This is a genomic window from Anaerobium acetethylicum (genome assembly GCF_900096945.1).
GTDB classification, from domain to species: domain Bacteria; phylum Bacillota; class Clostridia; order Lachnospirales; family Lachnospiraceae; genus Anaerobium; species Anaerobium acetethylicum.
Genome location: NZ_FMKA01000003.1, coordinates 57,672 through 115,342, shown reverse-complemented (window position 1 = coordinate 115,342; position 57,671 = coordinate 57,672). Strand labels below are relative to the sequence as shown.

The following is a 57,671-nucleotide window of genomic DNA, read 5'->3' as shown; positions in this document are numbered from 1 at the left end:
GCAGATGTCAATATCCCTGTAGGGGAAGTGTTCACATCGCCACAACTGGAAGGAACAGAGGGAAGGCTCCATGTAAGCCAGGTATATCTGAATGAACTCAAATATACGGATCTGTTCGTCGATTTCAAGGATGGTATGGTTTCGGATTACGGATGCAGCAATTTCGATACGGAAGAGGAAAACAGGAAGTATATCAGGGAAAATGTCCTCTATCACCATGAAACCCTTCCCCTTGGCGAGTTCGCCATCGGCACAAACACCACAGCCTATGTGATGGCTGAAAAATACCAGATTGCAGACAAGATGCCGATCCTCATTGCTGAAAAGATGGGCCCTCACTTTGCGGTAGGAGATACCTGCTACAGCTGGGCAGAAGAAAACAAAGTCTGCAACCCTGACGGCAAGGAAATCGTGGCGAAGGACAATGAAGTTTCGATCTTGAGGAAAGAGGATGTAAGCAGGGCTTATGTGAACTGCCATACAGACATTACCATTCCATACAACGAATTAGGGGAGATTTCCGTGGTAAAATCGGACGGAACACGGATTACGATCATCCTTGACGGGCGTTTTGTGCTTGAAGGTACGGAAGAATTAAACAAACCTTTAAAAAATATGGTTGACTAGAGCTTCAAGACCTAGTAAAATTACTTATAAATGAAGAATGATTTAGTAATTCTACTAATAAGGAGATAGAAATGAGAAAGATAGGTATCATTGGCGGAGGCCAGCTGGGAAAAATGATGATTTTGGATGCCAAACGTCTTGATTATTATTTTGTAATTCTTGACCCGGCAGAGAAGTGCCCGGCACACAGCATAGCAGACGAACACATTGTTGCAGGGTTTGACGACAGGGAAGCCATTTTAGCAATGGCTGAAAAAGTCGACATTGTGACATATGAATTTGAACATATAAGCCTCAGGGCCCTTCAGGATCTGGAGCAGGCAGGGCACAAGGTCTATCCGTCGAGCGAGACCCTTTCCAGAATACAGAATAAGGCGGTGCAGAAGGAGTGGCTCAGCCAGTCCGGCATCCCGGTTCCGGCATTTGTCAGGACGGATTCCTACGAGGAGCTTGAAGCAGCCTGCGAGAGATTCGGATATCCTCTTATTTTGAAGACATGTACAGGCGGATATGATGGAAAAGGCAATGCAGTCATTATGGATCCGGATGGAATCAGCATAGCTTATGAAGCTTTAGGAGGCGGAAAACTCCCGCTTATGGCAGAGGAATGGGTTCCATTCGAAAAAGAGGTATCCATTCTGGCATGCAGAAGTACGAATGATGAAGTAGTTGTTTTTCCGGTTGCAGAAAACGTCCACAGGAACAGCATCCTGGACGAGACTACGGTACCGGCAGTCATAAGCGAAAGCAGCAGGCAGCAGGCCTTCGAGATTGCGAAAGACTGCATAAAGGCTACCGATGCATATGGAATGATATGCATCGAGCTTTTCGTGACAAAAGACGGAAGGGTGCTTGTAAATGAGCTGGCGCCGAGACCGCATAACTCAGGCCATTACACCATAGAAGGGTGCTATACCTCACAGTATGAACAGCACATCAGGGCAATCCTTGGACTTCCGCTTGGAAATCCGGACCTGGTCAGACCTGCGGCAATGAAGAATCTGATCGGGGACAGGAACGGAACCGTAGATCTTCAGGGGATTGCAGAGGCTTACAAATTTCCGAACGTAAAGATACATATCTACGGCAAGGAGACGGTTTCGAAGGGAAGAAAGATGGGCCATATAACGGCGACAGCAGAGAGCCCGGAGGAAGCACTGAGACAGGTGCGCAGAGCGTATGAGTGCATCCGTTTTTAGGGAACCCTTGAAAATCAGAACGTTAATATAACAGGAGGTAGGAGTATGAAACCAGTGATTGGCATTATTATGGGAAGCGACTCGGATCTGCCGGTGATGTCTAAGGCGGCAGAAATCCTTGATGAGCTTGAAGTCGGATATGAACTTACAATCGTATCGGCACACAGGACGCCGGACAAGCTGTACAATTATGCAAAAAGCGCAAGCGGGAGAGGCATAAAGGTAATAATAGCCGGTGCAGGGGGAGCGGCGCACCTGCCTGGAATGGTAGCCTCGATGACGGTTCTGCCCGTAGTCGGAGTGCCGGTACAGACAAAAGCACTAGGCGGTGTGGATTCGCTTTACTCAATCGTCCAGATGCCTCCTGGAATCCCGGTTGCAACGGTCGCAATAAACGGTGCGCTGAACGCCGGACTTCTGGCTGCAAAGATCGTGGCAGTGGGTGACGAATGCCTCAGCCAGAGAATTTATGATTACAGTAAATCCTTAGAAGCGATGGTTGAAAACAAAGCGTCTAAGTTGGAACATATAAAATACAAAGAATATCTGAAACAGATGTAGCTCCTGCAGCTATCCCGCCGGAGGGCGCATGGCTGCAGTTATCAAAACAAGTCAAGTGAAATTTCATCATTCTAGGAGGAAAATAGTATGGATTACAAAAAAGCAGGCGTAGATATTGAAGCAGGATATAAATCAGTCGAATTAATGAAGGAACACATCAAAAAGACAATGAGGCCGGAAGTGCTTACGAATATTGGCGGATTTTCAGGCGCATTTTCAATGGGAGCTTTCAAGAACATGGAAAAGCCTACCCTTGTTTCAGGAACTGACGGAGTTGGAACAAAGCTGAAACTGGCGTTCATTTTAGACAAGCATGACACGATCGGAATCGACTGCGTGGCAATGTGCGTGAACGATATCGCATGCGCCGGCGGAGAGCCTTTATTCTTCCTTGACTATATTGCATGCGGAAAGAACGAACCTGAAAAAATCGCGACAATCGTAAGCGGAGTTGCGGAAGGATGCTTCCAGTCAGGAGCTGCCCTGATCGGCGGAGAAACAGCAGAAATGCCTGGATTCTATCCGATAGAAGAATATGACCTTGCTGGCTTTGCAGTAGGTGTTGTAGATGAAAAAGACCTGATCACAGGAAAAGAATTAAAGGACGGAGACGTTTTAATCGGAATCGCTTCTTCAGGCGTGCACAGCAACGGATTCTCCCTTGTAAGGAAAGTATTCAGCATGAACAGGGAAGCCCTTGACACATACTATGATGCTCTCGGAAAGACCCTTGGAGAAGCCCTGATTGCACCTACAAAGATTTATGTGAAGGCATTAAGGTCTGTAAAGGAAGCCGGCGTTAAAATCAAAGCCTGCAGCCATATCACAGGCGGCGGATTCTATGAAAATATTCCGAGAATGCTTCCAGAAGGTATCAGGGCAGTCGTGAAAAAAGACAGCTATGAAGTTCCTGCAATCTTCAAGATGTTATCACAGGACGGGGATATTGCCGAAGAAATGATGTACAACACCTTCAATATGGGTGTCGGCATGGTAATCGCAGTTGATCCTGCCAATGTTGACGCGGCTTTAGCAGCCCTCAAATCAGTCGGAGAAGATGCATTCGTGATCGGACATGCTGAAAACGGCGAAACAGGAGTAACATTATGCTAAGAATTGCAGTCCTTGTCTCTGGCGGCGGAACAAACCTCCAGGCCATCATTGACAGCATTGAAAACAATAAAATCACCAATGCTTCCATTGAAGTCGTGGTGAGCAACAATAAGAATGCCCACGCCCTTGAACGGGCAAAAAAGCATGGGATAAAGGCCGAATGCATATCACCGAAGGATTTTCAGACCAGGGAGGAATTCAATGAAGCCCTCATAAAATCCATGGATGATAACAGGATAGACCTGATTGTCCTTGCGGGATTCCTGGTCGTGATTCCTGCAAAGATGATCGAAAAATACAGGAACAGGATCATAAACGTGCATCCTTCGCTGATTCCTTCCTTCTGCGGAACAGGCAACTACGGTCTGAAGGTCCATGAGGGCGTCCTCTCCAGAGGCGTCAAGGTGACGGGAGCGACTGTCCATTTTGTTGATGAAGGAACCGATACAGGCCCAATCATCCTGCAGAAGGCTGTCAGCGTTCTTGACGGCGACACCCCTGAAATCCTTCAGAGAAGAGTGATGGAAGAGGCTGAATGGGTCATCATGCCGGAAGCGATTGATCTGATTGCCAACGGCAGGGTTGCAATCGAAGGAAACAGGACGGTTATTAAACAGGCATAATGAAGTGAAACGTGATAATGTACGAGGAGGATTAAAATGAAGATATTAATCGTAGGCGGCGGCGGCAGGGAACATGCCATCGCATATAAAGTAGCCCAGAGCCCTAAGGCAGATAAGATTTACTGCGCACCGGGAAACGCAGGAATTGCGGAATACGCGGAATGCGTTGACATTGCGGCAACGGATATCCCGAACCTGGTTGAATTTGCAAAAAAAGAAGCGATCGACCTTACAATCATCGGAATGGATGATCCGTTGGTGGCTGGTATCGTGGATGCTTTCGAAGCGGAAGGACTCAGGGTATTCGGACCCAGAAAAAATGCGGCACTCCTTGAAGGATCAAAGGCATTTTCAAAGGACCTGATGAAGAAATACAACATTCCTACAGCAGCTTACGAAAATTTCGATACTCCTGAAGCAGCCCTTGCATACCTTGAAACTTCCAAATTTCCGATCGTCCTCAAAGCAGACGGACTTGCTCTCGGAAAAGGCGTGCTGATCTGCAATACCCTTGAAGAGGCAAAAGACGGGGTCAGATCCATCATGCTCGACAAGCAGTTCGGATCCGCAGGGAACCGCCTTGTTGTGGAAGAGTTCATGACTGGAAGGGAAGTTTCAGTGCTTTCGTTCTGTGATGGGGAAACGGTTAAAATCATGACCTCTGCCCAGGACCACAAGCGTGCGAAAGACGGAGACCAGGGCCTCAATACAGGCGGAATGGGAACATTTTCACCAAGCCCGTTCTATACTGACGAAGTGGATGAATTCTGTAAAAAGTACGTTTATCAGGCAACCATGGATGCCATGAAAGCGGAAGGAAGACCGTTTAAAGGAATTATTTTCTTCGGCCTCATGCTTACAACAGAGGGTCCTAAGGTTCTTGAATACAATGCAAGGTTCGGCGATCCGGAGACGCAGGTAGTCCTTCCAAGGATGAAAAACGATATCGTCGAAGTTTTTGAAGCATGCGTCGACGGCAAGCTGGGCGACATAGAGCTTGAATTTGAAGACAATGCTGCGGTATGCGTGGTTCTGGCATCTGCGGGATATCCGGAACATTATGAAAAGGGATTTGTAATCTCAGGCCTTGATGCGTTTAAGGACAAAGAAGGATACTACGTGTTCCATGCGGGTACGAAAAAGACAGAGGAAGGCATCATTACCAACGGAGGCCGTGTTCTCGGAGTTACAGCCAAGGGAGCGAACCTTGTGGAAGCAAGGGCAAATGCTTACGAAGCAGTAAAATGGATTGATTTTGATAACAAATATATGAGAACGGATATCGGCAAGGCAATAGACGAAGCCTAAACCGATTATGAATTTTCATCACCCTGAAGCAGCGGATTGCGCCAGGGGGATTGTGTGGATTATAAACGGCGGACTTTTTTTGTCTGGGAAAAATCGAGAACAAGGATTCTGAAGGCTTGCTGTCAGCAGCCCGCAGAATCCTTGTTTTTTATCCTATATGTCACTTAAGTATTTTGGGGATTTCAGTAATGGAAAAAATGATATAAAATAGAGACAGGAAGACAGGCAAAACAAGGTTACTGGTAACGGAGTGAACAGTAACAAAACAAGACGTGGGGAGGAGATATCTTGAGGCTTTTTATTGCAATTAACTTTGAGGATGAGATGAAGGGCAGCCTTTCCAGGACCATAGCGGAGCTGAAGCAACAGTCAGTGGAGGGGAGATTCCCAAAGGAAGAGCATATGCATCTGACTCTCGTCTTTTTAGGCGATGTACCTCCGGAACGGCTGGACGAGGTGAAGACGGTAATGGACGGAATATACAGGATTCCCATCAGCCTGGAAATTGCAGGGCTTGGCAAATTCATCAGAAGGGGCGAGGTACTGTACTGGTGCGGGGTGAAGGAAAACCAGGAGCTGCACAGGATGCAGGGAATTCTGGCATCAGGCCTCAGGGAAAAAGGGCTTCCGGCTGACGATAAGCCTTTCAGCCCCCATATTACCATGGGAAGAAAATGTGTCATGAAGAAAGGCTTTTCAGAAGAGGAATTCCAGAAAAAAATGCCGGCGATGCATATGCCTGTCAGGGCGATCAGCCTGATGAAATCGGAACAGGCAGGGGGAAAGCTGAAGCATACGGAGATATACAGGGTTGAACTTGAGAATCGGGACGAATGAAGAAAAACGCCTTGCGGACAGGAGGAAGATGCTATGTATGATTACATGAAAAAATATAAGGATTGGATTGCAGAAGAGGGACTGGATTCTGATCTGAGGAAAGAGCTGGAAACCCTCCGTGATGACGAAGGGGAAATCAAGGACAGGTTCTATCAGGACCTGGGCTTTGGAACTGCGGGGCTCAGAGGAAAGCTTGGAGCAGGCACAAACAGGATGAACCGGTACGTGGTAGGAAGGGCGACCAGGGCTTTGGGAAGGGTCATTCAGAAACACCGGAGCGAACTTGAGGGCGAAGGTGTTGCAATCGCCTATGACTGCCGGATCATGTCGCCGGAGTTTGCAGAGGAGTGCGCACTGATCCTGGCTGGGATGGGCATAAAGGCCTTTCTTTTCGAGTCATTGCGGCCAACCCCCGAACTGTCTTTTGCAGTGAGATATCTGAAATGTGCGGCAGGAATCAATATAACCGCAAGCCATAATCCTAAGATATACAACGGTTACAAGGTTTATTGGGAGAGCGGGGCACAGATAAAATCTGACATCGCAGACCAGATTCTGGAGGAGATTTCCCATATCGGCCTTTTTGAACAATTCAGCAATCCGACTATGGAGGATGCTGTCGCAAGCGGGCTGGTGGAAATAATCGGCGATGAAATAGACGAAGCATTTTACGAGAAGACCATGTCGGTATCCCTGAGGGATGAAGAGGTGGATAAAGACATAAAAATCATATATACGCCTTTTAACGGGGCTGGCAATATACCAGTCAGGACGGTGCTTAAGAGGATGGGATACGCGAATGTTTTTGTTGTCAGGGAGCAGGAGGAGCCGGACGGAACATTTCCGACAATCGATTATCCAAATCCGGAAGACCATGCGGCATTCGCACTGGCAGAGGAACTTGCACTCAGGGTTGGCGGCGACATCCTGATTGCGACCGATCCGGACTGCGACAGAGTGGCGGCAGAGATCGTGCATAAGGGCGAAATTGTGGCGCTGAACGGCAACCAGGTAGGTGTGCTGCTGATGCACTACATGCTGAGTTCCATGAAGGAAAAGAATCTCATTCCGGAAAAGGCGGCAGTCGTCAAATCCATAGTGACAAGCGAAATGGGAACTGCAATTGCAGAATCCTATGGAGTCAGAATGTTCAATGTCCTTACAGGATTCAAGAATATCTGCGCCCTTCCTAACGAATGGGACAAGACGAAGGAATGGAATTATATTTTCGGATATGAAGAAAGCATAGGATACAATATTGGCAGCTACCTGAGGGACAAGGACGGGGTGGCGTCGGTGCTCATGCTTTCCGAAGCTGCCGGCTATTATAAAAAGCAGGGGAAAACCCTCATCGATGCCATGGAGGATCTGTATGTCAGGTACGGCTATTATCTTGACAATACTGTTTCCCTGGTGCTTGAAGGCATAGAGGGGCAGGCCAGGATAAAGAGGATGATGGAGTCATACAGGAAGGGGTATCCGCTGCATATCGGAGATTCCAGCCTTGTTGAAGTCACGGACTACCGGAATTCTTCTGTGCTGGATGTGAAGACGGGCGAGACTACAGCATGTACCATTGAAAAGACTGATGCCGTCAGATTTTCATTTGACGACGGATGCTGGTATGCGCTCAGGCCTTCAGGGACGGAGCCGAAGATAAAGCTCTATGTCTATTCAAAGGCGGCTGCCAGGGAGAATGCGGAAAAGAAGGTTAAGGAAATAGAGAGAGAAGTGCTGGAGCTTCTCGACAGGATAGAATAGGAGACGGAAAGAAGTATGGAAATCAGAAATGTTTCAATTATAGGCCTTGGCGCCCTTGGCGTCATGTATGCCGATTTTTTTACAAACAGGCTTGGAAAAGAGAAAGTAAGGGTCCTTGCGGACAGGGACAGGATCAAGCGGTACAGCGAAAGCAGGATAACCTGCAACGGAAGGGAATGCGATTTCCAGTATGCGGATATTGCAGACCCCATGGAGCCGGCCGACCTGCTTATATTCGCAGTCAAATACGGAGGGCTTCAGCAGGCCATTCGGGGTGCGGCACCTGCCGTAGGCGAAAACACCCTGATTCTGTCGGTGCTGAACGGAGTAAGCAGCGAGGAGGACCTGATCGAGGCTTTCGGTGAGGACAAGGTGGTTTTCTGCGTCGCGCAGAAGATGGATGCCCTGAAAGATGGAAGCAGCGTCACATACGCGCATCTGGGAGAACTTGCCGTGGGAGAGCTGGACGGGAGAAGGAGCGAAAGGCTCAGGCGCCTTACGGATTTCTTTGATCAGGCAGAGTTTCCATATGAGCTGCCAGATGACATGAAAAAGCATGAGTGGGGCAAGCTCTTATGCAATACGGGCCTGAACCAGACACTTATGGTGTACGAGGGAACCTTCGAATTGGTTCAGAAGGAAGGCGAAGCAAGGGAGCTGATGAAAGGGGCAATGCGGGAGGTTGTAGCAGTTGCAAACTCCCTGGGGATTGAGCTTGGTGAAGCAGACATCGACCACTGGCTGGAGATCATAAACGGACTGAACCCCAAAGGGGAGCCCTCCATGAGGCAGGACGCCAGGGCACGCCGCAAATCGGAAGTCGAGCTGTTCGGAGGAACCATATGCAGGCTTGGAAGAGAGAATAACGTACCGACGCCGGTGAATGACTTCCTTTATGGGAGAATTCTTGAGATTGAGGCATCCTATTGACGCGGAAGCTGTTTTGGCTATCATGAAAAATCATCCTCGTTTTTCTTGCAATGATGGTGTATAATCTTATTGTTTGGGCGTTGATATGACGCCTTCGGACTAAAAAATATACAGGAGGCAGTAAAAATGTACATCATATTTCTGGCGATAAGTTTTTTTGCATCGGTAATCGGAGCGATCTGCGGCATTGGCGGAGGCGTCATCATCAAGCCGGTCCTTGACGCAACCGGGGTGATGGGAGTCAGCTCCATCAGCTTCCTGTCGGGATGCACGGTTCTTTCCATGTCTTTGATTTCCGTGTTCAGGAACAGGAAAAACGTAGGAGAAAGTGCAGTTGACTTTAAGACTGCGACCCCAATGGCAATCGGAGCAGCCATAGGAGGAGTTGCAGGCAAGGAGATTTTCCAGTATGCATACGTTCTGCTTCCGGATGAAAATAAAGTCGGCGCGATACAGGCGGCAGTGCTGGTCCTGATTACGGCAGGAACACTTATTTATGTATTGAGGTCGGCAACAATCAGGACCCGTCATGTCAGGAACGCTGCGGCATGTGCGATAATCGGCCTTCTGCTGGGACTGATTTCGGCATTCCTTGGAATTGGCGGAGGCCCGATCAACCTTGTCGTTCTGGCTTATTTCTTTTCCATGGAAACTAAAATGGCTGCAGCCTGCTCTCTCTACATCATCATGTTCTCCCAGCTTACGAGCTTTGCGAGCACCCTGATAGGCGGAAAGGTTCCGGAGTTTGAAGTCCTAATCCTCGTACTGATGGTATTTGGCGGAGTTGCAGGAGGAATGGCAGGCGGAAAGATCAATAAGAAGATTTCTTCAGAGCATGTGAACAAGCTGTTCATCGGCCTTATGATTGTGATCATCCTGATCAACATATACAATGTGATAAAGTTTTTGGGATAATCCGGAACTACGTCTTTCACGGTGTAAATCTCACAGGACATAGCGTACCAAACAAGAGTGTTTTAATTTCATAGGAGAAAATTTCCCATGAGATAAAGAAGGAGCTGCCTCAGGCAGCTCCTTCAATTTATGCGATGGCATCGTCCATTCGCGTCTTTATAGATTCAGGTCATTCGATTGCGATATATTTCTTCTCTTCGGCAATAGCGGCAGTTTCCTTTTTCGGTATTGTAAGATTCAGGATGCCATCCTTATAGGAAGCTTTGATATCTTCTTCCTTGACGTCGGGGCCGACATAGTATGAACGGCGGCAGCTGCCGGTAAAACGTTCGCGGCGTATGTAGTTCCCTTTTTCATCCTTTTCATCCTTTTTCTCGTCCTTCGTTGCTGAAACATTGAGATATCCGTTTCTTAATTCAGCTTTGATATCTTCTTTTGCATAGCCCGGAAGATTGATGTCAATGATATAATTATCATTCTCTTCCTTGATATCGGTAAGCATGGACAGGTTGCGGTCTACGTCTGTAAAAAACGGATCCTTGAAGACGTCGTCAAATAAGTCGAGACCGAAACGGCTTCTTTTAGGTAACAATAACATAATGATTCCTCCTTTGAGATTACGGGTATGGCAGTACAAAACAAAGAATTCTGTTCAGGCTGCCATGCTCAAAACATGGAAATTACGGGTTCCTGCGAACCTGGCCCCGGGCAGGAGCCTGTATCTGTTACATGTATATTTTATTCCTTACGGCCTGTTATGTCAACGGGTACATCGCTCAGCATGTTACTGATCACTCCATGAATAGTAACGCCTCAGGAGCGCTGTAGAAGCGGAGTCGGGATAGCGGATTGCCCGTTTGGGGAAATCCTGTTATAATGTATATCATATTGGGCAAAATTTCTGATTGAAAATCGAGCAGGAGGTTTCTGTATTGTTTAAAGAAGTACCAAATGGAAAAAACGATGAACAGCGCCGATTCATCTGGCGGATCGCTTTTATTGTTATATTTGTGGCAGGGATGACGCTGGCCGTATCTCTCATGTTCATCAGAGACTGTGGCCAGGTGAAAAACGGAATCCTGGATCTGACGGATTCTGGATTTGAAGCTGATGATATCATCAGGCTCGACGGATTCTGGGAATTCTACTGGGACAGCCTTTATATGCCATCGGACTTTGCTGATGAAAATATGCGGCTGCCCGATTCCTACATGAAGGTGCCGGCATCCTGGAGCGATGGCTGGGCTGCGGATCAAACATATCCGGAAAAAGGTGTGGCGACGTACCGCATGGTGCTCAAATATCCCAGGGAATTGAAAGATCCTGCTGTCAGCATGAAAATCGTATCTGCCTCCTACAGGCTCTTTGCAGACGGTCAGCTGGTAGCAGAGGTCGGGACGGTCTCCGATGATCTGGCAAAATACCAGGGTGACTGCCGGCATGTCCTGGCAGTATTGCCGGAAAATGATGGAGAGACTGAGCTTGTCCTGCAGGTTGCGAATCTGAGCTATGTCAGGGGAGGAATCAGGGAAAGTGCTGAATTTGGATCCAGGGAAGCTTTGGAGAACAGCAGGAATGGAAAAATGACGGCGCAGTTAATCTTCATCGGATTCATTTTCGGCTTTGGCATCTTCAATCTGATCGTATTTTCATTGGACAGGAAAGCATTCAGGTCCCTGGTCTTCGGGCTTTTGTGCTTCACGGTGGCAATACGCGGAACAGTATGGGGCGTCATTCCCATCCAGCTGGTATTTCTGGATTTTCCTGTTAAGGCAGGACTCTTTATCAATTATCTGACCTTATACAATCAGACTTTTCTGATGCTTGTTTTTGTCATGTTCATGTTCAACCGGGACTTCAATATGAAAATCAGGCCTTTCCTGCTTCTGCCGATGCTGTTCTTCGAATTGCTTCTGTTTGCCCCTTCAGGGATCAGGCCATCATTCAACAGCCTTTATTATATATATCTGCTGTTCATGATGAGCGTGATGTTCGGAATACTCACGAAGGCCATTATAAGAAAAAGAGAATATGCCATATTGTTCATGGTGGTTGTGGGGATCTTCAACCTGACGATCATTCTGGATTTTATGGTATATCTGGGATTATCCGCAGGTACTGCAACAGATCTCTTCCTTTATGGAAACGTCATCGTTGCTTTTGCAGTGTCATACATCCAGGCCAAACAGAAGTCTGAATTTCAGAAGTATCTGAAGCTCTACTATGACAAGTCCGTTGAAATGGACAGGCTTAAGGAAAAGATCCAGGCTACAGAAATGGCTTTCCTGCAGGCCCAGATTAAGCCTCACTTCTTATACAATGCTCTGGACGCGATCGCAAATGCCTGTGAAAAGGATGGAAAAAAAGGCAGCGAACTGATTCTGGATCTGGCAGTATATCTGAGAGGAAGCTTTGAATTCAACAATATGGATAAGACCCAGACACTGGAAAAGGAAATTGAATTTATCGATACCTACTTCAATATAGAAAAGGAAAGGTTCGGGGAAAAGATCAGACTTGTGAAGGAGATAGAGGTTCCGCTTGGCGTTCATGTGCCGATACTGGTGCTCCAGCCGATTGTTGAGAATGCAGTACGACACGGGATTTCTAAAAAAATCAGTGGCGGAACCGTTTGGATAACAATCAGAGAGGCGGACAGCAGGATCTTGATTGAAATCTGCGATGATGGCATGGGAATTGACGAAGAAAAACGGGAATCCCTTCTTGATGACGGTGGAGCCGATCAGAGAGTGGGTCTTATCAACATACACCACAGACTTTTAAAGCTTTACGGAAGGGGTCTGGAAATCACAGGGAGGCCGGGAGGCGGAACCTGTGTCAGAATAGCATTACCAAAGGGAGGTTCAAAAAATGATACTGATAGCGGCAGTCGACGATGAAAGGCACGTTCTTGAACGTTTTGAAAGAATGGTTTCGGAAATCGAGGGAGTAAAGCTTTGCGGCCTTTTTGAAACCGGGGAGGAGCTTATCGAGTATATGAAGTGCAATCCCCTTGATGCCGTTTTTCTTGATATAGAAATGCCGGGAGGCAATGGCATGGAGCTGGCAGTCAGGATCCAGGACCTGAACAGGAATATCGAGATTATCTTTATTACGGCATATGGCCAGTATGCCGTTGAAGCATTTGACATCAACGCTCTTGACTATATTCTGAAACCTTTAAAAAAGGAAAGGCTTGAAAAATCCATCGAGAGGATTATGGATTCGGCAAAAGAACATGAGAAAGAGGAGAATCCGGGAAAACCTTACATCAAGTGTTTTGGCGATTTTGAAGTCATCGTGGATGGAGAGGTGCTGACCTGGAAAAATTCAAAGGCAAGGGAGATACTTGCATTCCTTGTGTATAAAAAGGGGGTCCCTGTCAGCTGGGAAAAGATAGCTGATGCAGTATGGCCGGAATATGACAGCGAAAAGGCACAGTCCAATTTTCATGCAAATACTTATCTCCTGCGCAAGAGGCTCTCGGAAGCGGGAATAGCCGGAATCCTGGAAAATGCAAGAGGAAATTACAGGATAGTAGCAGACAAGATCTATTGTGATGCATACCAGCTTGAAGAACGGCTCAGGACCGGACATATGAAAAGGAAAGAGGATATGGAGCTCCTGGATCTGTTCCGGAACAGGGGATATATGGAAGCTGAGGGGTATGAGTGGGCCTATCAGAAATCTGCCGAGCTACATGAACTGGTCTCCAGACTTGACCTTTAGCAGCAATTATGTTCTGTTGAAAGGGTGCGAATGTCAAAACAGATGGTTTGGCCCTGAACAGGCGAAATACTATTTGGCAATAAGAGCAAAACAGATTATAATAGGATAATGTCTGAAAAATGAAAAGCAAACGGAGGTAATATAGATGTATGACAGCATTGTGATAGGTGCCGGTATTGGAGGCTCCGTAATTGCCAGAGAACTGGCAGAAAGAGGAAAAGAGAAGGTACTGGTCATTGAAAAGAAGGACCATATAGGCGGAAACTGCTATGATGAAAACGACGAATACGGAATCCTGATCCATAAATACGGACCGCATATTTTTCATACAAATAACGAAAGGGTATTCGAATACCTGTCGAGATATACAGAATGGTATGAATTCGGACATAAAGTGGTTGCCGATGTAAAGGGCCAGCTGATTCCCGTACCGTTCAATCTGAACACCCTGCATATGGTATATGACCAGGAGACTGCTGACCGTCTTGAAAAGAAGCTGGTTGAGGCCTACGGAATGGAATCAAGGGTTCCGATTCTTGAGCTTATGAACCATGAAGATAAGGACATACAGTCGATTGCGGACTATGTATACAAAAATATCTTTTTGGAGTACACAATGAAGCAGTGGGGACAGAAGCCAGAGGAAATAGATCCTTCAGTTACTGGCAGGGTTCCGGTGCTGATCTCCTATGATGACCGCTATTTCCAGGACAGGTATCAGGGCGTTCCGAAAGAGGGCTTTACTCCTATGTTCGACAAGATGCTGGATCATCCTGGAATCGACCTGGTCCTTAAAAAGGATGCAGGTGAACTGATTGAAATCAGGGACGGCCATATCTTCTATCTTGGAGAAGAGTTTAAGGGCAAAGTAATATATACCGGCCCGATCGATGAACTGTTCGGATGCAGGTTCGGACGTCAGCCTTACCGATCCCTCGATTTCGTTTTTGAAAACCACAAAACAGACGACTATCAGGGACACAGCGTTATCAACTATACAGTGAGCGAGGATTATACAAGGATAACGGAGTTCAAACATCTGACAGGGCAGACGCTGCCGGGTTCCACAACAATCGTCAAAGAATACCCGATGTCTTACAGCGGAGCCGAGGGGCAGATTCCCTATTATGCAATCATAAATGAGGAGAACCTTGCCCTTTACGAAAAATATAAGAATCTCACGGAGAATCTGGAAAAGTTCTATCTTTTAGGCAGGCTTGCCGAATACAAATACTATAATATCGATGCGATGGCAGACAGGGCTTTAACCCTTGCAGACAGCATGATAGGCTAGGAGGATCTGGAATGAAACTATTATCAATAGGAATACCATGTTACAATTCGGAAAATTATATGCGGAAATGTATCGAATCGCTGCTTCCGGGCGGCGAGGATGTGGAGATCATAGTGGTCAATGACGGGTCGTCAGATGGCACAGCAGCCATTGCGGACGAATATGCCCAAAAATACCCGACAATCGTAAAGGCTGTGCACCAGGAGAACGGCGGACACGGCGAAGCTGTAAATGCGGGCCTCAGGAATGCCACAGGCCTCTATTATAAGGTAGTGGACAGTGATGACTGGGTAAATGAAGAGGCATACATGGAAGTGCTTAAGACGCTGAAGGAGCTTCTGGGAGGAAGCCAGTCTCTGGACATGCTGATCTGCAATTTCGTATACGAAAAACAGGGAGCAAGACATAAAAAGGTCATGAGCTATAAAACCGCACTGCCCCAGGGGGAAATCTTTACCTGGAAGGATATCCGGTTCTTCCTGAAAGGCCAGTATATACTGATGCATTCCGTCATATACCGGACGAAGCTCCTGAAGGATTGCGGCCTGGAACTGCCGAAGCACACCTTCTACGTTGACAATATATTTGTCTACTATCCGCTGCCTTATGTCAAGACCATGTATTATCTGAACGTAAACTTTTACAGATATTTCATTGGAAGGGAAGACCAGTCTGTAAATGAAGAAGTGATGAAGAGGCGGGTTGACCAGCAGATACGTGTTACGAAGCTGATGATCGATTCCTTTGATATGAAAAAGATAGCCGACAATAAGCTGCGCAATTACATGATCAGCTATCTCGACATCATGATGACCGTATCTTCAATTATACTGATACGTTCAGGCACAGACGAAGATTTTGAAAAGAAGCAGGAGCTTTGGAGATACCTGAAGAAGAAAGATTTTGCTCTTTTTTATAAGATCAGGTGCGGACTTCTGGGAAGGACAATGAATATCCCGGGAAAAGGCGGAAGAAAGGTTTCTGTTGCTGCCTATAAGCTGACAAGAAAATTCTACGGATTCAATTAGAAACAAAAAAAGCTGTGCCCTCCTTACGGGAGGGGCACAGCTTTTTTAAAATTTATAGGATTAGCATCTCAAAAGCCCTCTGTAACGTTCGGCTTCGTCAATTTGCACATCCGCCACCTGTCACGCAGTGATACAAAACATGATTCAATGAGCAGCTTTATGAAGACGTTGGCACTTGGGCCGCGTATTCTGCGGCCCTACGTACCACTACGTCTTCATCTAAGCGAGAGCGCGCTGCGAATGAACATGTTTTGCATCACGTCCGCATTCACGAAACCTGTGCAAATTGACGAATACAATTTTGTAAATGGGCTTTTGACACTATATCGTATTGTGTTCGGGCTGTTCGCCAGACTCGGGTTTGAAACTTTTTGCTTTGATTTTTGAAATGACATACTCTGTCCGGTAAATCAGAGGATACAATACGGCAATCAGACCCAGGGCTGTAAAGACATCAAATATGGAGTGCTGTTTCAGGAATACAGTTGAACATACTATGGAGACCGTAAGGATCAAAGCGCCTGCCTGAACCCATTTTTTCATCTTCAGTTTTTCACTGTTTGCGATTGCGATGCAGGAAGCGACGGAGTTGAAAACATGTATACTTGGGAAAAGGTTTGTCGACGTGTCGGTAGCATAGAGTTTTTTGACTGCCATAGTGAAGATGTTTTCCTCTGCAAAGTAAGCAGGCCTCAAATTATGGCCGTTCGGATATACAGTTGAGATGATCAGGAAGATGGTCATTCCTGTAAACAAGAACAGGCACAGCTTTTTAAATTCTTTTACATCCGTGAAAAAGAAGTAGAGCACTGTTAAACCTATATATAGGAACCAGAGCATATAGGGAACAATGAAGATCTCATTAAATGGTATATAGTCATCCAGCTTCATGTGTATGACATGATACTCTGACACGACTGTCTTCTCAAGATACATGAACCATGGTATATAGATGAAAGCATATAGGAACAGAATCCCATGCTTGTATTTGCATATTAAAGATTTAAACATTCATACCACCCTCCAGACATAGACATGCCATACATAATTACTTAGCCGATTATATCATAGTAAATAATTGATAACAATATTCTATAATCTTTTTCACAAAAAAAACTTTTTTTTTATAAAAAAATCATGGAATTTATATAAAAGCCTAAGCTCGAAATCCTTCGAATATCAATGAATCAAACCTGCCGATGCAGCGCGCACAGGCCTCTTCGGAATTGACAGTCCAGGCCATTGTGGCTGCCCGGAAAAGGTATTTGTTCAGAAGGAAGCTGAGGTTCCCGGCATCCTGGTACCTGTAGGAAATGAAGTCGGGACGGGTTATGAAATTTGTCAGAAGATGCTTGACAAGAAAATACTGAAAGAACTTTCCTTTCGAAGGGGAGCTCGTAAGGTTTGCAGACAGCTGGCCCCTTATAATGTCAGGCCTGTTTCTTTTGTACCACCTGACTGCAAGGATGTTGAAGGATTCTATGCAGTATGGTCCTTTATAGTTCATAAGCGCTTCGTTCAGCAGGATGCAGGTACGTGTGCTTGCAACCTTCAGCTTGATTTCGATCAGCAGCGGCACTTTTCCATCCACGAGTTCCAGCACTTCTGTGAGCAGGGGGATCCGGTTTCCGGTCTCCAGAAGCTCCAGTTCGGACAGCTCCTGATAGGTTTTACTGCGAACCCTGGCATCTGTTTTGCACATGCGGCTGAGTGTGCTATCGTGGAACACCACGATTTTTCCATCCTTTGTAATCTGGACGTCAAGCTCAATTCCGTAGCCGGACTGGACGGCAGCGGCAAAGGCAGGCAGAGAATTTTCTGGAATACCATTCTCATGATCGAACAGCCCTCTGTGAGCATAGCAGCGGTTGCAGAAAGAGGCCGTTTCTTTCCGCCTTGGAATCCGTGGAGCAATCAGAAAAAGATACGCAGCGATGAAGGTGACGGCGAATATGATACAGAAATCAAAAACAGTACTGCCGGTGAATATCCTGTTTGTGAGAATACTGAAAAATTTAAACATTTTATAATGCCTTTCTGTGTCGTTGGAATGCCCCCATTGGGGGGAAGGAATATTGCTGCTGAACAGGTAACTATTCAGGAATGTGTCCTTCATAGTCACAGGGGTTCTGAACAGCTACCTGAAAAGATACTTATATTCTAACAGTTTGTGGTGCAGTTAACAAGGCTGCTTTCGCTTTAAAACTGGTCTGCCAGACAGAAATGAGGTAAAAAATGGCAAAAATGGGAATAAACAAAAAAGCATACTTGACTTAAAAACCATATATGATAAAATAAAACAAGATATTTGTTTTACTTAAAATGCAATGGGAAAGGCCGGGTGCGGTTAGGATGTATAAAAAAATGGATCTCAGTGATAAGAAAGAACTGGTTCTGACAGCAAAGGCGCTGGCATCAGAGACCAGAATAGACATTCTGAAGCTGCTTTGTGAAGAGCAGCTGAATGTAAATGAAATTGCAGAAAGGCTTAAGATTCCGGCATCCTCTGCAGCCGTCAATATCAAAGTGCTGGAAGAGGGAGGGCTGATCAGGACGGAGCTTCAGCCTGGCATCAGGGGCTCGATGAAGGTATGCTATAAAAACATGGATGAATGCAATATTTCCGTCAGCCTGCCCAAGAATGATCTGGATAAAACAGAGATTATCAATATGCCGATAGGAAACTATGTGGATTACCTTGTGACGCCAACTTGCGGAATGGTAAGCGAGAACGGGCCAATTGATGAAGAGGACCAGCCCAGGTGCTTTTACAATCCGGACAGGACGAAAGCCAAGCTGATCTGGTTCCGGACAGGCTATGTGGAATACAGATTCCCGAATGCGGGCATGCAGGGGAAAATCGTCAAATCCATCGAAATATCAGCTGAATTGTGCTCGGAAGCGGCAGATTATGACCTCAACTGCAAATCAGACATTACCATGTGGATCAACGGAAGAGATGCGGGAACATGGACATCGCCTTCGGATTTCGGCGGCAGAAGGGGCAAGCTGAATCCAGACTGGTGGCCCGATAAGAACAGCCAGTACGGCATGCTCAAGAAATGGCGGCTGGATCAGACCGGTACGTATATTGATGGAGAAAAATTCCGCAGCATGACGATTGAAGATTACCATCTTGCGAAAAACCCCTTCATATCTGTCAGGATCGGAGTCAGGGAAGATGCCGTCTACAGGGGAGGGATCAACATTTTCGGAAAAAATTTCGGGGATTATCCGCAGGATATCAGGCTTGAAATTCAATACATGTAGATGAAAGGACGAAATGGTTTGATTCAGCTATTTCTGCTCATCGCAAAGCGTGTTGTTGACCGCAGAGTGAACAGTAATGAATTGCATGGCCAGATGTATAAAAACATGCTTTACAAATGACAGCAAAGTGATATAATGTAGAAATGAATATGAAATATGTTTTAAAACATAAAAAATAGTTTAAAACTTTACAGAGAATGAAGGAGAAGGGCTGTCTTATGAAAAAACAATTATTGGAAAAATTTACTGAAATCTTCGGAGAAGGCGGAGACATCAGAGCGTATTTTGCACCGGGAAGAGTGAATCTGATCGGAGAACATACGGATTACAATGGAGGCCATGTGTTTCCATGCGCACTCACAATTGGAACCTATGCAATCGCAAGGAAAAGGGATGACAGGGAATTAAGGTTCTATTCGCTGAATTTTGAAAAGCTGGGTGTCATCGAAACAAGCCTTGACGGACTTGCTTATAACAGGAATGCCGACTGGACGAACTATCCGAAAGGAGTCATGTGGGCTTTCGGGGAAAAAGGATATCAGATTCCGGTTGGAATGGACATCCTGCTTTTTGGAAATATTCCAAATGGCTCAGGCCTCTCATCCTCAGCTTCAGTTGAAGTTGTAACCGGCGTAGTCCTTAAGGATCTGTTCGGCTTTGATGTGAACATGATAGAGATCGCACTGATCGGGCAGTTCTCTGAAAATAAGTTCAATGGCGTAAATTGTGGAATCATGGACCAGTTCGCAATAGCAATGGGCAAGAAGGACCATGCCATTTTCCTTGATACTGCCGACCTGTCCTATGAGTATGCTCCAATCGTGCTGAAAGACGCAAAGATTGTAATTGCCTCCAGCAACAAGAAGAGGGGATTAGGGGATTCCAAATATAACGAGCGCAGAACCGAATGCGAAACAGCGCTTGCAGAAATCCAGAAGGTAAAAGATATAAAGGCTCTGGGAGAGCTCACAGAGGAAGAGTTTGAAGAGGTGAAGGGCGCAATTCAGAGTCCGGTACGCCAGAAGCGCGCAAAACATGCTGTTTATGAAAACCAGCGCACAATCAAGGCTGTAGAGGCTTTGAAAGCAAATAATATCCAGCTGTTCGGGGAACTCATGAACGCTTCCCATGTTTCCCTCAGGGACGATTATGAAGTTACCGGTATCGAACTGGATACGCTTGTAGAAGCGGCATGGAAACAGGAAGGCGTAATCGGATCAAGAATGACAGGAGCTGGATTTGGCGGATGTACGGTCAGCATAGTGAAGAACGGAAATGTAGAGGACTTCATAAAAGAAGTTGGTAAAGAATATGCAGAGAAAATTGGATACTATGCTGATTTTTATGTCGTTGAAGTGGGCGAAGGCGCCGGAAGAATTTAGAGGAGAAGGAAATCAGAATGATAAACAGCAGCATAAAGAAGTTAGTACAGTACGGCCTTCAGACAGGGCTGATCGGAAAAGAAGAAGAGTTCTATACAACAAACCTTTTACTTGATATCTTCAGACAGGATGATTATGAAGATGACAAGAAGGAATATACGGACATAGATCTGGAAGCAGTTCTCGGAGAACTTCTTGACTACGCCTTTGAAAACGGACTGATGGAAGAGAACGGCCCGGTCTACAGGGATCTTTTCGATACAAGAGTCATGAACTGTCTTGTACCAAGACCGGCAGAGGTGATCAGAAAATTCAACGAGCAGTATGCAGTCTCACCAGAGGCTGCCACGGAATTCTTCTATAAATTCAGTCAGGACACAGACTACATCAGAAGATACCGCATCAAGAAAGACCTTAAATGGGCAGTAGACAGCGAATATGGGAAGATCGATATCACAATCAATCTTTCAAAACCGGAAAAGGATCCAAAAGCGATTGCAGCGGCAAAACATGCAAAGCAGAGCGGATATCCAAAATGCCTGCTCTGCATGGAAAACGAGGGATATGCAGGAAGAATCAACCATCCGGCACGAGAGAACCACAGGATCATCCCCGTCACCATCAACGAGTCCCAGTGGGGCTTCCAGTACTCGCCATACGTTTACTATAACGAGCACTGCATCGTGTTCAACGGGCAGCATGTCCCGATGAAGATCGACAGGTCTGCAATGGTAAAGCTTTTTGATTTCATCAAGCTGTTCCCGCATTATTTTGTCGGTTCCAATGCGGATCTTCCAATCGTAGGAGGCTCGATTTTAAGCCACGACCATTTCCAGGGCGGAAACTACCAGTTTGCAATGGCTGATGCCAAAATGGAAAAAACATACATAATCAGCGGCTTCGAGGATGTAGAGGCCGGCATTGTGAAATGGCCTCTTTCTGTGATCAGGATAAGGTGCAGGGATGAAAAGCGCCTTATTGATCTTGGTGACTATATTCTTGGAAAATGGAGGGCATATACGGACGAAGAGGCATTCGTGCACGCATTCACGGGAGATGAGCCTCATAATACGATAACCCCTATAGCAAGGAAAAACGGGGAGTTCTACGAGCTCGACCTTACCTTAAGGAATAATATCACGACAGAGGAGCATCCTATGGGCGTCTACCATCCGCACGAGGAACTCCATCACATTAAAAAAGAAAACATCGGACTGATAGAAGTCATGGGTCTTGCAGTGCTTCCGGCAAGGCTTAAGGATGAAATGGAGGTCCTTTCGGAATATATCCTTTCCGGAAAGGATATCCGCTCAAACGAAATGATAGAAAAGCATGCGGAATGGGTGGACTCCTTCCTTCCGAAGTATGAAGAAGTGACGCCTGAAAAGGTGGAAGGAATACTGCAGCAGGAAATCGGAATCGTATTCACAAAGGTTCTTGAAGATGCCGGAGTCTACAAATGCAATGAAGAGGGAAGGGCTGCCTTCGAGCGCTTCGTGCTGTCGCTTTAGGCAGGATATCAGACGGCGAAGCTGCCTGAAAAATGGTTACAAGATGATAGAAAATGTGTTTTTATAATCAGAGATGAGTGATATAATATACCTATGCAGACCCGCGGTGGCATGCATAGGTATTTTTTGTTTCATACGAAAGTTCATCGTATGAGATAAAGCGCTCCGCGTGGGGGGAGTTTAAGTGGCGAAGCCGCTTTGTCTTCTTGGAGAAAGGGGAATCGATATGAAGAGGACTATCATAACAATTGCAAGGCAGTATGGATGCGGCGGAAGTGAAATTGGAAAAAGGCTGGCAGAAGAATTCGGCATTGATTTTTATGACCGGGAGATTTTGAAGATAGTCGCTGACGAAAGCGGCGTTAAGGAAAGTTATTTCCATCTGGCGGACGAGAAAGTTGCAAGCAGCCTGCTTTATAAGATTGTTAGCGGATTGACTCCGAAATCGGCAGCCCCTCTGTCAGAAGGGGGCCCTCTGGGTGATGAAAATCTCTTTAAAATACAGTCCGAAGTAATCAGGAATCTGGCTGAGAAGAGCTCTTTTGTAATTGTAGGGCGTCTGGCGGAATATGTCCTTAAGGACAGGAGCAATGTGGTGAGCGTATACCTCCATGCCGATGAAGAATTCCGGATCAGGAGAATGTCGGAGATAAACGCCATGGACGAAACAGAGACAGTCAAACTGCTTAAAAAGCGAGACAGGGAAAGGGCAGAGTACTGCAGGCATTATACAGGCAGAAACTGGGGCGATGCGAATTATTATACGCTGGCAATCGATACAGGCAGGGTAGGGATCAATCAAACGGTGGAGATTATCAGGAAACTGGCTGAAAGCATGGAAGCGGACGGATAAAGCGTCTGATCCCAAAGGGATTTTTTATCTCATAGGAGAATTCGTCCTATGAGATAAAAAACGCTCCGCATGGAAGCGCACTCGCACGATAAGAATTGTGTCGCAAAAGCGACCGCGCCTGGCGCGAGAGTCTGCCAAGGCAGACTCTTTGTTATGCCAAATAGAATGAAAGTGATGGAGAAGCAGGAAAATGAAGATATATGATTTGTCAAAAGGTCTGCTTTCGACGAAAGCATATCCGGGAGATCCGGAGCCTGAAGTGGAAAAGGTCTGCAAAATTGAGAATGGGGACGGGTGCAACCTGTCGCGTCTGTCTATGGGATCCCATAACGGTACCCATATGGATGCCCCGTCTCACTTCTATGAAAAAGGAAGGACAGTGGACAGGATCGATCTGGAGAAATGCATCGGAATATGCAGGGTCGTATCCGTCAACGGGCAGTTTGACGAGAAAGAAGCCGTGACGGCCATTCGGCCGGGAGACAGAAGGCTGCTCATAAAAGGAGATGTGATGATCATGCCGGGAGGGGCGAAGGAGCTCTGCAGGCAGGGGATCGTTCTTTTGGGAGTCGAAGGAATGACGGTCGGGAATGGGGAAACCCAGGCGGAAATCCATTTTGAACTGTTAGGCAGTGAAGTTGTGATCCTCGAAAATCTCGATCTGCAGGAGGTTCCGGATGGAGAATATTTTCTGGCAGCCCTCCCGTTAAAAATTGAGGGATGCGATGGTTCTCCGTGCCGGCCCGTGCTCATAAGCGGGAATCCGTTTTCGGAAGAAGGCCAGTGAAGGACGTAGTCCTGAATAGTTACTGGTCCTGAATAGTTACGCCTGTAATTCAAGGCATTCTCAGATGAAAAGAATTAGCCTGTGCTGCAGTCTGCCCGGTTTTGCGTGGTTTCCGGAGGGATTGCGGCAGAGGCTGTTTTCAGGCTATTTGTGCATCAGATCAATATTTTTCGAGAAAAAAGCTCTTTTTTAAAAAAAGTTGTTTACAAATTAACTCAAATTGTATATAGTAAAAACATCTTAAATATCTAATTCTTGGAAAACTCTTTCCAACATTTCACAAATTTTTAATTGAACAGGCAGCGGGAAAATTGACCTTTTTTTGCGTGCCAAAAACTCTGAAGGCAAGGAGGTGATTGATTGCAGGAAAAGAAAATCATCGGCATTTTCGGGGTCCGTAAGCATGATTTCTGCATTTATCTGGCTGGAATACTGAATAATCTCGGCAGCCGGGTACTTGTCATAGATAACTCTCCAGAAGAGGAGATCAGATGCTGCGTCCCAGGTTCTGAAGGGCACATTTCCACTGTTACCTATAAAAATGTCGATTACGAATTCGGGTCGTTTCCGAAAGGAGAGGCCTATGAAAAATACCAGTATATCCTGACGGATATGGGAAGCGGGCTTAAGTCTGAAGACATGGGAATCTATGATGAGATCATACTGGTTACCGATGCTTACAGGAGAAATATCGAAAGATACAGGGAGGCCCTGAAGCTTGCGGTATGCCCGGTAACGGTCATCATACGCAATGTATGCCAGTATAAGGCGACAGGACGGCAGCTCTTCGGGCTTCTGATAGAGGAGCCTTACAGGATTGTTGACAGGTATTATATTCAGCAGGACCCGGAAGATGAGGAGTACGCAGTACTCGCACAGTATGAACCGTATAGGGAGTTTGGCCGGATCTCTGCGGGATTCAAAAAGGCTCTGGCAGGTACGGCAGCAGGCATAACAGGCCTGGGGATGAACGAAATTATGAGGGCGCTGAAAAGTGCCGGGAAAGGGAGATGTATTTGAAGATAGCATTCTGGAGCAACACTCCGGGACAGGCGGGGACAACAAGCAATCTGGTGGGCGTTGCACTGATGGCGTCAATGTCATACCACTATAAGACCATGATCCTGCAGAGCCAGTATGGACTGTACAATCTGGATTCTGCCCTGATGGACAGAGGCAGGGATGATCTGATCAGGGAGGAGTTCTCTTACTATTATGAAAACGGAATCGACTACCTGTTAAGAAAGAGCATCATCAGCGGGATTACCACGGATGACGTAAAGCAGGGCTGTGTTGAAATTGTACGGGACAGGGCATATTATATCCCGGCAACCATAAAAAACAGCAGGGAAATATATCAGGAAAACATAAAGAAGCACCTGCAGTCCATATTGGAGGCAGCTGACGAATTTGCTGACCTGACGTTCATCGACGCAGGGTGCGGGGTAAACGAAATTTCTGCCAGGATATTCGAAGCGGCTGATATGATTGTGGTAAATTTCAATCAGAACTGCCGGGCGATGAACCAGTTCTTCCAGTCTTATCAGAAATTTTCTGAAAAGCTTGTCTTCCTGATCGGGAGTTATGATTACAATTCCACATACAATGCAAAGAATGTACAGAGAATGTACAGGATCGACAGGAAAAACCTGGGCGTCATTCCCTATAACGTAGGGTTTCAGGATGCCTTCGGTGAAGGTAAGGTTGTCAGATTCCTGAAGAGCAACTTCAATTGCCGTGAACATGATAAGAACTACTATTTCATAAAAGAACTGAAGGCTTCATCGAATATGATATTGAAAAGGGCGGGATTGGTTGATTAACAGGACTGGATACGGAAAGCGGGCGGGAATGCCCGGGATAAGCACGAAGAAATTTTTTGAAAGAAAGCAGAGGACTCCGGAGCCTCTGAGTCTGGACAGCATCACGAAGGAGACCGGAGAGCATTTTCACGGCATACTCAGAGCCAACCTGTATGAACTCAATATAAAAAAGAACAGATATGAGGAACTTGCGGAACAGAAGCGGCGGCTCAGAAAAGCTCTCAGGAACTGTGGAATTGGAGATATTCATGCAAAAGAATATGTAAAATATTCAATAACCGAAATGCTGGCAGAGAAGTATCAGATAGACAGCAGAAATATTGAAGAGCTTATTCCGTTTTCCGACAGGAAGAGGCTGAGCAGTCAGGATAAGTTTGAAATCCTATTATTTATCTATAAAAAAGAGTATCAGGGGAATGCGCTGGAGAAACTGATCGTCCTGAACGGAATCATGGAAAAAGAATCAGAAATCCGTGAAGATTCTGTCCAGGAAGAAGTCTATGAAATAACAGACGAGGACATCGATGAGGCTTACTGCAGGACGAATACCGGTCTGACATTTCTTGAAAAGCTGGAGATCGTGACCCAGAGAATTTACCAGGAATACAAAGGGCTTGGGGTGATCGACGAGATCAGGGATATGAAAATAGACGGTGTATCAGGAGGCGTATCCGGGCTGTCGGAAGATGAGAAAAGCGTATGGGTGTTTTACAAGGGGAAGTCCATATATCTTCCGTTCCTGGCGTTTGGATCCCGCAGGGAACTTGAGCGGGTATGCAGGAATATCTGCAGATACCAGCACCCCGGCCAGCTCTCAGAGACAAGGGGCTATATCGTAAACGAAATGGCCGATCATTCAAGGGTGGTCGTGGCGAGGCCGCCTTTCAGCGAAAACTGGGTTTTCTTTGTAAGGAAGTTCGACAGCATTGAGTTCAGGAGCATGGAGGACCTGCTTGTGGATAAAAACAGCCACATACCGGTTACCCTTATAAAATGGCTGATTAAGGGCTGCCGCGTTGTTGCGGTGACGGGGGCGCAGGGCAGCGGAAAGACCACGCTGCTTATGTCGATGATTGAATTTATATCACCCGTACATACCCTGAGGGTGCAGGAGCAGGCCTTCGAGCTGAATCTGAGGAGAACGTACCCGAAGCGGAACATTGTAAGTTTCCGGGAAACCGAGAGTATCAGCGGCCATGCAGGGCTTGATCTTCAGAAAAAGACGGATGGGGCTGTCAATATACTGGGCGAGGTCGTATCCCATGAAGTGGCAGGCTGGATGATCAGGATGGGACAGACAGGCTCTTTGTTTACGCTGTTCACCCATCATGCAACAACCTCCAGAAACCTCGTGCTCGCCCTAAGGAACAGCCTCCTCTATGCCGGGAACTTCAACAGGGAGGATGTTGCCGAGCAGCAGGTGGTGGATGTGGTTTCATTTGACGTGCACATGAACAGGGATAAAGACGGGCACCGTTATGTTGAGAGGATTACCGAAATAATTCCGCTGGAGACGCCGGACGAGAATGGGCACTATTTCAGGGAGGAGGATCTGCTTGTATTCCTTGAAGGCTCCTATTTCTTTAAGAATCCCATGTCAGAAAGAAGTGAATGGGAAATAAAGCGTTTTCTGACAAAAGAGGAAAGGAAGTGTTTTGATGAAGAGCTCTCTTTATCATTTTCTGGAATCTAATCCTCTGACTTCTGGGTATACGGTCAGAATCAGAAAAAGGATGGAGATATACCGTCCTAACGGAGGCAGGGAGAATCTCGACAGGACAGTCGATATCCTGCTGGCAGCCTGGGCAGGGAGCGGCGCCGCATTTGCTTTCCTTGTATATTTCGGAGGACTGTCTTTTGCCTATCTTTGCGGCGTGATATGCATACTATTTGCAGTTAACATGAATGAAGTTTACAGAAGGCTTGAGAAGGAGGAAATAAAGCTGCTGAAGCAGTTTGAAAAGTTTATTGCCGATGTCAGGTTCCATTTCGGCTTTCACGGCATTGCTGAGGAGTCGGTGCTGGAGGCGCTGGAAGATGCCGAAAGGGAGATTGGCCTGCATGCGGAAGTCATCTACAGGAGACTAACAGAGAGCAGAGAAGAGAAGGATAAGGAAAATGCTATGCAGAATGCACCGAACCACTATTTCGGAACTTTTTATCTGCTTTGTGAGACAGTGATGAAATATGGAGACAGGAAAGTGGATGGAAAATCCCTTTTCCTGACAAATCTGAGCTGCCTGAAGCAGGAGATCAACATGGAAGTTCTGAGGCGGCGGAAACTGGAACATCTGTTTTCAGGTCTGATCGGCATTTCGCTTATGCCTGTCTTTGCCATAAAGCCTCTGGAAAAATGGGCGGTAGGCAATATGGGAGAAATGAGCGCTTATTACGAAGGAAAAATGGGCATCATAACAACTCTGGCTATATGTGGTGCTTCGCTTGGGGTATGTTTCACAATACATAAGCTGAGGTATGAGACTAGACCCCTTTACAGGGAAAGCCGGACGCTGAACCGGATACTTGGGATCAGGAGCATCAATTCCTGGATCACGGGAAGGATAAACCGGAATTATGCAAGATACAAAAAATGGAGCGAAGACCTGAAGGAAGCAGGGCAGGTGGAAAATATCAAGGAATTCATGCTGAGGCAGGCACTGCTCGGCGCTGCGGCCTTTGTGCTTACAGTGCTGCTGATTGCTGACATACAGCAGACTGGCAGACATCAGAAAGCTCCGGAGATGGAGGTTCCTTATGAGGCTGCCGCTGCAGTTGAGGAAACTGCAATAGAGAGTTTTGCAGAAGACCGGGAGATAACATTCCGGTGGTACGACCTGCTGGCTGCTGCTGCGGCAGGAGCGGCTGCCTACTGGTGGCCCTGGTTCTGGGTACAGATAAGGAAGCGCATGCTGATGATGGAAAGGGAGCAGGAGGTAATCCGGTTCCAGGCAGTGATCATCGTCCTCATGCATATGGACGGGATGTCGGTGGAGGTCATGCTATCCCATCTGGAGGAGTTTGCCATGGCATTCAGAAACACAATAGCAAAGACGCTTGATGCCATGGATTACGAAGGGATGGCTGCCCTGGAAAAGATGAGGGAGAGGGAGAGCTTCATGCCTTTTATAAGGCTGGCCGATGCTTTTATAGCCTGCGACAGGCTTCCGGTGCATGAGGCTTTTGATGAGATTGCTTCGGACAGAAACTATTATCTGGAGAAATACCGCCAAGAGAGCGAGTCGCTTGCCATGGACAAAGCGGCTGTCGGAAGGGTGATCGGATTTATTCCGATGTACATCACGATCGGGTGCAAGCTGGTCATCCCTTTCGTATTGGAAGGGCTCAACAAGCTCTCGGTATATGCAGGCGGAATCCGATAAAATTTACTGATGAAAACAGGTATTGATCAGAAGGGAGAATAATATATGGAGAACAGTTTAAAGGGATTGGTTTTGGCAGCAGGAATTATCATAACATGTCTGATAGTGGGTCTTGGATTTTATATAGCAAGGGAGGCAAAGGATACGGCCGCCGGAGGTGTCGGTCAGATCAACAAGCTGAATTCGGAATTTGCAGACACTTCAAAAAGCATGTATGAAGGGACGGAGGTTTCAGGCAGCGAGGTCGTCAATGCAATAAGAAGATTCCAGAATGAAACGGTCGGACTGCAGGTAGTGACCAACAAAACAAGCAGCTTTTATACCTATAACTTTAACCCTGCTACAGGCGAGCTTGGAACCAGTTCTGCCCTGACCTTCAAGTCGGCCCAGAACGAACTGAATAATAACTATATCAATCCGAACGGAAGGTTTGAAGGTGACGTCGTAAGGGATAAAAACGGAACCATTACAGGACTGATGTTCACCCAGAAATAGTCGGTGAAAGACGGAGACGGGAGGAAAAAATGGAATCAGCGGCAGAAGCACTGGAAGCCGGAATGGGAGCGGCTTTTTTCATCATTGCAGTAATGCTTTTTATGTACCTTGCAGATTCATATGAAAGGACAGTTGAAACCGTATTCGTGAATCAGGTGCAGGAGCATTCGGTACAGGAAATGAAGTAGACGAAGGGAGAAGTGGAGAGTTGGAAGATGCATATAGCAGGGTGATGGCCATCCTGCTCGCTTCCGTTCTGATGTTTCTCCTGCCGATGCTGTATATCAGCGAGAGGCAGGAGACAATGGCACAGTCCTGGGTACTGACTGAAACAGCCTGCCTGGTGGATGCGGTCAGAAATACGGGAGTGCTGACGGAAGGGATGTTCCGGGAATATGAGAAGAGGCTTGCAGGACTTGAACAGCTTTATGAAATACAGGTGACTCATGTGGCATACGGCTTATATGAAAGCGAAGGAGAAATAGAGACAAGACAGGAGAGGCATTACACAGAAGAAATAAAGGAAGCTCTTCTGGAGCAGGGAGAGTATTGCTTTGCCATGGATGATTTTCTGAAGATAGAGGTGTCGGACAGGAATGGAAGTTTTGGGGAAAGGCTTCTCAACAGCTTTCTGGCTGAAGACCTGGAAACGGAGAAAATCATCGCTTATTACGGAGGGACCATTAAGTATGAAGCTTACTAATTTTGCGATACTCTTTGTTGGATTTGCTGCCACGGTGTGCACCGGTATGGATATAAGGACGAAGATGGTCAGTTCGACCATAATGGCAGACATAAACCTGAACCAGGTCATTGACAGGGCGGTACAGGATTCGATGGACGCAGCAGAGATTTATATTGATCAGGAGATGAATATACAGCCGGACCGGGAAAATATCATCAGGAATCTGCATGAGAAGCTTTTTATCAGCCTGAATGCCTATGGAGACTCCATAAGCCGGGAGAGAATAAAGGAGTGCATTCCGGCAGCTGTTCTGACGGAACAGGATGGATACTACTTATACGGCTATTCCGAAACAGAAGATAACAGCGGGTCAACCATCAGGAGGGCTGGATTTTCGGAAAAGAGATATTATGTGACCGAAGAAAAGGGATGGCGGGTGAGATTCAGCTTTTCGGATCTTCTGGAGCTTGAACATATAAAAACAGGAGCGGTTTATGAATGCACCTGGTACCAGGCGGCCGGCCGCACCGGGCTTGACATGTTCAAAAAACGTGAGAAATTTGAGGAGCGGCGCAGGAGAGCCATCATAGAGAATGTCAGGAATGATATGGAGGGAATGGTCAATAGGGATCCATCCATACGGGAAGACGGAGCCGGGTATCTGATATCGTTTCCTTATATTGAATATGAAGAATGGTACCAGACTGTGAAGGGAATCAGCCTTCTTGTATTCTTCAGGGGCCATCCTGTCGGTATGGCTGGTCGTGAATATAATTATGTTGTGTTTAGTGGAGCAAGAATTGAAAAACACTCAGGGGAATAGCTTTTGCATTCTTGGGGCATATGTGATATTCTATACCCTGTAAACTGGCGGCAGTAAAGGATGCAGTACTGCATAGCCGCTTCATATTATTTAAGTAGGAGTGAATACCGTATGCAGGATAGAATGGAATTCAGAGAGAAACTGGCACATGCTGAAGAGCTGGCGGAAACCAGAAATAAGCAACTGGATTTTGAAGATATACAGGAAATTTTTGAAGATATGGAACTGGAGGAGGGGCAGCTTAACCTCATCTGTGAATATCTGCAGTCGAGAAAAATAAAAGTAAAGGGATATCAGCCTTTAGAAAAAATAAATGATGAAGCAGGTCCGGAGATCCCGGCGGCGCAGGCCGGAGGGGAAGAGCTGTCTGAAACCGGCAATGCCGAAAGCGAATATGCAGCTGAAGATGACGGGATAGATTTTCTCGGCATCTATATGGAAGATATCAAGGGAGCTGACACGCTTTCACAGGAAGAAACGGCAGAGCTCTACAGCGCTGCAATGGCAGGCGACCATGCCGCAAAAAGCCGTTTGATAGAAGCAAATCTTATGACGGTTGTGGAGATTGCCAAAAAATATACAGGAAGCGGGCTTGCGGTCAGCGATCTGATACAGGAGGGCAACGTCGGGCTCATGCTGGGAATCGACGGGCTCCGGGACAGAGCTGCGGAAATAGCTTGCGGCGAGTTCACGCCGGAAGCATTTGTAAAGGCATCAATCAGCGAAGCGATCGAGACGGCCATAGCTGATAACGAATGCTTCAAGACTGACAGCGGCAGAGTGGTTGAGAAGATCAACTATATCAGCGAGGCAATCAGGAATGTTTCAGAAGAGACAGGGACGAAAGTATCAATTGAGGAATTGGCGGAATACCTTGAAATGAAGGAAGAGGAGATACGTGATATTCTTAAGCTTGCACCGGATGATTTTGATATAGACAATGGAGAAGCGCAGACAGGAATAACGGATATACTTCACGTAGCGCCTGACGAACTGAAACCTCATGACGATGGTGAGGAATCCGCAAGCAGCTGCGGCTGTGGCGGACACGGCCATCATGCGGAGCATGAATGCGGATGCGGAGATTCCCACCACGGCAAAGACCATGAATGTGACTGTGGCCACAAACATTAGGATTGAATAATAGCAAAGAATGAAATAACAGAGAGCGCACCGGCATCCGGATTCAGGATGGTATGGTGTGCTTTTCGTTATCTCATAGGAAAGTTCGTCCTATGACAGAAAAACTCAAAATACTATTGACAAAAGCGAATTCTGGTGATATGTTATTTACAGATGTTAGCACTCCTCACTAACGAGTGCTAACAAAAAAACAAGCCTGACTGAATTCAGGAATTATGCTTCAATAGTAGCAAGTTTGATCTGTAAAAAGCGGCTCCCCTGAGTGCCGTGAGGAAAAAGAGGTGAAGGGTTTGCAGGAACTTGATGAAAGAAAAATGAAAATACTGAAAGCCATTATTCAGAACTATCTTGAGACCGGCGAACCCGTAGGCTCCAGGACAATTTCCAAATATAGCGACCTGAAATTGAGCTCGGCAACCATCAGAAATGAAATGTCCGATCTTGAAGAACTGGGCTATATCATACAGCCCCACACTTCAGCCGGAAGAATTCCATCTGATGCCGGATACCGTCTTTATGTAGACGAACTGATGAAGTCCAAGGACAGGGAAGTAACAGAAATGAAGGAGTTCATGATCCAGAAAGTCGACAAGATGGAAATGCTCCTCAAGCAGGTTGCAAAAATCCTGGCCTCGAACACCAACTATGCCACAATGATAACGTCTCCAAGATTCAATCAGAACAAGCTGAAATTCATACAGCTGTCACAGATGGATGCAGCACATATTCTGGCGGTTATAGTCGTTGACGGAAACATAGTTAAGAATCGAATCATAAATACCGACGGGGAACTCGATAATGAGACAATGCTTAAGCTCAATATGCTGTTGAATACATGCCTTAACGGCCTGACGCTGGAAGATATAAACCTGGGTATCATTTCAAAACTGAAGTTTCAGGCAGGCGAGCACGGGGAAATCGTAGAGCATGTGCTTGATGCCGTGGCTGAAGCGATCCATATAGATGAAGATCTTGAAATATACACAAGTGGGGCCACTAATATTTTCAAATATCCGGAACTCAGCAGCGGCGGTACCGCAAGCGAGCTGATCAGTGCCCTGGAGGAAAAACAGCAGCTGATTGATTTTGTGACTGATACAGTATCTGATGAAGACAGCCACGGAATCCAGGTCTATATAGGAAATGAGACTTCGGTCAGGACAATGAAAGACTGCAGCGTGGTCACAGCGACATATGAGCTTGAAGAGGGCGTGCAGGGGACAATAGGAATCATCGGTCCGAAACGTATGGATTATGAGCATGTGGTAAATACCCTGAAGACGCTCAAGGCACAGCTGGATGCAATATATAAAAAAACATAATGAAAGGCGGTAGATATAAGTGTCAGATATAAATAACGAAATGCCGGAAAATGAAATCATAGATACGGCAGAAAATACGGAGACTGTTACAAACGAAGAAGTTCAGGAACAGACAGAAGAGGTCAGGGAAATAAAGGGAGCTGAAGAGGCATCTGCACAGGACCTGGAGGAAGCCAAAGCAAACGAAGATGAAAAGAAAAAACTTTTCGGAAAGAAAAAAGATAAGAAAGACAAAAAGGATACCCAGATTGAAGAACTGACAGACAGACTGAAACGAAGCATGGCAGAGTTCGATAATTTCCGAAAACGTACAGAAAAAGAAAAATCGCAGATGTATGAGGTTGGAGCAAAAAGCGTTGTTGAAAAAATCCTTCCGGTCGTTGACAACTTCGAAAGAGGACTTGCGATGGTACCAGAAGAAGAAAAAGAAAATCCTTTTGTAGACGGAATGGATAAGATATACAAGCAACTTATGGCAAATCTTGAAGAGATAGGCGTGAAGCCGATCGAAGCAGTCGGAAACCAGTTTGATCCGAATCTGCACAACGCAGTGATGCATATAGAGGATGAGGCGTTCGGTGAAAATACGGTTGCAGAAGAATTCCAAAAGGGATATATTTATAGAGAAACAGTAGTGCGTCACAGCATGGTAAAAGTAGCTAATTAACATTTATATAGAAGATACAAAGTTGTGAAGTATCAAAATCAAATTCAGGAGGAATAGACAATGGGAAAAATTATAGGAATTGACTTAGGAACAACAAACTCATGCGTAGCAGTTATGGAAGGTGGAAAACCTGTAGTTATCGCCAACACAGAAGGCGCAAGAACAACTCCGTCAGTAGTCGCATTTACAAAGACAGGAGAAAGACTTGTAGGTGAACCTGCAAAACGTCAGGCAGTAACCAACTCAGATAAAACAATTTCTTCAATCAAGAGGGAAATGGGAACTGACCACAGGGTAACAATCGACGACAAGAAATATTCCCCACAGGAAATTTCAGCAATGATCCTTCAGAAACTGAAAGCAGATGCGGAAGCATACCTTGGAGAAAAAGTTACAGAAGCGGTAATCACTGTACCTGCATATTTCAACGATGCACAGAGACAGGCAACAAAAGATGCCGGTAAGATTGCAGGCCTTGATGTAAAGAGAATCATCAACGAGCCTACAGCAGCAGCACTGGCTTACGGACTTGACAACGAACATGAACAGAAGATCATGGTATACGATTTAGGCGGCGGTACATTCGACGTTTCCATCATCGATATCGGTGACGGCGTAATCGAAGTACTTGCAACATCAGGCGACAACAGACTTGGTGGAGATGACTTCGATCAGAAAATTACAGATTATATGCTTGCGGAATTCAAGAAAAACGAAGGCGTAGACCTTTCAAATGATAAAATGGCTCTTCAGAGATTAAAAGAAGCAGCAGAAAAAGCAAAAAAAGAATTATCATCAGCTACAACAACAAACATCAACCTTCCATTCATTACAGCAACAAGCGAAGGACCAAAACATTTCGACATGACAATCACAAGAGCGAAATTCGAGGAGCTCACTCATGACCTGATCGAAAGGACTATAGCGCCTGTAACCAACGCTTTAAGAGATGCAGGAATCAGCGCTTCAGAACTTGGAAAAGTATTGTTAGTAGGCGGTTCAACACGTATCCCTGCCGTACAGGATAAAGTAAAACAGCTTACAGGACAGGAACCTTCAAAAACACTTAACCCTGATGAATGTGTTGCACTCGGCGCTTCAATCCAGGGCGGTAAATTAGCGGGCGACGCAGGTGCAGGCGAAATCTTATTATTAGACGTTACTCCGCTTTCATTAAGCATCGAAACCATGGGCGGCGTTGCAACCAGATTAATCGAAAGAAATACAACGATCCCTACTAAGAAGAGCCAGATCTTCTCAACTGCAGCAGACAACCAGAGCGCAGTAGACATCAACGTAGTTCAGGGTGAAAGACAGTTCGCAAGGGACAATAAGAGCCTTGGACAGTTCAGATTAGATGGAATTCCACCAGCAAGAAGAGGTGTTCCACAGATCGAAGTTACATTTGATATTGATGCCAATGGTATTGTAAACGTATCTGCTAAGGATTTAGGAACAGGAAAAGAACAGCATATCACAATCACTTCAGGAACTACCCTGTCTGATGACGATATCGAAAAAGCAGTTAAAGAAGCAGCTGAATTCGAAAGCCAGGACAAGAAACGCAAGGAAGCTGTAGAAGTACGCAACGATGCAGATTCAATGGTATTCCAGACAGAGAAAGCATTAGAAGAAGTAGGCGATAAAATTGCTGAAACTGATAAGACTGCAGTTCAGGCTGACCTTACAGCATTGAAAGAATTAATCGAAAAATCAAATCCAGAGGATATGTCAGATGCACAGGTAGAAGAAATCAAAGCTGCAAAAGAAAAATTAATGCAGAGTGCACAGGCTCTTTTTGCAAAAGTCTATGAAAATGCTCAGGGAGCAGGAGCTGGTGCAGATGCCGGTGAAGCATACCAGGCAGACGACGTAGTTGACGGCGATTATAAAGAAGTATAATATAGTAACTATTCAGAACCCGTGTCTCGCATAGTTACAATATAGTAACTATTCAGCCGGTATGACTGAAAGTCACGAATTAAATAATTGGCCGGCTCTGATCATGGCAATGGAATGTCCGCAATGCGTACATTCTTTTGCTATGTAAAGAGCCCCGGACCGTAAGAGACCTGCGCAGCGGGTATCTTACGGTTTGTTATTAGATAACTGTTCAGAATTTAGTGCACTGACACGTTGACATCTTGACAAATGACTTGCCTTAGTTTCCATCTGCGGCGTTGTCGTCAATCAGCGTAGCCACCGCTACGCTTCATTCCTCCGCCTTGCAGAATGAAAACTAATTCAGCGTCATTAGTTTAAGTGTCAATGTGTCAGCACACTAGTCCCGAATAGTTACGTTATTAGAAACCAGAAAGGTGAAGTAAATGGCAGATAAGAGAGATTTATACGAGATCCTCGGTGTAGACCGGGGAGCAGACGAGGCTACCATAAAAAAGGCATATAGGAAACTTGCCAAGAAATATCATCCTGACATGAATCCGGGAGACAAGGATGCTGAAGCAAAGTTCAAGGAAGCATCAGATGCATATACGATTCTCAGTGATGCAGAAAAGCGCAGACAGTATGATCAGTTTGGGCATGCGGCCTTTGACCAGAGCGCAGGAGCAGGACCGGGAGGTTTTGACTTTGGCGGCGATATGGGCGATATTTTCGGCGATATTTTCGGGGATATTTTCGGTGGCGGAAGAACTAGAAGAGCAAATACAGGACCTATGAAAGGTTCAAATATCATGGTAAGCGTGAGAGTTGCCTTCGAAGAGGCGGTATTCGGAACCGAGAAGGAAATCGAACTTACGCTTAAGGATGAATGCCATACCTGTCACGGAACAGGCGCAAAACCGGGAACCTCACCTCAGACCTGTTCAAAGTGCGGCGGCAAAGGCCAGATCGTATTCACCCAGCAGTCTTTGTTCGGCATGGTAAGAAACGTACAGACTTGTCCGGACTGCCAGGGAACAGGTAAAGTTGTCAAGGAAAAATGCCAGGATTGCTATGGAACCGGGTATATTGCAAATAAAAAGAAAATCAAGGTGTCAGTCCCAGCCGGAATCGACAACGGGCAGAGCATCCGTATCCGCGAAAAAGGAGAGCCTGGTGTGAACGGAGGCCCGAGAGGCGACCTTCTTGTAGAGGTGGTTGTTTCGAGACATCCGATTTTCCAGCGTCAGGAATACAATATCTTTTCAACTGCACCTATCACCTATGCACAGGCTGCTCTGGGCGGTGAAGTGAAAATAAGCACTGTTGACGGGGATGTCCTTTACGAGGTAAAACCGGGAACCCAGACTGATACGAAAGTGCGCCTGAAAGGCAAAGGCGTACCATCTCTGAGGAACAAGCAGGTGAGAGGCGACCACTATGTAACTCTGGTTGTCCAGATTCCTACAAAGCTCAACGAAGAACAGAAAGACCTCCTTCGCAAATTCGATGCAGCAACAGGAAACTCGCTCAACAGAAACCTTGAAGGCGAAGAATCCGGCAAGGATAAGTCTAAAAAAAAAGGATTCATAGATAAGATTAAAGAGACTTTGGAATAAACGAAGCAAACGAAAGATCCCTGTGCCCTTTGGAAATCTACAAAAGGCACAGGGGTTTTCTGCGTCAGCAAAAACAGCCTTCGCCGGCATGAAAGCAACTGACCATGGTGCGAGTTTCACTTGTAGGACCGTATCTTTTATGGTAATATGGGAGTCGTGAGAAACTGGCTATGAATAATTGATAGAATAATATAGAGGTGAATCAGTTGAAATGGAATAAATATACAATAAAGACAAGTACAGAAGCCGAGGACCTGGTCAGCGGCATGCTCCTGGAACTGGGGATTGAAGGAATTGAGATCGAGGATAACGTTCCGCTCTCCGAAGAAGACAAAAAGACCATGTTCATCGACATCCTCCCGATACTGCCGCCTGATGAAGGCGTAGGATATGTAAGCTTTTATCTGGATGACGGGGAAGATAATGAAGGGATGCTTGTAAAGGTCAGGGCAGAGCTCGATGAACTCAGAAGCTTTGCTGAAATCGGGGAAGGATCCATAACGGAATCCCAGACTGAGGATAAGGACTGGATCAATAATTGGAAAGAATTTTTCAAGACTTTCGAAGTTGATGATATCGTCATCAGACCCAGCTGGGAAAAGACAGATGAAAGCCACCAGGGGAAAATAGTCATACAGATCGACCCGGGAACCGCTTTCGGAACCGGCATGCACGAAACTACCCAGCTGTGTATCAGGCAACTGAAAAAATACGTGAATTCCGATACCAGACTTCTTGATGTAGGCTGCGGAAGCGGAATCCTTTCCATCATCGGACTGAAGCTGGGCGCAGCTGAGGCGCTTGGAACAGATATCGATCCCAATGCAATCACGGCAACCTATGAAAATATCGAAGTAAACCATGTGCCGGCAGACAGATTCAGGGTATTGACAGGAAATGTGATTGAGGATACAGCACTTCAGGAAGAGGTAGGGCTTGAAAAATACGATGTAGTAGTGGCAAACATTCTGGCTGACATTATTATCCCATTGTCAGAAGTCGTATCCAGGTTCCTGAAAAAGGGCGGAATATATATAACATCAGGAATAATCAATACAAAGGAAGAAGCTGTCGTAAAGGCAATTAAAGAGAACGGCCTTGAGATTCTTGAAATAACCCGCCAGGGCGAATGGGTCTCGGTGACGGCCAGAAAGAATTAGGTGGAACATGCATCATTTTTTTGTAGATAAAGAGCAGATTAGCCAGGATCATATAACCATAAATGGTTCTGACGTGAACCATATAAAAAATGTGCTCCGCATGAAGCAGGGGGAAGAAATACTCATCAGCAACAAGGAAGACAGGGACTACCTTTGCGTCATCAGGGATTTTCAGCAGGATGCGGTCATTGCAGGGATTACAGAGGTCAGGGAAGAGACAACGGAGCTTCCTTCAAAGGTATATCTGTTTCAGGGACTTCCAAAGAGCGACAAGATGGAGCTTATTATCCAGAAGGCAGTAGAACTTGGCGTATATGAGATCATTCCTGTTGCAACAAAGCGGGCGATTGTTAAGCTGGATGCGAAAAAGGAAGAAAGCAAGCTGAAAAGATGGCAGGGAATCAGCGAAAGCGCGGCAAAGCAGTCAAAACGTCTGGTGATTCCCAAAGTAACCGGAGTCATGACTTTCAAAGAAGCCATTGCCTTTGCATCGGATTTTGCATGCAGCATTATACCATATGAAAATGCAAAAGGAATGCAGCATACGAAAGAAATCATAGGAAAAATGAAGCCAGGGACATCCATAGGCGTATTTATTGGCCCGGAAGGCGGATTTGAGGATAAAGAGATAGAGCAGGCACTGGAAAACAATATAATTCCGGTCACGCTTGGAAAGCGGATACTGAGGACTGAAACCGCAGGGCTGACGGCCCTGTCTGTGATCATGTTCCAGCTTGAGAATGATTAAGGACGGAGAATGGAATTGGAAGTTTATTTAGATAATTCAGCAACCACAAAGTGTGCTGATCCGGTAAAGGATATTATGGTAAAGGTTCTGACGGAAGATTACGGGAATCCCTCATCCATGCACAAAAAAGGAGTGGACGCTGAACGGTATATCAGGACAGCAAAAGAAATCATAGCGAAAAACCTGAAGGTAAACGAGAAGGAGATCATCTTTACTTCAGGCGGAACGGAATCCGACAATCTGGCAATTATCGGGACAGCGCTGGCAAACAGAAGAAGCGGGATGCACATCATAACTTCCGCCATAGAGCATCCGGCAGTCTTGAACTCCATGAAGCATCTGGAGGAGGAAGGGTTCAAGATCACCTGCCTGCCAGTGGACAGGAACGGAATAGTCAGGATGGATAAGCTTGAAGCGGCAGTCTGCGAGGAGACTATTCTTGTTTCCATCATGCACGTCAATAATGAAATCGGTTCTGTCCAGCCGGTTGCAGAAATAGCTGAATTGATCAAGAAAAAGAACAGGAATGTGCTTTTCCATGTAGATGCAGTACAGGGATTTGGAAAGTACAGGATACTACCTAAAAAGATGGGAATTGACCTGCTTTCTGTGAGCGGGCATAAAATACACGGCCCGAAAGGGATCGGATTCCTTTATGTTAATGAAAAGGTGAAAATCAAGCCGCTCATGTTCGGCGGAGAACAGCAGAGGGGGATACGTTCAGGCACTGAGAATGTCCCCGGAATCGCGGGAATCGGTGAGGCTGTAAAATTCAGTTACGAGGATCACGAGAACCGCATGGAAAATCTTTATAAAATCAAGGAAGATTTTATCGGCAGCCTTCTGGAAATCGAGGATGTCCGTATAAACGGGCTTACCGGAAAAGACAGCGCACCTCATATTGTTAGCGCAAGCTTTGCGAAAATCAGGAGCGAGGTTCTCCTGCATTCACTGGAAGAAAAGGGCATATATGTGTCGTCGGGCTCAGCCTGCGCATCAAACAAGCCTGCCATAAGCGCAACGCTTAAGGGAATCGGAGTGCCTAAGGAACTTCTGGATTCCACAATACGTTTCAGCTTTTCGGCAGAAACAACAGCAGAAGAGCTGGCATTCTGTGCTGAGGCATTGAAAGAAATCGTACCAAGGCTCAGGAAGTATGCAAGGAGATAGATAATAAAAGTACAAGAAGGAAGGCGGGTCTTAATATGAAGAACATGTTTAAGGCGTTTTTAATAAAATACGGAGAAATAGGAATCAAAGGCAAGAACAGGTATCTGTTTGAAGATGCTCTGATCAGGCAGATCAGATATGCCCTCGCAGATGTAGAAGGCGAATTTGACGTAACAAAAGAACAGGGAAGAATATACATAGAATGCCTTAGCGACTATGACTACGATGAAACGGTGGATGCCCTTAAACGTGTTTTCGGTATCGTAGGGATCTGCCCGGTTGTTCATGTTGAAGACGAGGGGTTTGAAAAGCTGGTCGAAGAAGTGACGGCTTATATGGACTGGATGTATCCGGACAAGAATACGACCTTCAAGGTGAGCGCCAGGAGAGCAAGGAAGAATTATCCTCTTGATTCCATGGAGATCAACAGGGAACTCGGCGGAAGGCTCCTGGAGGCATTTCCTGAAATCAGAGTCGACGTGCACAAGCCGGCAATCATGCTCAATGTAGAAATCAGACAGAAGATCTATATCTATTCTGAAATCATACCGGGCGCAGGCGGAATGCCGGTAGGAACCAATGGAAAGGCAATGCTTCTTCTCTCAGGCGGAATCGACAGCCCTGTTGCCGGGTACATGATTGCAAAAAGAGGAGTAAAGATAGATGCTACTTACTTCCATGCCCCACCTTATACAAGCGAAAGGGCAAAGCAGAAGGTCATCGATCTTGCAAAGCTGGTGGCAAGATATTCCGGACCGATCAATCTGAATATCGTGAATTTTACGGATATCCAGCTGTACATCTATGAAAAATGCCCACATGACGAGCTTACCATTATAATGAGACGATACATGATGAAGATTTCAGAGCATTTGGCGAAGGAAAGCGGATGCCAGGCACTGATCACGGGGGAAAGCATCGGACAGGTTGCAAGCCAGACCATGCAGAGCCTTGCTGCGACTAATGAGGTATGCACAATTCCGGTATTCAGACCGGTAATCGGATTTGACAAACAGGAAATTGTTGATATCGCTCTCAGGATTGATACCTATGAAACGTCGATACAGCCTTACGAGGACTGCTGTACCATATTCGTGGCAAAACATCCGGTAACAAAACCGAACATCAACATTATCAAGAGATCTGAAAGAAACCTTGAAGAAAAGATTGACGAGATGATGGAAACCGCCATCGCGACCGTCGAAACCATCGTAGTCGAATAGAAAAGATTCGGTAACTGTTCAGAACCCCTGTTCCGCGAGATGTTTTTATGCTGGTTTTGCATGAAAACTCGAGTTCTGCATGCACATAATTGCTGGTTCTGCAATTTTTGTGTATCATATGTGACTATGAAGGACATAGTCCTGAATAGTTACAAGATTCGACTCCATCCCACAGGACGAATGTTTCTGTGAGATGAAAAAACGGGGGATGATAGAATCATCCCCCGTCAATATGGTACAATATTAAATTCAAAAGTGCTGAAACCACAATATTAGCAGTTCAAAGAATACTAGATAATATATGGTTTAAGGATATCAAGAACTGTGTCAATTCCTTCTTCAGCGTGGATGTTTAAATCGATTGGTTTTGAAAGATCAAGGCTGAAAATACCCATGATTGATTTTGCATCAATAACGTATCTTCCAGATACTAAATCAAAATCGTAATCGAATTTTGTAATGTCATTTACAAATGATTTTACTTTGTCGATTGAGTTTAAAGAAATCTGTACTGTTTTCATTTGGAAATACCTCCCTTACTTTTTATATGTTTATCTTACATTTTTGGGAGACAAAAGTCAATAGAAAAGGTGAATTGAACTGCAGATTCAGGTAAATATTATGTTAATACAAATAGATTGTAATGGTCGAGCCGTATCTGCGGAAAGTTGAGGCCGGTGCATACAAGTAATTTGAAAATCATGGAGGCAGGACGGCAGGACAACTGCACTGCTTTTTTGGGAAAAAGAAAGGAAATGAGTCGAAATTATGAAAAAAGTAGCACTGCATAATTTAGGATGCAAGGTAAACTCATATGAAACTGAGTCCATGCGTCACATGCTGGAGCAGAATGGATATGAGATAGTGCCATTTGCAGAAGGTGCAGATATCTATATTATCAATACATGCACAGTAACGAATATAGCGGACAGAAAATCGAGACAGATGCTGCATAAAGCGAAAAAAATGAATCCTGATGCCATTGTAGTGGCGGCAGGATGCTATGTACAGGCATCGAAAGAGGACCTGAAGGCGGATGAATGCATAGATATCATAATAGGGAACAACAGGAAAAAAGATCTCATAGCAGTTCTCAGGGAATATGAGGATAATCATGACAAGAGCGAGGCCTGGGTCGACATCGATGCAGAGAGCGAGTATGAAAATCTTGAAATCGAAAATACTGCTGATCATGTACGTGCCTACATCAAAGTGCAGGATGGCTGTAACCAGTTCTGCAGCTACTGCATAATCCCATACACGAGGGGAAGGGTCAGAAGCAGGAAGGCGGAGGATGTTGTGGCCGAAGTGCACAGCCTTGCAGTCCGAGGGTATAAGGAAGTCGTACTGACAGGGATCCATCTGAGTTCCTACGGCGTAGACCATGGAGAAGGGGAGAATCTCTTGACCCTGATCCAGGCAGTCCATGAAGTTGAGGGAATCGAAAGGATCCGTCTGGGATCCCTGGAGCCAAGAATCGTGACTGAGGAGTTTGCGAAGGCGCTCAGCAGCCTTCGCAAAATGTGTCCTCATTTTCATCTGTCGCTTCAGAGCGGATGCGATGCAACGCTAAAAAGGATGAACCGGCGTTATGACTCTGCAGAGTACTATGAAAAATGCCAGGTTCTCAGGAAGTATTTTGAAAATCCGGCAATCACAACGGATGTGATCGTTGGTTTCCCGGGTGAAACAGACGAGGAGTTTCAGACCACCAGAAACTTCCTGGAAAAAATAGATTTTTATGAAACACATGTGTTCAAATATTCAGTCCGTAAGGGAACCAGGGCTGCAGCTATGGAAAATCAGGTTGACGACAGGATCAAGACAGAAAGAAGCAGCATCCTTTTAGAAATGACAAAAAGAAATTCCCGTAGATACAGGGAAGCCTTCCTTGGAAGGGACCTGGAAATACTGGTGGAAGAGACTGTCGAGATCAATGGAAAGAAATACCAGTCAGGGCACACAAAGGAATATGTGAAGGCAGCATTTTCCGGAGAAGAAGACTGCATGAACCAGATCGTGAAAGGGAAAGCGACAGGATTCCTTTTAGAGGACATGCTGCTTTTGGAGAAATAATATTTCTAAAAGTCCTGTATTTATGGGCTTTTTCGGAGCGGCCCCCCTTATTGTGAAATATTGGATTGTATTTTTTGACTATTTATATTAGAATAGAAATAAAGTTTAATTAAGGACGTGATGCTATGCAGGATATAAATAATACGCAATATTTTAAAGTTCAGGCAGATACTGAAATCGGAGTCAAGGATGTTTTAAAGACGGTTTATGAAGCTATGGTTGAAAAAGGATACAATCCTGTCAACCAGATCGTCGGTTATATTATGTCGGGAGATCCTACCTATATAACAAGCCATAAAAATGCAAGAAGCCTTATTATGAAGGTAGAACGCGACGAACTTGTAGAGGAAATACTCAAGGATTATATAAAAAATAATTCATGGAAGTAAGGCAGGAGGAGCCAGATGAGAATTATGGGATTGGACTTTGGGTCCAAGACAGTAGGGGTTGCTATAAGCGATCCGCTTGGCATAACTGCGCAGGGAATTGAAATCATAAGAAGAAAAGAAGAAAACAAGCTCAGGCAGACACTTGCCCGTATTGAAGAGCTGATCGTGGAATTCGAGGTAGAGGCAATCGTTCTCGGATTTCCTAAAAACATGAACAACACCGTAGGCGAAAGAGGGGAAAAGTCCCTGGAATTCAAGGGAATGCTTGAAAGAAGGACTGGACTCGAAGTCATTATGTGGGATGAGCGGCTTACGACAGTTGAAGCAAACAGGACCCTTATGGAACACAGCGTCAGACGCGAAGACAGGAGCAAGTATGTCGACAAGCTCGCTGCCGTCTTCATATTGCAGGGTTACCTGGATTCCGTAAGATAGGAGACAGATAAAATGGAAAAAATAAAATTCATGCTCGCTGAAACAAACGAAGAAGTAGAATTCTTCATACTTGAAGAGACAAGGATTAATGGAATTAATTATATATTGGTAACAGATTCAGAAGATGACGATGCAGAGGCCCTGATCTTAAAGGATTTATCAGGAGAACAGGATGCTGACGCCCTTTACGAGATAGTCGAAGACGACGAAGAGCTTGATTACGTTGCCAAGATCTTTGAGGAAATTCTTGAAGATATCGATATCGAAAGAGAATGACAGACAGGCGGATTCTGCAGCTTTAGAGGATGCAGTTCTGAACAGTGGCAAAACAGGTATATTTCATCAGAGGAGGCAGTGATGACTGCAAAAAGAGATAAATTTAAAGCGCTTCTAAAGGAAAAAGGACTTAAAGTGACTACACAAAGAGTGATGGTCCTTGAAGTTTTATCTCAATGTCCGGACAGGCACCTGACAGCTGAGGAAATATATGAGTTGGTAAAGGCAGATTATCCGGAAATCGGACTGGCCACAGTCTATAGAACCATACAGCTTCTGCTGGAGTTAAACCTGGTTGACCGGATCAATCTTGATGACGGATATGTACGTTATGAAATTGGACAGGCGGATAACAGTGAGGTGAAGCACCACCATCATCATCTTATATGTCTGGAATGCGGAAAAGTATCTTCGTTTGAAGATGACCTTCTTGATGAGTTGGAAAAGAAAATCATTGACACCGCTTCTTTTCAGGTAACAGATCATGAAGTGAAGCTCTATGGCTATTGTAAGGAGTGTCTGAGTAAAAAGGGATAATGTGGGGGTGCATTGAATGAGTGTAAAGAAAGTGGTTAATGCAGTTTTAAGCATATCCTTTCATATAATTATAAGTGCTTTGGTCATTATCGGTATTTTTGTATGCGCAAAAGAAGCGTACAGTTTTGGAACGGCAATATTCAGCGACAGAGGTGTTGAGGAAGCGCCTGGGACTGATGTAAATATAACCGTAGCAGAGGGCGCATCGACAATATCGATTGGCAGGATGCTTCAGGAAAAGGGGCTTGTTGAAGATTTCAAGCTTTTCTATGTGCAAGCAAAGGTATCAAAGTACTCAGGAAAGATAAAGCCGGGGGATTATACATTAAATACTTCCATGTCTGCGGAGAAAATGCTGTCTGTCATGTCCGGAGAGATTCCAGAGGAGATCACGGATGAAGGCGGCACTGCAGATTAGAAAGTCTGAGACGGAGAGTAAAAAGTGATAGTAAATGAAAGACTGATAACTTATATAAATTCATTGGATACAGGCAACACGGCACTGCTTGACGAAATAGAAAAGCAGGCTGTCAAGGATTATGTGCCTATTATCCGTAAAGAGATGCAGAGCTTCCTGAAAGTCCTGACTGCCCTCAAGCAGCCGGAACGGATATTGGAGGTCGGCACGGCTGTCGGTTTTTCCAGTATTCTGATGGCGGAATATAGCCCGGGGAACTGCAGCATAACGACAATAGAAAAATATGAAAAAAGAATCCCTGTTGCAAGGGAAAATATAAAAAGAGCAGGATTCGAGGATAAGATTACTCTGATCGAGGGGGATGCCCTTGAAGTGATGGCGGGGCTCGAAGGAACCTTTGATTTCATTTTCATGGATGCTGCAAAAGGCCAGTATATCAATTTTCTTCCCCAGATCATGCGCCTGCTCAAAGTGGGCGGTGTCCTGATATCCGACAATGTCCTGCAGGACGGGGATATCATAGAATCCCGTTATGCCGTGACAAGGCGTAACAGGACAATATACAACCGGATGAGGGAATACCTGTATGAACTGAAACATATGGAAGAGCTTACCACAGCCATACTGCCCCTTGGTGACGGAGTGACGATCAGTACAAGAATTGGAAAGATGGATGAATTAAAATGAGAAATGTAGAATTATTAATACCTGCAAGCAGCCTCGAGGTCCTGAAGACAGCAGTTATCTTTGGCGCAGATGCAGTATATATAGGCGGCGAAGCCTTCGGTCTCCGTGCAAAGGCCAAAAACTTTTCCATGGAAGAGATGAAGGAAGGGATTGAATTCGCCCACGAACACAATGTTAAAGTTTATGTAACGGCGAATATACTGGCCCATAATGATGACCTGGCCGGAGCTGAGGAATATTTTAAGGAGCTGAAGGAGATTAAGCCTGATGCCCTTATTATTGCGGATCCCGGAATATTCGAAATCGCAAAGAGAATCCTGCCTGATATGGAGCTTCATATCAGTACCCAGGCAAACAATACAAATTACGGAACATACCTTTTCTGGCATAAGCTGGGCGCAAAAAGGGTAGTGTCCGCAAGGGAGCTTTCCCTTAAGGAAATCAAGGAAATCCGCCAGAGGATTCCTGAAGATATGGAAATTGAAACATTCGTCCATGGGGCAATGTGCATTTCCTATTCGGGAAGATGTCTTTTAAGCAACTACATGACCGGAAGGGATGCGAATCAGGGTGCCTGCACCCATCCCTGCCGTTGGAAATATTCGATCGTGGAAGAAAAGCGTCCAGGCGAATACATGCCTGTGTATGAAAATGAAAGAGGAACTTATATATTCAATTCAAAAGACCTCTGCATGATTGAGCATATACCGGATATGCTGGATGCCGGCATCGACAGCCTGAAGGTTGAAGGCAGGATGAAGACAGCACTCTATGTGGCGACTGTTGCCAGGACTTATCGAAAGGCCATAGATGATTATATGGAATCGCCTGACCTTTACAGAAAGAACATGCCATGGTATCACGAGGAGATATCAAAGTGCACGTACCGCCAGTTTACCACTGGATTCTTTTATGGAAAGGCTGACCAGAGCAGCCAGATCTATGACAACAATACCTATATTAAGGAATACACGTATCTCGGAATGGCTGGCCCCAAAAACGAACAAGGGCTTACCAGCATTGAACAGAGGAATAAATTCAGCGTCGGCGAGACGATAGAAGTGATGAAGCCTGACGGTTCAAATGTGGAAGTTCAGGTAAAGGCAATCTTTGATGAGGCGGGAAATCCGCAGGAGAGCGCTCCGCATCCAAAACAGATTCTGTATGTCGATCTGGGAACAGAGCTTGATCAGTATGATATCCTGAGGCGAAAAGAGAATCAGGAATAGAAATTCAGATGTCCGGAAGGAACAGGAAATCAGCCAGGCTGATTTCCTGTTCCTTCCGTTTTCGTGCATGATTAGACATGAATGTATGAAAAAGCAGGAATTCGTAGTAAATCATTGTAAAAAATGCATAATAAAAATCCGGATCAAATGATGAAAATAAAAATATTGACAAATTTGAGTTGTGGTGATATTATCATTTCAGTGGTATAGTATGTTACTGGAAAGCAGGCATTAACTATGCATAGATATTTTTGGATATTTATGTATGTTGGTGCTTTTTTTGTGCACAAAAGCACCGTAATACTCCAAAAAATCGTAATGATTCAGGAATGCCTCCTTCGGAAAGCCATTCTGAAAAGTTACAAAGATCCCAATCATGATAACACAGAAAAGATAAGGAGAAAAATCATGAAAGACAAAATTTTTGGTGTTTTACAGCGCGTTGGAAGATCCTTTATGCTTCCGATTGCAATACTTCCCGTAGCCGGTCTGCTGCTTGGAGTGGGAAGTTCATTTACGAATGAAACAATGCTTAAGGCATATGGCCTTATGGATATGATGGGTCCGGGAACCATACTCTATGCGATACTTTCCGTTATGAGTGCAGCCGGCAACATCGTATTCGCAAACCTGCCTCTGATATTTGCAATGGGAGTTGCAATAGGAATGGCCAAAAAAGAGAAAGAGGTAGCGGCACTGGCTGCAGCAATCGCCTTTTTCATCATGCATGCTTCGATCAATGCCATGATAAACATAAACGGCGGCACGGAAAGCATGCTCGCCGGCGCTACCACGTCTGTAGTAGGAATCACATCCCTGCAGATGGGTGTTTTCGGAGGTATCATAGTAGGTCTCGGAGTAGCGGCCCTTCACAACAGGTACTATAAAATTGAATTGCCGCAGGTACTGTCCTTCTTTGGAGGAACCAGATTCGTACCGATCGTAGGCGCACTTGCATATGTAATGGTCGGAATTGTGCTTTTCTATGCATGGCCTCCCGTACAGGCAGGAATCTATAAAGTAGGCGATATCGTACTTAAATCGGGATATGCAGGAACATGGGTGTACGGCCTTATGGAAAGGCTTCTGATACCTTTCGGACTCCATCACGTATTTTACCTTCCATTCTGGCAGACAGCAGTAGGCGGAACAGCAACGGTTGGCGGACAGCTGATAGAAGGTGCACAGAACATTTTCTTCGCGGAATTAGGAACACCGGGAATCGGACATTTCAGTGTATCTGCAACAAGATTCATGTCAGGAAAATTCCCGCTCATGATATTCGGTCTTCCGGGAGCGGCACTTGCAATGTACAGATGTGCAAAGCCTGAGAAGAAGAAACAGGTAGGAGGCCTCCTTCTGTCAGCAGCCCTGACATCAGTGCTGACGGGAATAACTGAACCGATAGAATTTACATTCCTCTTTGTGGCACCTTTGCTTTACGGTATCCACTGTGTCTTTGCAGGGCTTGCTTATATGTTCATGCATATACTTAACGTAGGCGTCGGTATGACATTCTCAGGCGGATTCATAGATCTGTTCCTGTTCGGAATCCTGCAGGGAAATGCCAAGACAAGCTGGGTTTGGGTTATAGTTGTAGGCGCGGTATATTTTGTGGTATACTATTTATTATTCTCATTCCTTATAAAGAAAATGAACTTAAAGACACCTGGAAGGGATGACGCAGAAGAAGTAAAACTTTACAGAAGAAGCGATATGGAAGCAAGAAAAAATGCTGACGGACAGATTGTGGAACAGGAGACAGATCCTGTATCAGCAATGATCTGCGAAGGACTCGGCGGCAAGAAAAATATTTCGGATGTAGACTGCTGTGCCACAAGGCTTCGCTGCACGGTATATAAATCAGAACTGGTAAACGATGCACTTTTGAAACAGTCCGGAGCGTCAGGAGTTATCCGTAAGGGACAGGGCGTGCAGATCATATATGGACCAAGGGTAACGGTAATCAAATCAAATCTTGAGGATTATCTTCTTACTGCACCGGATGAAGAAGTATTCATGGATGGAGCGGCAGCAGCTCAAAACACTGCAGCTGCAGCAACAGAAGAAAACAAGGATGGCAAGGTTGCAAGGACAATCATTCTCAGCAGTCCTCTTACCGGCATTGCTGCAGATATCACAGAAGCGCCAGACGCGGCATTTGCTGAGAAGATGATGGGTGACGGGGCAGTTGTAACTCCCACAGAGGGGGTTCTTACTTCGCCAGATGATGCTGAAGTATGTTTTGTTTTTGGAACAAAGCATGCGGTGGGATTGAAGACCAAGGATGGAATAGAGCTGCTGCTCCATATCGGAATCGATACGGTGAACCTTGAGGGAAAAGGCTTTGAGGCTTTCGTAAAAGAGGGAGACATGGTCAAAAAAGGAGACAGACTGTTGAGTTTTGACATGGAATTCCTGAAAAATAATGCCCCATCTTTAGCTTCTCCTGTCATCTGCACAAGCTTGAATAGCAGTCAGAGGGTAAGGCTTCTGAAATCGGGCGAAGTTAAGGCAGGCGAAGATCTGCTTGCAGTTGATGAATTAGAGTAGCTGTTCAGGGTCTCCGGCCCGGACCGCTATGAATTAGAATAGTCGGTGACGGGGGTAATCATATGTTCAGAGTCATAAAAGCATTAAACCATAACGGCGTTATGGCCGTGGATATGGATAATAATAAGGAGTACATACTGCTTGGAAAAGGCGTAGGGTTCGGCAGAAAAGTCAACGAACGAATGGAAGTACCGGCAGATGCAAAAGTATACCTGCTTCAGCAGGAGACTGACAGGGGCTCATCCAGGGAGATCGTCAGCAGCATCGAACCGGAATTTCTTGAGATTGCAAATGCAATTATAATCGAAGCCGAGAAACAGTTTGACAAAATAGACACAGGCATATTATTCCCCCTTGCCGACCATATTGCATTTGCCGTAAAAAGAATACGCAGCCACTCCCAGATCAGCAATCCGCTGACGCAGGATATAAAAGCCCTTTTTCCAGATGAATACAGGGTGGCGGCCAGTGGAAAGAAGATTTTCATGGAGATGCAGGGCATCGATATAAGTGATGATGAGGTCGGGTACATAGCTTTGCATATACACTCAGCAATCGAGGATGAAAAGGTATCCCAGGCAATGCAGACGGCAGCCGTTGTCAGGGAGTGCATCACCATGATTGAAAGTGAAATCGGCAGGGAGATCGATATCGAGTCTCTGTCCTACAACCGTCTGATGAGCCATATCAAGTACATGACGGCAAGAGCCCTGAAAGGCGAATCCATCAAACTGGATATGAACGAATATATCAGGGAGAGATTTCCAAAATCTTTTGCTTTAGCGGAGACTGTCTGCAAAAAGCTCGGGAGGGAATTGAAAAAGGAATTCAAACCGGTAGAAGTCGGCTATCTTGCGATGCACATTGAACGGGTATTTTCCGATGAGTCGGAGTAGAATAAGAAAGAAAATTTGAAAATCAAACATAGAATAAAACCATATGGAGGTATAAAATGAAATCATTTAACTATACAATCAAAGATGCTCTTGGAATACATGCAAGACCTGCAGGAATGATCGTGATGGAAACAAAAGCTTTCACATCAGCTATTACATTAAGTGCAAATGGCAAAAGTGCAGATCTCAGAAGGCTTATGGCGCTTATGGCCCTTGGTGTTAAACAGGGAACTGAAGTTACCGTGACTGCTGAAGGTCCTGATGAAGATGCTGCAATAGTAAAAATGGAAGAATTTTTCAAAGCTAATCTGTAGAGATAAAAAAGGGGAGATGCTATAAAAGCAGACTCTCCCTTTTTTATCTCATAGGAGTGGAGTGTCAAAAGCCCATTTACAAAATAGTGTTCGTCAATTTCTACGGTTTTTGTAATCAGGACGTGATGCAAAACATGTTCATTCGCAGCGCGCTCTCGCTTAGATGAAGACGTAGTGGTACGTAAGGCCGCAAAACACGCGGCCTAAGTGCCAACGTCTTCATAAAGCTGCTCATTGAATCATGTTTTGCATCACTGCGTTATAGAGGGCAAATGTGCAAATTAACGAAGCGAAGGTTATAAGAGGTCTTTTGACTTGTTAATCCTTATAGACAAGTTCTTCAAAAGACTGAATTTTTTGTATGTTTCTGTTTTTGTTTACAATATCCTGATTTCCTCTTCCAATGTCAGATAGTTTGTGTTATAGTTACTGCATATTCACTTCTATTAAAATGGCATTTCTGCCATGGATTTTCCAGTATGTAAGAAAGCAGATATTGGCTCCACAACAGGGGGAGCTGTTTGTGTGCTTGAAAATAATATAAGGGGGTCGTTTGATATGTATAGCAGAGTATATTCAGCGGCAGTAAGGGGTATAGAAAGCTGCCAGATTCAGGTTGAGGCTGATGTGAGCGACGGCATGCCGTCATTTGACATGGTTGGATACCTGGGAACAGAAGTCAGAGAAGCGCGGGAGAGGGTAAAGACGGCCCTGCGCAATTCGGGTATCGTGATTCCGGCAAAAAGGATCACCATAAATTTGTCCCCGTCGGACGTGAGAAAGGAGGGAGCATCCTTTGACCTTCCCATTGCAGCCGCCGTACTGGCCTCTCTGGGCTTCGTTCCCCAGAGCAGCCTGGATGACACCATGATTATAGGGGAATTGAGCCTTGACGGCAGCATACGGGCGGTAAACGGAATCCTTTCAATAGTCGATGCTGCTAAGAAACTTGGATTCAGATATTGTGCGGTTCCAAAGGAGAACGCAGGTGAGGGAGCGGTAATAAGCGGCATTGACGTAATCGGAGTCGGTACTGTTGATGACCTCATTGCATTTTTGAATGACAGAAACAGCATTCTTCCCGAGTTTATTAATATAGAAGAAATATTTCAGGACAGCTATAAAATCTATGAGAGCGACTTCGATGAAGTCAATGGCCAGCAGAGTGTAAAACGGGCAACCGAGGTGGCTGTTGCAGGACTTCACAATATCCTGTATATCGGGCCGCCCGGTTCCGGAAAAACAATGATTGCAAAAAGAATACCGACTATACTTCCGGACCTCACATTGGAGGAGAGTCTGGAAATATCTAAAATCTACAGCATCCAGGGGCTTCTCCCTAAAGAATCATCCCTTATTCTGAAGCGCCCTTTCAGGGCGCCGCATCATACAATTACGCCGATTGCGCTCTGCGGAGGAGGAAGGATACCCCATCCCGGTGAAATCAGCCTTGCAGACAGGGGAGTCCTTTTTCTTGATGAACTTCCGGAGTTTACAAAATCGACTCTTGAAATAATGAGGCAGCCTCTTGAGGAGCATGAAGTGAACATCTCAAGGCTGAGCGGAGTATATACATACCCTGCGAATTTCATGCTGGTTGCAGCCATGAATCCCTGCAGCTGCGGCTACTATCCTGACAGGGACAGGTGCAGCTGCAGCCAGCATGACGTGGGGAGGTATCTGAGCAGAATCAGCCAGCCGCTCATGGACAGGATAGACATCTGTGTCGAGGCTCCCAGGGTCGATTATGCAGAAATTGCAGGAGTGCGAAAAAATGAAAACTCCGCCGAAATCAGGAGAAGGGTTTCCAGGGCTCATGAGATACAGAAAATAAGGTATGAGGGGACAAGATTCAGATTCAATTCAGACCTGACTGCAGCCGGGGTTAAAAAATACTGCCCTCTCGGTGATGAAGAGGAAAAACTGATGGAGCAGATCTTTGGGAAAATGGGCCTCAGCGCAAGGGCCTATCATCGCATACTGAAGGTGGCAAGGACGATTGCAGATCTGGAAGGGATCGATAACATAACGGTCAGGAATCTTAGTGAGGCAGCATGCTACCGCAGCACCGACAGGAACTAGTGCACTGACACGTTGACATCTTGACAAATGGCTTGCTTTAGCTTCCATCTGCGGCGGGGAAGAGAATATGCAGCAGAGACGAAGAGAACAGGAAACGGAGGAGAAGGGCATGGAGAATGAAATCAGAAACCGGAATGAAGGCAGAAACAGGAGTGACAACAGTAACAGGAGTGACAGCAGTAACAGGAGTGACGACAGCGGCATGGCGATGTACTGGTATTGGATATGCAATCTGCCGAAGATTACAAACAGCAAGATCAAGAGGCTTCTGGACTGTTTTGGAAGTCCGGATGAGGTGTTCAGGGAAGACCTGAAGGATCTTGGAAAAATGGGTATACTAAAGGAAGAGGACATCCGGAGAATCGAGGATTCCAGGAGAGGGTGGGATCTGGCACAGGAATATGGAGAGTTCTGCAAATTGGGGATGGAATTTGTTCACATTGGTGACGACAGGTATCCGGAGAGGCTGAGGTCTCTTGCTGACAGGCCTTACTGTTTATATGTGAAGGGAAGACTCCCGGAAGATATAAAACCTGCAGTTTCCATTGTGGGCGCAAGGGCCTGCAGCGAATACGGGAGAAGAATGGCTGAGGAATACGGAAGGGAACTGGCAGCTTCAGGTGTGCAGATCATAAGCGGACTTGCCAGGGGGATTGACGGAGCATCCCACAAAGGTGCGCTGCTGGCTGGTGGAAGCACTTTTGCAGTACTTGGATGCGGAACCGATATCTGCTATCCGGAAGAACATAAACGGCTTTATGAAGATATACCCGAAAGAGGCGGGATTATTTCGGAATACCCGCCGGGTACCATGCCTCTTCCTTATCTGTTTCCAGCCAGGAACAGGATCATCAGCGGCCTTGCAGATATCGTCCTGGTAATCGAGGCACGTGAAAAAAGCGGATCGCTGATTACGGCCGACCAGGCGCTTGAGCAGGGACATGATGTATTTGCACTTCCTGGAAGGGTCACGGATAAGCTCAGCTGCGGTTGCAACAGACTCATAAAACAGGGAGCAGGAATAGCCACGTCGCCGGCTGATATTTTGGCAGAATTCAGTCTGGAATGTAAAAAAAATAATGAAAATTATATAAAAACCACGAATTCACTTGCAAAAGAAGAAAATTTGGTGTATAGTTGTCTCGGCTTGCAACCAAAAAATCTCGATGAAATATTGACCGAGGTTAAGGCCGATATTCAACAGGTTCTGCATGTTCTGCTGAATCTGGAATTAAAAGGATACATCGAAGAAATATCGAAAAATTATTATATTATAAAGAGATAAAATGACTAAGACCCTGAATAAGGGTCTTTAATGCTGACAAAGGAGTTAATGGAATGGCGAAATATCTTGTAATAGTGGAATCACCTGCAAAAGTCAAGACGATCAAGAAGTTTTTGGGAACAAATTATGAAGTTGCCGCTTCGAATGGTCATGTAAGGGATCTGCCGAAAAGTCAGTTGGGAATAGACGTGGAGAACGGCTATGAGCCGAAATACATAACGATCAGGGGCAAAGGAGACATCCTTGCCAAGCTTCGCAAAGAGGTGAAGAAGGCTGAAAAAGTATATCTTGCGACTGACCCTGACCGTGAAGGGGAGGCGATATCCTGGCATCTGTCGAAATCGCTGAAACTTGATGAGAGTAAGATGCATCGTATCAGCTTCAATGAAATCACAAAGAATGCTGTCAAGGACTCGATCAAGCAGGCAAGGGAGATTGATATGGATCTGGTAGACGCCCAGCAGGCAAGAAGGATGCTGGACAGGATGGTTGGCTACAGGATAAGTCCGCTTTTATGGGCTAAGGTAAAAAGAGGGTTAAGTGCCGGAAGGGTACAGTCTGTTGCGCTCCGTATCATATGCGACAGGGAAGATGAGATCAACGCATTTATTCCGGAAGAATACTGGTCCCTTGATGCGGATTTCAAAATTCCTGGTGAAAGACAGCCTCTGAAGGCTAAGTTTTATGGAACAAGCAAAGGAAAGCTTGATATCCATACGAAAGAAGAAATGGATAAGATACTGGAAGACCTTAAGGATGCACAATATCAGATCACTGAGGTGAAAAAAGGGGAAAGGATAAAAAAAGCCCCATTTCCGTTCACGACCAGTACGCTTCAGCAGGAAGCTTCAAAAACACTAAACTTTTCAACCCAGAAAACAATGCGTCTTGCACAGCAGCTTTATGAAGGAATTGACATCAAAGGCTCAGGAACGATCGGTATCATCACCTACCTTCGTACGGACTCCACAAGAATATCCGAGGAAGCTGACAAGTCAGCCAGGGAATTCATAGAAGCGAAATTTGGCGAGGAATATCTGGCAAAGCAAGAGCAGGTTAAGAAGGAAGGGAAAAAAGTACAGGATGCCCATGAGGCTATCAGGCCTACTGATATATCGAGAGATCCGCTGTCGATCAAAGAGTCTCTTTCAAGAGATCAGTTCAGGCTGTATCAGCTTATATGGAAGCGTTTCGCAGCCAGCAGGATGTCTTCTGCCAGGTATGAGACGACATCTGTAAAGATAGACGGAAATGGATACCGTTTCACGGTGTCAGCATCTAAAATAGCTTTTGACGGTTTCATGTCCGTATATGTTCAGGAGGATGAGGAGAAATCTGAAGGAAACCTTCTGGTCAAAGGACTGGATAAGGATACGGAAATTTCGCTTGGTGAATTTACAAGCAAACAGCATTTTACCCAGCCGCCGGCTCATTATACAGAAGCGGCCCTTGTCAAGACCATGGAAGAGCTTGGAATTGGAAGGCCGAGTACATATTCGCCTACAATAACGACAATAATCGCAAGAAGATATGTGGCAAAAGAGAATAAGAACCTTTATGTTACGGAACTTGGAGAAATCGTAAACAAGATAATGAAAAAAGCGTTTCCAAGCATCGTCGATGTAAACTTCACAGCTAATCTGGAATCGCTTCTGGATAAGGTGGAAGAGGGTGTTGTAAACTGGAAGACGGTAGTAAGCAATTTCTACCCCGATCTTAACGAAGCCGTTCAGGTAGCAGAAAAAGAGCTGGAAGAGATTAAGATTGAGGACGAGGTAACCGATGTAATATGTGAACTGTGTGGTAAGAACATGGTTGTCAAGTATGGTCCTCACGGCAGGTTCCTGGCCTGTCCGGGATTTCCGGATTGCCGCAACACCAAGCCGTATCTTGAAAAAATCGGTGTTCAGTGTCCGAAATGCGGAAAAGAAATTGTCATGAAGAAGACAAAAAAAGGCAGAAAATATTATGGCTGCGAAGCGAATCCGGAATGCGACTTCATGTCCTGGCAGAAACCTTCAAAAGAAAAATGTGAAAAATGCGGGGGAATCCTTCTGGAAAAAGGCAATAAACTTGTATGTGCCGATGAAAAATGCGGATATGTAGTTAATAATAAATCAAATAATTCCGGAAAATAAAAAAATACAGACAAAACTGGAAGTTTTATACATAATTGAGGGTGAATATGCATAGAATCCAGTAAAAACAGTATATTACTTGAGGTGAAAGTTCAATAACGGTTGATTTTTCGAAAAATGTATGATAAAATGTACAATATATAAAAAAATTTAGAATGTTTGAAAAGAATTAACTTATGATTATACATGTTTGTGTAATATAAATAATTTAAAACCCCGTTAATTGTTTTGGGGAAAGAAAACAGGAGGTAGGCCATGAGTGTACAGTTATTGGATAAGACCAGAAAAATCAACAAACTTCTGCACAATAACAGTTCCAGCAAAGTCGTATTCAACGATATCTGTGAAGTTCTTGTAGAAATATTAAACTCTAATATTTTGGTAATCAGCAAAAAAGGCAAGGTTCTCGGTGTCGGACAGTGTGACGATGTTGAAGAGATCAAGGAATTGATCAAAGATGAGGTAGGGGGATTTATCGATGTCCTCCTG

At 45.4% G+C, this 57,671-nt stretch carries 55 protein-coding genes (2 of these 55 cut by a window edge); 51 read left to right on the top strand and 4 right to left on the bottom strand.

The annotated features are described in order from the left end of the window. The 10 genes from BJR36_RS04725 to BJR36_RS04680 form a co-directional block, all read left to right on the top strand. Positions 1–627, top strand: the final stretch of a protein-coding gene (locus BJR36_RS04725; RefSeq protein ID WP_091231142.1) for an aminopeptidase. 1,428 nt of this gene lie to the left of the window's left edge; the window shows 627 of its 2,055 coding nt (coding positions 1,429–2,055); its start codon lies beyond the left edge, outside the window; the stop codon is at positions 625–627. Positions 628–698: 71 nt separating this feature from the next. Further along, entirely contained in the window at positions 699–1,826 is a 1,128-nt protein-coding gene (purK, locus tag BJR36_RS04720) for a 5-(carboxyamino)imidazole ribonucleotide synthase (protein WP_091230836.1), read from the top strand. Positions 1,827–1,871: 45 nt separating this feature from the next. Continuing rightward, on the top strand, positions 1,872–2,387 hold the full coding sequence (gene purE / locus BJR36_RS04715) for a 5-(carboxyamino)imidazole ribonucleotide mutase (RefSeq protein WP_091230834.1): 516 nt from the start codon (positions 1,872–1,874) through the stop codon (positions 2,385–2,387). Between the two features lie 87 nt (positions 2,388–2,474). Next, complete coding sequence (gene purM / locus BJR36_RS04710) at positions 2,475–3,500, top strand: phosphoribosylformylglycinamidine cyclo-ligase (protein WP_091230831.1); 1,026 nt, start codon at positions 2,475–2,477, stop codon at positions 3,498–3,500. After that, positions 3,494–4,123 carry a phosphoribosylglycinamide formyltransferase gene (gene purN / locus BJR36_RS04705; protein WP_091230827.1) on the top strand — a complete coding sequence of 210 codons (630 nt, stop codon included), beginning with the start codon at positions 3,494–3,496 and terminating at the stop codon, positions 4,121–4,123. Before purM ends, purN begins: the two co-directional genes overlap by 7 nt. Before the next feature lie 36 nt (positions 4,124–4,159). Beyond that, positions 4,160–5,431: a phosphoribosylamine--glycine ligase gene (purD, locus tag BJR36_RS04700; protein WP_091230825.1), complete on the top strand. Its 1,272-nt coding sequence runs from the start codon at positions 4,160–4,162 to the stop codon at positions 5,429–5,431. A 288-nt stretch (positions 5,432–5,719) separates the two neighbouring features. Continuing rightward, the gene (gene thpR, locus BJR36_RS04695; protein WP_091230822.1) at positions 5,720–6,268 is read left to right on the top strand and encodes an RNA 2',3'-cyclic phosphodiesterase; all 549 of its coding nucleotides are present in this window, start codon (positions 5,720–5,722) and stop codon (positions 6,266–6,268) included. A gap of 33 nt (positions 6,269–6,301) precedes the next feature. Next, complete coding sequence (locus tag BJR36_RS04690; protein ID WP_091230819.1) at positions 6,302–8,029, top strand: phospho-sugar mutase; 1,728 nt, start codon at positions 6,302–6,304, stop codon at positions 8,027–8,029. A gap of 15 nt (positions 8,030–8,044) precedes the next feature. Beyond that, positions 8,045–8,959, top strand: a complete 915-nt coding sequence (locus BJR36_RS04685; protein WP_091230816.1) for a ketopantoate reductase family protein — start codon at positions 8,045–8,047, stop codon at positions 8,957–8,959. Between the two features lie 126 nt (positions 8,960–9,085). Further along, positions 9,086–9,874 carry a sulfite exporter TauE/SafE family protein gene (locus BJR36_RS04680; RefSeq protein ID WP_091230814.1) on the top strand — a complete coding sequence of 263 codons (789 nt, stop codon included), beginning with the start codon at positions 9,086–9,088 and terminating at the stop codon, positions 9,872–9,874. 169 nt (positions 9,875–10,043) lie between these two features. On the opposite strand, the gene BJR36_RS04675 is transcribed toward BJR36_RS04680, so the two are convergent. Beyond that, a complete protein-coding gene (locus tag BJR36_RS04675; RefSeq protein ID WP_091230811.1) occupies positions 10,044–10,472 on the bottom strand; it encodes an Hsp20/alpha crystallin family protein in 429 nt (142 codons plus the stop codon). Between the two features lie 334 nt (positions 10,473–10,806). On the opposite strand from BJR36_RS04675, the gene BJR36_RS04670 reads away from it, so the two are divergent. The 4 genes from BJR36_RS04670 to BJR36_RS04655 all read left to right on the top strand — a co-directional run bounded on the left by BJR36_RS04670 (position 10,807) and on the right by BJR36_RS04655 (position 15,925). Next, complete coding sequence (locus tag BJR36_RS04670) at positions 10,807–12,774, top strand: sensor histidine kinase (RefSeq protein ID WP_091230809.1); 1,968 nt, start codon at positions 10,807–10,809, stop codon at positions 12,772–12,774. After that, on the top strand, positions 12,746–13,603 hold the full coding sequence (locus BJR36_RS04665; protein ID WP_091230807.1) for a response regulator: 858 nt from the start codon (positions 12,746–12,748) through the stop codon (positions 13,601–13,603). Before BJR36_RS04670 ends, BJR36_RS04665 begins: the two co-directional genes overlap by 29 nt. 145 nt (positions 13,604–13,748) lie before the next feature. Beyond that, a complete protein-coding gene (gene glf / locus BJR36_RS04660) occupies positions 13,749–14,897 on the top strand; it encodes a UDP-galactopyranose mutase (protein WP_091230805.1) in 1,149 nt (382 codons plus the stop codon). Between the two features lie 11 nt (positions 14,898–14,908). Next, positions 14,909–15,925: a glycosyltransferase family 2 protein gene (locus BJR36_RS04655; RefSeq protein ID WP_091230804.1), complete on the top strand. Its 1,017-nt coding sequence runs from the start codon at positions 14,909–14,911 to the stop codon at positions 15,923–15,925. A gap of 321 nt (positions 15,926–16,246) precedes the next feature. Here the strand turns inward: BJR36_RS04655 and BJR36_RS04650 are convergent, their stop codons facing one another. Together BJR36_RS04650 and BJR36_RS04645 are read right to left on the bottom strand one after the other, a co-directional pair. Beyond that, on the bottom strand, positions 16,247–16,936 hold the full coding sequence (locus BJR36_RS04650) for a phosphatase PAP2 family protein (protein ID WP_091230802.1): 690 nt from the start codon (positions 16,934–16,936) through the stop codon (positions 16,247–16,249). A gap of 145 nt (positions 16,937–17,081) precedes the next feature. Beyond that, positions 17,082–17,948, bottom strand: coding sequence for a glycerophosphodiester phosphodiesterase family protein (locus BJR36_RS04645; protein WP_091231139.1), 867 nt, complete (start codon positions 17,946–17,948; stop codon positions 17,082–17,084). 341 nt (positions 17,949–18,289) lie between these two features. On the opposite strand from BJR36_RS04645, the gene BJR36_RS04640 reads away from it, so the two are divergent. The 22 genes from BJR36_RS04640 (at position 18,290) to thiI (ending at position 41,867) form a co-directional block, all read left to right on the top strand. Beyond that, positions 18,290–19,195: an ArsR/SmtB family transcription factor gene (locus BJR36_RS04640; protein ID WP_242875457.1), complete on the top strand. Its 906-nt coding sequence runs from the start codon at positions 18,290–18,292 to the stop codon at positions 19,193–19,195. A 218-nt stretch (positions 19,196–19,413) separates the two neighbouring features. After that, on the top strand, positions 19,414–20,577 hold the full coding sequence (locus BJR36_RS04635) for a galactokinase (protein WP_091230800.1): 1,164 nt from the start codon (positions 19,414–19,416) through the stop codon (positions 20,575–20,577). A gap of 17 nt (positions 20,578–20,594) precedes the next feature. Next, positions 20,595–22,088, top strand: coding sequence for a UDP-glucose--hexose-1-phosphate uridylyltransferase (gene galT, locus BJR36_RS04630; protein ID WP_091230798.1), 1,494 nt, complete (start codon positions 20,595–20,597; stop codon positions 22,086–22,088). A 184-nt stretch (positions 22,089–22,272) separates the two neighbouring features. Next, entirely contained in the window at positions 22,273–22,941 is a 669-nt protein-coding gene (locus BJR36_RS04625; protein WP_242875456.1) for a cytidylate kinase-like family protein, read from the top strand. 190 nt (positions 22,942–23,131) lie between these two features. Continuing rightward, entirely contained in the window at positions 23,132–23,728 is a 597-nt protein-coding gene (locus BJR36_RS04620) for a cyclase family protein (RefSeq protein WP_091230797.1), read from the top strand. Positions 23,729–24,088: 360 nt separating this feature from the next. Then, a complete protein-coding gene (locus tag BJR36_RS04615; RefSeq protein ID WP_091230795.1) occupies positions 24,089–24,748 on the top strand; it encodes a hypothetical protein in 660 nt (219 codons plus the stop codon). Continuing rightward, positions 24,745–25,551 carry a hypothetical protein gene (locus tag BJR36_RS04610; RefSeq protein WP_139133510.1) on the top strand — a complete coding sequence of 269 codons (807 nt, stop codon included), beginning with the start codon at positions 24,745–24,747 and terminating at the stop codon, positions 25,549–25,551. The genes BJR36_RS04615 and BJR36_RS04610 overlap by 4 nt, the downstream gene beginning before the upstream one ends. After that, positions 25,544–27,244, top strand: a complete 1,701-nt coding sequence (locus BJR36_RS04605; RefSeq protein ID WP_091230792.1) for an ATPase, T2SS/T4P/T4SS family — start codon at positions 25,544–25,546, stop codon at positions 27,242–27,244. Before BJR36_RS04610 ends, BJR36_RS04605 begins: the two co-directional genes overlap by 8 nt. Further along, the gene (locus BJR36_RS04600; RefSeq protein ID WP_091230790.1) at positions 27,210–28,931 is read left to right on the top strand and encodes a hypothetical protein; all 1,722 of its coding nucleotides are present in this window, start codon (positions 27,210–27,212) and stop codon (positions 28,929–28,931) included. The genes BJR36_RS04605 and BJR36_RS04600 overlap by 35 nt, the downstream gene beginning before the upstream one ends. A gap of 45 nt (positions 28,932–28,976) precedes the next feature. Then, positions 28,977–29,426 carry a hypothetical protein gene (locus tag BJR36_RS04595; protein ID WP_091230789.1) on the top strand — a complete coding sequence of 150 codons (450 nt, stop codon included), beginning with the start codon at positions 28,977–28,979 and terminating at the stop codon, positions 29,424–29,426. 29 nt (positions 29,427–29,455) lie between these two features. Next, a complete protein-coding gene (locus BJR36_RS20205) occupies positions 29,456–29,614 on the top strand; it encodes a hypothetical protein (RefSeq protein ID WP_169823590.1) in 159 nt (52 codons plus the stop codon). Between the two features lie 20 nt (positions 29,615–29,634). Further along, positions 29,635–30,129 carry a hypothetical protein gene (locus BJR36_RS04590; protein ID WP_091230785.1) on the top strand — a complete coding sequence of 165 codons (495 nt, stop codon included), beginning with the start codon at positions 29,635–29,637 and terminating at the stop codon, positions 30,127–30,129. Then, complete coding sequence (locus BJR36_RS04585; RefSeq protein WP_091230782.1) at positions 30,116–30,934, top strand: hypothetical protein; 819 nt, start codon at positions 30,116–30,118, stop codon at positions 30,932–30,934. Before BJR36_RS04590 ends, BJR36_RS04585 begins: the two co-directional genes overlap by 14 nt. Before the next feature lie 111 nt (positions 30,935–31,045). After that, positions 31,046–32,068, top strand: a complete 1,023-nt coding sequence (locus BJR36_RS04580; protein ID WP_169823589.1) for a sigma-70 domain-containing protein — start codon at positions 31,046–31,048, stop codon at positions 32,066–32,068. A 323-nt stretch (positions 32,069–32,391) separates the two neighbouring features. Then, entirely contained in the window at positions 32,392–33,399 is a 1,008-nt protein-coding gene (gene hrcA / locus BJR36_RS04575; protein ID WP_091231134.1) for a heat-inducible transcriptional repressor HrcA, read from the top strand. Between the two features lie 19 nt (positions 33,400–33,418). Continuing rightward, a complete protein-coding gene (grpE, locus tag BJR36_RS04570) occupies positions 33,419–34,066 on the top strand; it encodes a nucleotide exchange factor GrpE (protein ID WP_242875455.1) in 648 nt (215 codons plus the stop codon). Between the two features lie 60 nt (positions 34,067–34,126). Next, positions 34,127–35,968 carry a molecular chaperone DnaK gene (dnaK, locus tag BJR36_RS04565; protein ID WP_091230776.1) on the top strand — a complete coding sequence of 614 codons (1,842 nt, stop codon included), beginning with the start codon at positions 34,127–34,129 and terminating at the stop codon, positions 35,966–35,968. 425 nt (positions 35,969–36,393) lie between these two features. After that, positions 36,394–37,566 (top strand): molecular chaperone DnaJ, encoded by a 1,173-nt coding sequence (gene dnaJ / locus BJR36_RS04560; RefSeq protein WP_091230773.1) that lies wholly within the window; start codon positions 36,394–36,396, stop codon positions 37,564–37,566. A 206-nt stretch (positions 37,567–37,772) separates the two neighbouring features. After that, the gene (gene prmA, locus BJR36_RS04555; RefSeq protein WP_091230771.1) at positions 37,773–38,726 is read left to right on the top strand and encodes a 50S ribosomal protein L11 methyltransferase; all 954 of its coding nucleotides are present in this window, start codon (positions 37,773–37,775) and stop codon (positions 38,724–38,726) included. Between the two features lie 7 nt (positions 38,727–38,733). Next, a complete protein-coding gene (locus tag BJR36_RS04550; RefSeq protein WP_091230768.1) occupies positions 38,734–39,474 on the top strand; it encodes a 16S rRNA (uracil(1498)-N(3))-methyltransferase in 741 nt (246 codons plus the stop codon). 15 nt (positions 39,475–39,489) lie between these two features. Continuing rightward, on the top strand, positions 39,490–40,644 hold the full coding sequence (locus BJR36_RS04545; RefSeq protein ID WP_091231126.1) for a cysteine desulfurase family protein: 1,155 nt from the start codon (positions 39,490–39,492) through the stop codon (positions 40,642–40,644). A 44-nt stretch (positions 40,645–40,688) separates the two neighbouring features. Further along, the gene (thiI, locus tag BJR36_RS04540; protein WP_091231123.1) at positions 40,689–41,867 is read left to right on the top strand and encodes a tRNA uracil 4-sulfurtransferase ThiI; all 1,179 of its coding nucleotides are present in this window, start codon (positions 40,689–40,691) and stop codon (positions 41,865–41,867) included. A gap of 290 nt (positions 41,868–42,157) precedes the next feature. Here the strand turns inward: thiI and BJR36_RS04535 are convergent, their stop codons facing one another. Beyond that, a complete protein-coding gene (locus BJR36_RS04535; protein WP_091230765.1) occupies positions 42,158–42,388 on the bottom strand; it encodes an HPr family phosphocarrier protein in 231 nt (76 codons plus the stop codon). Between the two features lie 247 nt (positions 42,389–42,635). Here BJR36_RS04535 and mtaB point away from each other — a divergent pair, with 247 nt between their 5' ends. The 15 genes from mtaB to codY all read left to right on the top strand — a co-directional run. Next, a complete protein-coding gene (gene mtaB, locus BJR36_RS04530) occupies positions 42,636–43,943 on the top strand; it encodes a tRNA (N(6)-L-threonylcarbamoyladenosine(37)-C(2))-methylthiotransferase MtaB (RefSeq protein ID WP_091230762.1) in 1,308 nt (435 codons plus the stop codon). A gap of 125 nt (positions 43,944–44,068) precedes the next feature. Continuing rightward, positions 44,069–44,332: an IreB family regulatory phosphoprotein gene (locus BJR36_RS04525; protein ID WP_091230759.1), complete on the top strand. Its 264-nt coding sequence runs from the start codon at positions 44,069–44,071 to the stop codon at positions 44,330–44,332. A gap of 15 nt (positions 44,333–44,347) precedes the next feature. Beyond that, positions 44,348–44,767, top strand: coding sequence for a Holliday junction resolvase RuvX (gene ruvX, locus BJR36_RS04520; RefSeq protein ID WP_091230754.1), 420 nt, complete (start codon positions 44,348–44,350; stop codon positions 44,765–44,767). Positions 44,768–44,779: 12 nt separating this feature from the next. After that, the gene (locus BJR36_RS04515) at positions 44,780–45,043 is read left to right on the top strand and encodes a DUF1292 domain-containing protein (protein ID WP_091230752.1); all 264 of its coding nucleotides are present in this window, start codon (positions 44,780–44,782) and stop codon (positions 45,041–45,043) included. Between the two features lie 81 nt (positions 45,044–45,124). Then, positions 45,125–45,580, top strand: coding sequence for a Fur family transcriptional regulator (locus BJR36_RS04510; protein ID WP_091230748.1), 456 nt, complete (start codon positions 45,125–45,127; stop codon positions 45,578–45,580). Positions 45,581–45,596: 16 nt separating this feature from the next. Beyond that, complete coding sequence (locus BJR36_RS04505; protein WP_091230745.1) at positions 45,597–45,998, top strand: endolytic transglycosylase MltG; 402 nt, start codon at positions 45,597–45,599, stop codon at positions 45,996–45,998. A gap of 24 nt (positions 45,999–46,022) precedes the next feature. Continuing rightward, entirely contained in the window at positions 46,023–46,685 is a 663-nt protein-coding gene (locus BJR36_RS04500) for an O-methyltransferase (protein ID WP_091230742.1), read from the top strand. Continuing rightward, positions 46,682–47,914, top strand: a complete 1,233-nt coding sequence (locus tag BJR36_RS04495; protein ID WP_091230739.1) for a peptidase U32 family protein — start codon at positions 46,682–46,684, stop codon at positions 47,912–47,914. The genes BJR36_RS04500 and BJR36_RS04495 overlap by 4 nt, the downstream gene beginning before the upstream one ends. 408 nt (positions 47,915–48,322) lie before the next feature. Then, the gene (locus BJR36_RS04490; protein WP_091231121.1) at positions 48,323–50,467 is read left to right on the top strand and encodes a PTS sugar transporter subunit IIABC; all 2,145 of its coding nucleotides are present in this window, start codon (positions 48,323–48,325) and stop codon (positions 50,465–50,467) included. Positions 50,468–50,529: 62 nt separating this feature from the next. Continuing rightward, complete coding sequence (locus tag BJR36_RS04485; RefSeq protein ID WP_091230736.1) at positions 50,530–51,363, top strand: PRD domain-containing protein; 834 nt, start codon at positions 50,530–50,532, stop codon at positions 51,361–51,363. 56 nt (positions 51,364–51,419) lie between these two features. Further along, positions 51,420–51,677, top strand: a complete 258-nt coding sequence (locus tag BJR36_RS04480) for an HPr family phosphocarrier protein (RefSeq protein WP_091230733.1) — start codon at positions 51,420–51,422, stop codon at positions 51,675–51,677. Positions 51,678–52,235: 558 nt separating this feature from the next. After that, on the top strand, positions 52,236–53,759 hold the full coding sequence (locus tag BJR36_RS04475) for a YifB family Mg chelatase-like AAA ATPase (protein WP_091230729.1): 1,524 nt from the start codon (positions 52,236–52,238) through the stop codon (positions 53,757–53,759). 67 nt (positions 53,760–53,826) lie between these two features. Continuing rightward, the gene (gene dprA / locus BJR36_RS04470) at positions 53,827–55,044 is read left to right on the top strand and encodes a DNA-processing protein DprA (protein ID WP_242875454.1); all 1,218 of its coding nucleotides are present in this window, start codon (positions 53,827–53,829) and stop codon (positions 55,042–55,044) included. A gap of 53 nt (positions 55,045–55,097) precedes the next feature. Next, positions 55,098–57,182, top strand: a complete 2,085-nt coding sequence (topA, locus tag BJR36_RS04465) for a type I DNA topoisomerase (protein ID WP_091230726.1) — start codon at positions 55,098–55,100, stop codon at positions 57,180–57,182. A gap of 255 nt (positions 57,183–57,437) precedes the next feature. Further along, a protein-coding gene (codY, locus tag BJR36_RS04460; protein ID WP_091230724.1) for a GTP-sensing pleiotropic transcriptional regulator CodY crosses the window boundary here: on the top strand, positions 57,438–57,671 show its 5' portion. 555 nt of this gene lie beyond the right edge of the window; the window shows 234 of its 789 coding nt (coding positions 1–234); it begins with the start codon at positions 57,438–57,440; its stop codon lies beyond the right edge, outside the window.

What these genes read in the sequence shown, in the direction of transcription:
- glf (WP_091230805.1), top strand. Translation starts at nt 13,749, where the DNA reads ATGTATGACAGCATTGTGATAGGTGCCGGTATTGGAGGCTCCGTAATT.
- BJR36_RS04480 (WP_091230733.1), top strand. Translation starts at nt 51,420, where the DNA reads ATGAAATCATTTAACTATACAATCAAAGATGCTCTTGGAATACATGCA.
- BJR36_RS04495 (WP_091230739.1), top strand. Translation starts at nt 46,682, where the DNA reads ATGAGAAATGTAGAATTATTAATACCTGCAAGCAGCCTCGAGGTCCTG.
- BJR36_RS04475 (WP_091230729.1), top strand. Translation starts at nt 52,236, where the DNA reads ATGTATAGCAGAGTATATTCAGCGGCAGTAAGGGGTATAGAAAGCTGC.
- BJR36_RS04550 (WP_091230768.1), top strand. Translation starts at nt 38,734, where the DNA reads ATGCATCATTTTTTTGTAGATAAAGAGCAGATTAGCCAGGATCATATA.
- ruvX (WP_091230754.1), top strand. Translation starts at nt 44,348, where the DNA reads ATGAGAATTATGGGATTGGACTTTGGGTCCAAGACAGTAGGGGTTGCT.
- purE (WP_091230834.1), top strand. Translation starts at nt 1,872, where the DNA reads ATGAAACCAGTGATTGGCATTATTATGGGAAGCGACTCGGATCTGCCG.
- dprA (WP_242875454.1), top strand. Translation starts at nt 53,827, where the DNA reads ATGCAGCAGAGACGAAGAGAACAGGAAACGGAGGAGAAGGGCATGGAG.
- purN (WP_091230827.1), top strand. Translation starts at nt 3,494, where the DNA reads ATGCTAAGAATTGCAGTCCTTGTCTCTGGCGGCGGAACAAACCTCCAG.
- BJR36_RS04505 (WP_091230745.1), top strand. Translation starts at nt 45,597, where the DNA reads ATGAGTGTAAAGAAAGTGGTTAATGCAGTTTTAAGCATATCCTTTCAT.
- BJR36_RS04650 (WP_091230802.1), bottom strand. Translation starts at nt 16,936, where the DNA reads ATGTTTAAATCTTTAATATGCAAATACAAGCATGGGATTCTGTTCCTA.
- BJR36_RS04645 (WP_091231139.1), bottom strand. Translation starts at nt 17,948, where the DNA reads ATGTTTAAATTTTTCAGTATTCTCACAAACAGGATATTCACCGGCAGT.
- BJR36_RS04635 (WP_091230800.1), top strand. Translation starts at nt 19,414, where the DNA reads ATGAAAAAACAATTATTGGAAAAATTTACTGAAATCTTCGGAGAAGGC.
- BJR36_RS04665 (WP_091230807.1), top strand. Translation starts at nt 12,746, where the DNA reads ATGATACTGATAGCGGCAGTCGACGATGAAAGGCACGTTCTTGAACGT.
- BJR36_RS04485 (WP_091230736.1), top strand. Translation starts at nt 50,530, where the DNA reads ATGTTCAGAGTCATAAAAGCATTAAACCATAACGGCGTTATGGCCGTG.
- BJR36_RS04535 (WP_091230765.1), bottom strand. Translation starts at nt 42,388, where the DNA reads ATGAAAACAGTACAGATTTCTTTAAACTCAATCGACAAAGTAAAATCA.
- BJR36_RS04640 (WP_242875457.1), top strand. Translation starts at nt 18,290, where the DNA reads ATGGATCTCAGTGATAAGAAAGAACTGGTTCTGACAGCAAAGGCGCTG.
- BJR36_RS04510 (WP_091230748.1), top strand. Translation starts at nt 45,125, where the DNA reads ATGACTGCAAAAAGAGATAAATTTAAAGCGCTTCTAAAGGAAAAAGGA.
- BJR36_RS04490 (WP_091231121.1), top strand. Translation starts at nt 48,323, where the DNA reads ATGAAAGACAAAATTTTTGGTGTTTTACAGCGCGTTGGAAGATCCTTT.
- purD (WP_091230825.1), top strand. Translation starts at nt 4,160, where the DNA reads ATGAAGATATTAATCGTAGGCGGCGGCGGCAGGGAACATGCCATCGCA.
- BJR36_RS04620 (WP_091230797.1), top strand. Translation starts at nt 23,132, where the DNA reads ATGAAGATATATGATTTGTCAAAAGGTCTGCTTTCGACGAAAGCATAT.
- BJR36_RS04655 (WP_091230804.1), top strand. Translation starts at nt 14,909, where the DNA reads ATGAAACTATTATCAATAGGAATACCATGTTACAATTCGGAAAATTAT.
- dnaK (WP_091230776.1), top strand. Translation starts at nt 34,127, where the DNA reads ATGGGAAAAATTATAGGAATTGACTTAGGAACAACAAACTCATGCGTA.
- BJR36_RS04675 (WP_091230811.1), bottom strand. Translation starts at nt 10,472, where the DNA reads ATGTTATTGTTACCTAAAAGAAGCCGTTTCGGTCTCGACTTATTTGAC.
- BJR36_RS04515 (WP_091230752.1), top strand. Translation starts at nt 44,780, where the DNA reads ATGGAAAAAATAAAATTCATGCTCGCTGAAACAAACGAAGAAGTAGAA.
- galT (WP_091230798.1), top strand. Translation starts at nt 20,595, where the DNA reads ATGATAAACAGCAGCATAAAGAAGTTAGTACAGTACGGCCTTCAGACA.
- topA (WP_091230726.1), top strand. Translation starts at nt 55,098, where the DNA reads ATGGCGAAATATCTTGTAATAGTGGAATCACCTGCAAAAGTCAAGACG.
- BJR36_RS04680 (WP_091230814.1), top strand. Translation starts at nt 9,086, where the DNA reads ATGTACATCATATTTCTGGCGATAAGTTTTTTTGCATCGGTAATCGGA.
- hrcA (WP_091231134.1), top strand. Translation starts at nt 32,392, where the DNA reads ATGAAAATACTGAAAGCCATTATTCAGAACTATCTTGAGACCGGCGAA.
- mtaB (WP_091230762.1), top strand. Translation starts at nt 42,636, where the DNA reads ATGAAAAAAGTAGCACTGCATAATTTAGGATGCAAGGTAAACTCATAT.
- BJR36_RS04600 (WP_091230790.1), top strand. Translation starts at nt 27,210, where the DNA reads ATGAAGAGCTCTCTTTATCATTTTCTGGAATCTAATCCTCTGACTTCT.
- BJR36_RS20205 (WP_169823590.1), top strand. Translation starts at nt 29,456, where the DNA reads ATGGAATCAGCGGCAGAAGCACTGGAAGCCGGAATGGGAGCGGCTTTT.
- purK (WP_091230836.1), top strand. Translation starts at nt 699, where the DNA reads ATGAGAAAGATAGGTATCATTGGCGGAGGCCAGCTGGGAAAAATGATG.
- purM (WP_091230831.1), top strand. Translation starts at nt 2,475, where the DNA reads ATGGATTACAAAAAAGCAGGCGTAGATATTGAAGCAGGATATAAATCA.
- thiI (WP_091231123.1), top strand. Translation starts at nt 40,689, where the DNA reads ATGTTTAAGGCGTTTTTAATAAAATACGGAGAAATAGGAATCAAAGGC.
- BJR36_RS04525 (WP_091230759.1), top strand. Translation starts at nt 44,069, where the DNA reads ATGCAGGATATAAATAATACGCAATATTTTAAAGTTCAGGCAGATACT.
- dnaJ (WP_091230773.1), top strand. Translation starts at nt 36,394, where the DNA reads ATGGCAGATAAGAGAGATTTATACGAGATCCTCGGTGTAGACCGGGGA.
- BJR36_RS04685 (WP_091230816.1), top strand. Translation starts at nt 8,045, where the DNA reads ATGGAAATCAGAAATGTTTCAATTATAGGCCTTGGCGCCCTTGGCGTC.
- BJR36_RS04595 (WP_091230789.1), top strand. Translation starts at nt 28,977, where the DNA reads ATGGAGAACAGTTTAAAGGGATTGGTTTTGGCAGCAGGAATTATCATA.
- BJR36_RS04690 (WP_091230819.1), top strand. Translation starts at nt 6,302, where the DNA reads ATGTATGATTACATGAAAAAATATAAGGATTGGATTGCAGAAGAGGGA.
- BJR36_RS04580 (WP_169823589.1), top strand. Translation starts at nt 31,046, where the DNA reads ATGCAGGATAGAATGGAATTCAGAGAGAAACTGGCACATGCTGAAGAG.
- BJR36_RS04585 (WP_091230782.1), top strand. Translation starts at nt 30,116, where the DNA reads ATGAAGCTTACTAATTTTGCGATACTCTTTGTTGGATTTGCTGCCACG.